The organism is Microbulbifer maximicatervae (SeqCode) (assembly GCF_052467615.1).
This window is the reverse complement of sequence record NZ_CP174319.1, coordinates 3530858-3588528: the sequence shown is the minus strand read 5'-3', so window position 1 is coordinate 3588528 and position 57671 is coordinate 3530858. Positions and strand designations below refer to the sequence as shown.

Below are 57671 nucleotides of genomic sequence, written 5' to 3'. Positions count from 1 at the left end.
TTATCGACACCGCTGAAGCGTATGTTATTTGGACTCGGCGATGAGCATGTCATTGTCGACCCAGCTTCTGACCAGCTTTTACATCCCGAAGCACTGATCGCCTTCCAGCGCTTGAGTCGGGATGCCCGTGAAGAGGGGTTTGCCCCTAAAATCGTTTCCGGTTTTCGCGCCTTTGATCGACAACTGTTGATTTGGAATGCCAAAGCGCAGGGTCACCGCCCGGTTCTCGATAGTCACGGTACTCCCCTGGATATTGAACAGTTAAGCGAGCGGGAGCTGATCTTCGCTATCCTGCGCTGGTCCGCATTGCCGGGAGCATCCCGTCACCACTGGGGTACCGATTTCGATATTATCGATGCGGCGGCAGTCCCCGCTGACTATGCAGTCCAGCTCACCCCCCAGGAGGTGGCGGACGACGGAGTTTTTGGCGCCTTCCACCGCTGGCTGGATAACCAAATCAGCACGGGTAATAGTTATGGGCTGTTCCGGCCCTATGCAGAGGATCGCGGCGGAGTCGCACCGGAACGCTGGCACCTGAGCTATGCCCCCAGGGCCCGAGAGCTTCAGGAACTTCTCAGCGTGGAGCGCCTGTCCGAGTTGCTGCAGGAGTCAGAACTATCCCTGGGCACTGCGGTTTGCGAGCACCTTCAGGAAATCTATACGCGCTATATCTGGGTTCCGGATCACTGCTACCCCCCATTTAATGGGCAACTATAGCGGCCTGTTGAGATAGGTTGGTTACAGTTCATTACCACCTCAATGGGGGGTGGCAAGAAAGCTACTTTGCGATGGAGGCTTCCTCTTGAAAGGGGCTAGTGATCCTGCCAAGCTGCGCCGCAGTGAATGCCCTGGGGAATATAAGGGAGATGAATTATGGGTGAGGAAGCGGCCGTTCAAGGGCAGCGGGATATCTGGCAGGCGATGCGGGCTGAAGCCTCAGAGGCGGCTGCTGGCGAACCTATCCTGGCAAGTTATTTCCACAATACCATTTTGCGCCACAAGTCTCTGGGTGATGCTATGGCGGATCACCTGGCTTCGGTGTTGGAGCACAATGCCCTCACGGCAACCGCACTTCAGGAAGTGATTGCCACGGCTCTGGCTAATGATCCGAGTATTTCCCACTGTATGAGCGAGGATATTTGCGCTTGGTATGACCGGGACCCGGCTTGCGACCAGTACCTGACGCCTTTCCTGTATTTTAAGGGTTTTCACGCCCTGCAATCCCACCGGATAGCGCACTGGTTGTGGAATCAAGGCCGCCATACCTTGGCGCTCTATTTCCAAAGCCAGGTATCGGAACAGTTCTCGGTGGATATCCACCCAGCAGCGCGATTTGGCTGCGGCATTATGATCGATCACGCCACTGGATTAGTGGTGGGGGAGACCTGTGTGGTTGAGGACAATGTCTCGATTCTCCACTCGGTGACATTGGGCGGCAGTGGCAGCGGCAGCGGCGATCGCCATCCGAAAATTGGCCCCGGAGTGATGATTGGCGCCGGTGCTAAAGTACTGGGTCCGGTTAAGGTGGGAGAGGACGTCAAAATTGCCGCCGGTAGCTTGGTCTTGCACGATGTGCCCGCTCATACAACCGTCGCCGGTGTTCCCGCCCGCCAGGTAGGAGGGCGTGTTGAAGGGGCCCCGGCTTATACCATGGACCAGACTCTGGATTCGGAAGAGTAACTCAGGGAAATATTATTGATGTCGCAATCCACCTACAGCTTGGTTTTTCGCGGTGATTTGGTGGCGGGTTTTACCGCTGGTGATGTAAAAGCCAGTATGGTGCGCCTGTTTAAAAGTAATCCCCAGGCGATAGAGAAACTATTCAGTGGGCGCCCGCTGGTACTGAAAAAAGGCTTGTCTCTGCCCCAAGCACAGCAGTTTCAGGCAAACCTGGCCAAAATAGGCGCACAGGTCAGCATTAAGGATGAAAGCGGAACAGCTGTTACTGAGCAGAGCAAGCCCAAGGAGGAAGCTGCGGCCAAACCGCAGTGGACCTTGGCACCCATGGAGGGAAACCTCGTAAAGGAGCATGAACGCAAGTCGGTGGAACCGGTCAGCGTTGAGGTAGAGCATCTCAGTTTGCGTGCAGCGGAAGGCCAGCTTCTGGATGAGAGTGAGCGCAAGGGGGAGGAGCCGTCTCCTGTCCCTGTTCCCAATTGGGAAGTTAACTGACAGGGTCTCTCCTAACAGGCAATAAAAAAACCGGCACTAGGCCGGTTTTTTTATTGCTCAGAGTCTTCTGAAAGAAGTGAGGCTTAGCCTTCTTCTTTCAGGTAGCGCTCGCGGGAAGCCATAACTTCTTTGCGTGCAGCTTCGGCGTCAGCCCAGCCTTCTACTTTAACCCACTTGCCCGCTTCCAGGGCTTTGTAGTTTTCGAAGTAGTGCTCGATCTGCTTGATCAGCAGCTCGGGCAGGTCGCTGATTTCTTCAACGTGATCGTACAGCTTGGTCAGCTTGGTGTGCGGTACGGCCAGCAGTTTGGCATCAACACCGGATTCGTCGGTCATGTTCAGAACGCCAACAACACGAGAGCGGATTACAGAACCAACCATTACCGGGTAAGGCGCTACAACCAGCACGTCCAGGGGGTCACCGTCTTCAGACAGAGTCTGGGGCACGTAGCCGTAGTTTGCTGGGTAGAACATCGGAGTGGCAACGAAGCGATCCACAAATACTGCGTCAGAGTCCTTGTCCACTTCGTATTTGATCGGGTCGTGGTTGGCAGGGATCTCGATGATTACGTTGATATCGTTGGGCAGTTCTTTACCTGCCGGGATCTTTTCGAAGCTCATTGCTGGTCCTGAATGAATAGATAACTGAAAATCTGGAGCGCGGATTATATATGCTGAGGGGCTCGGCTGAAAGTCACGCCTGCGCCGGGTTTATGGCGTCGAAGCTCGTCTGGCGGGTCTATCCTGTAACTCGGAGATAACAACAACGGGGCAGGACCAGTCATGGTAAAGGCACGGGAGGTAAAAACCGCTCAGGAGGCCCGCGCAATTGTCGAAGAACGAGGCCTCAGTCATGTCAAAGTGGGCTTATTTGATACCGATGGTGTAATGCGTGGCAAATATATGAGCCGCGCCAAATTCCTCTCATCCCTGGAAAAGGGCTTCTCGTTTTGCGATGTGGTCCTGGGCTGGGATATCAAGGATCAGCTCTACGACAATACCCGCTATACCGGTTGGCACACCGGATATCCAGACGCTCCGGTCCGCATTCTTCCAGAAAGTTGCCGGGATGTACCTTTTGAAGATGACATGCTGCTATTTCTCGCCGAGTTTGACGGTCGCGCCCAGGCGTTGTGTCCCCGCGCAGTTCTGCGCAGGGTGATTGAACGCTGTCGCTCATTGGGGTTTGATCCCTGTGCCGCCCTGGAGTACGAATTTTTCCTGTTTGACGAAACGCCCGATTCAGTGCGGAACAAGGGTTTCCGCAATTTAAAGCCTTTTACCCCCGATGTGTTTGGCTATTCCATACTGCGAAATTCTGTCCACGGTGAGCTGTATCGGGAAATCCTGGAACTGAGTGAGCGCATGGACTTCCCCTTGGAGGGTCTGCATACAGAAACAGGTCCGGGAGTCTTAGAGGCGGCTATTGCAGTGGACGGTGTTGAGGCTGCTGGAGACAAAGCTGCCCTGTTTAAAACCTTTATAAAAGTATTGGCACAGCGAATGGGCTTGATGGCCACTTTCATGTCCCGCTGGTCCAGTGAGTACCCGGGGCAAAGCGGGCATATTCATTTATCACTGCGCAATAGTGGCAGCGGTGATTCGGCTTTTTTCGATTCGAGCCAGCCAGATGGTATCAGCCAGGTAATGCGTCAGTTTATTGCTGGGCAGCAAAGGTTGATGCCGCAATTCCTTGCCCTGATGGCGCCGACTGTCAACAGTTATCGCCGCCTGGTACCAGGGTATTGGGCGCCAACAGGAGCCAGCTGGGGAGTGGAAAACCGCACAACGGCACTGCGCGCTATCCCGGGTGGCGATACTTCCCAGCGCATCGAATACCGCTTGGGGGCCGCCGATGCCAACCCCTATTTAGCACTGGCAGCAGCTTTGGGCTCGGGTCTTTACGGTGTTATGCAGCAGTGGCAGCCCAGTGAGCCTGTTGCCGGTAATGCTTACTCGCTGGAGTTGGAAAACGAACAAGTGCTGCCGGGCACACTGTGGGAATCCACGCAGCAATTTAAGGCGTCAGAAGCGGCACAGGAATTATTTGGCAGCGACTTTGTTGAACACTTTTCTGCCAGTCGCGAGTGGGAGGAGCGGGAATATCGCCGCCATGTGAGTGACTGGGAGTTGGAGCGGTACTTCGAAATTATTTAATTGGGAGTATCGACGCCGATGAAGACTACAAAAATCATGCACCATCTTCAGTGTATTTCCCCTATTGATAACAGTGTTTATGTAGAGCGCGCTCTGGCCGGAGAGGTGGAAATCCGTGTAGTGCTGGATCGGGCCAGTAAAGCACAAAAAGCATGGAGGAGAACTCCCCTCAATGAGCGCATCGCCATTGTCGAGCGGGCTGTGGAAATATTTGCCGTTAAAAAAGAGCGTTTGGGGCGGGAGCTGTGTTGGATGATGGGGCGTCCAATCCGTTATGCAGGAGGAGAAATTAACGGGTTTATGGATCGTGCGCAGACCATGGCACAGCTTGCTACTGAAGCCCTCGCTGACATTCAGTTACCTGAGAAGCCGGGTTTTACCCGGTTTATCCGCCGCGAGCCATTAGGGGTCTCCCTGGTAATTGCCCCGTGGAATTACCCTTACCTGACGGCGGTTAATGCAGTGGTGCCGGCACTGCTATCGGGTAATGCAGTTATTTTAAAACACTCGGCACAGACGCCGCTGTGTGCTGAGCGAATGGTGGAGATTTTTCGCGAGGCGGGATTGCCCTACGGTGTTTTTCAGTTTCTTCATTTAAATCATGCTTATACCCAGCGATTAGCCTGTGCGGGGGAAATCCAGCATGTTGCTTTCACCGGCTCGGTTGGCGCTGGAGCGAATCTAGAACGCACAGTTGCCGGTCGATTTATTCAAGTGGGACTTGAACTGGGGGGGAAAGATCCAGCCTATGTTCGCGCCGACGCCGATATTAACCAAGCTGTGGCTGCGGTAGTCGACGGCGCCTATTTTAATTCCGGGCAGTCCTGTTGCGGTATTGAGCGGGCCTATGTGCATGAAGATATTTTTTCTGAGTTTATTTCCCAAACGGTCGACTTACTACGTGACTATCGACTGGGGCGCCCGGATCAAGTGGAAACCACTTTGGGGCCTTTGGTGCGTGCGGAAGCTGCAGACCGGGCTCGCGCACAGGTGGATGAAGCGATAGCGGAGGGCGCGAAGGTCCACTTGGATGTGAATGAATTCCCAATGGACAAGCGGGGTACCCAATATATGGCACCGCAACTGTTAACCCGGGTGCGACACCACATGCGAGTGATGCGCGAGGAGACTTTTGGGCCGGTGCTGGGGGTGCAGAAAGTGCATGATGATGGCGAAGCTCTAGAATTTATGAATAACAGCCCATTTGGTCTTACTGCGGCTATTTTTACCCGCGATGAAGATGTTGCAATGGAGATGGGAGGGTATTTAGAGGCCGGCACTGTTTTTTTAAATCGTTGTGATTACCTGGATCCGGAATTGGCCTGGACGGGTGTTAAGCAATCTGGTCGTGGATGTACGCTTTCTAAAATTGGATTTGAGAATTTAACCCGCCCCAAGTCATTTCATTTTAAACATGATGGTTAGCGGGAACGATTGCCGGATGCAGAAAGTGAAATTGTCTGCCTGTTTTCCGAAAGGTCACAGCCTATTTTTAATATGCAAAAGTGACAGAACGTCAGAGAGGAAATTGTGGATAAATACCATGTCAATTGGAATTATCCCACGACCGTTTGGGTTGGCCCCGGTCGCATTACTGAATTGGCTGAAGCTTGCCTGGAGCTGAATATTCACAAGCCTCTGTTAGTTACTGATCCTACAGTCGCCGCATTGCCACTGATCGATAGTGCGATTAACCCATGCCAACAGGTGGGTCTGGAAGTTAGCGTTTTTTCCAAAATCAAAGGTAATCCCAATGAGATAAATATCGCCGATGGGGTGGCCAAGCTGCGTGAGCAGAAGTGCGATGGGGTCATTGCCTTGGGCGGGGGCTCGGCCCTGGATGCGGGCAAAGCCATTGCCCTTATGGCGGGACAGCAGCACAGTATTTGGGATTTTGAGGATATTGGCGATAACTACAGGCGTGTGGACCCAGAGGGTATTTTACCGCTGATTGCCATTCCCACGACGGCTGGCACAGGTTCTGAAGTTGGCCGGGTTGCGGTAATTACCGATGAGAAAGCACAGGTTAAGAGGCTGATTTTCCATCCGCGCATGATGCCGGACATCGTTATTCTCGATGCTCAATTGACAATGGGGTTGCCGCCAGACCTCACCGCAGCGACGGGAATGGATGCGCTGTCACACAATCTCGAGTCTTTTTACTCCCCTCAATATCATCCTATGGCCGAGGGAATCGCCCTGGAGGGGATGCGCCTGATCAAGGAGTATTTGCCTCGAGCTTATGCTATAGGCGCAGAACTCGAGGCGCGTCAGCAAATGTTGGTAGCTTCCTGTATGGGGGCTACAGCTTTCCAGCGGGGCTTGGGCGCTATCCACGCCCTGGCACATCCATTGGGGGCCCTGTATGACAAGCACCATGGTTTGTTAAATGCGATATTGATGCCCTACGTTCTGATCGCCAACCGTCCAGCCATCCAGGTGCCTATGGGGCATCTGGCACTTTATCTACAACTGGCCGGTAATGAGATGTTTGATAGCGGATTTGATGCGGTACTCAACTGGTTGCTCGGATTGCGCAAGCAGCTGGGGATTCCCCACAGCCTGTCGGAGATTGGAATTGATGATACTGATGCCGACAGAGTTGGGAAAATGGCATCGGTGGAGCCTTCCGCTAGTACTAACCCAATGCGTTTTAACGGGATAGAGTATCGGGATATTTTCTTGCGCGCCTGTGAAGGTACCGTCACCCTGTAATAAATCCCTGCGAATAGACGACAGAAGAGAATGTGTTCCATCGACAATCGGTAAAGGACTGAATGATGCGCAGTATTATTGCTCTCTTGTTCCTCTCATTGGCCAGTATTTCCCTGGCTCAGGATTCATCGAATATTCGCACGGCTATTTTCGCAGGAGGGTGTTTCTGGTGCATGGAGCCGCCTTTTGACAAGGTCGATGGCGTTTTGGAAACCACCTCAGGATACAGCGGTGGCCATGTCAAAAACCCGACCTATGAACAGGTATCTTCCGGTGGTACGGGGCATGCGGAAGTTGTTCAGGTAAAGTACGATGCGAATAAAGTCAGCTATTCCGACTTACTGAATATTTTTTGGCACAACGTTGACCCTTTTGATTCTGGTGGTCAATTTTGCGATCGCGGTGACCAGTACCGAGCCGAGATTTTTTACGACAATCAAGAAGAAAAGGTGTTAGCAGAGGAGAGCAAGAAAAAGGTAGAAGCGGAGTTGGGTAAAAAGGTGGTGACACAAATAAAACCCGCTGCAACCTTTTATCCCGCAGAGGCCTACCATCAGGACTATTACCAACGTAATCCCCTGCGTTACAAGTACTATCGCTACCGCTGTGGGCGTGATAAGCGCTTAGAGGAGGTCTGGGGGAAAGCGCCAAGTTAACGGATTGCCTCTCCGCAGGGTGAATATGGCACCGAGTCCCACTTTGTTTGACGGGGAAGTCCTGGAAACAATCAATGATTTTCCAGTGCTTTACCGTTATATTTCGGCGGTTAGTACCAATCCGCTAATGGTATTTATTCCAGGCACAGCACATCTAGCGCGTATTTTCTACGGCTATCCCGGTGGCCGCTCAGATGATTTTATAAGTCACTGGGTTAATCGAGCGGGTTTTCCCTTCCTTGCTATTTCTTACCCTGTGGAAAATGCCGTTTTTTGTAGTACTCACCCGGAGTTTACAATTCAAGATTGGGGAGATCAGGCTGCAGAAATTATTGCCAAGATTTTGTCTGAATATAACCTTCCAAATTCGGTAGTGGTGTGCGGCTGGAGTATGGGAGGGAAAATCGCTGGGGCTCTAGCGAGGGCGGCGAAAGCCTTGAATTTTTCGATTGAATGCTTTGTGGCTATGGCCGCAGAACCCGCATTGCCGGGCTTTCTTCCCGAAGCTAATGCCAAGGCCATCGAAATGACAGTTGATGGGATGGCCAGTCGAAAGGGCATATATCCTGCCTTTTTGGCCGCGCTTGATGAGCAGAATTCCTTAAACCAACACACAATTATTCCCAAAGATATCTATCGGGAGGCGTTCCTTGGAGCAATTCCCATCGCGCTTATTGGCACTGGATTAATGTATGATGGGCAAGGGTTTAAGGAAGATCTTTCCAGGGCATTGAAAACGGCAAACACCTTTGATTTCTTGGACTATCCAATTCCCGTTGTTATTCAGAGTGATTCAATGGGGGATTTGGAAAACGTGCTGTGCAATATTGATGATTGGGCATTTATTCGCAATCGAGTTCTTGCCAGTAAACTTTTAGGAAGTGCATCTCCAGAGCAGATTCCAAGGGAAAGGTGGGAGCTAGTACAGCTTATTATCCGCTCGTCTTCCGCTTATTTTTCACAGACCGTTACAGGTAACCATTTCTTCTTTGTTGGCGCTATTGGGGCGCGCACTACTGTTAAAAGTATCGAAAAGCTTTTGGCCAGGGTGAGAAGTATCCAGTCCTAATAAAGCACTTCTTAATAGCCTCATGGTGCTCTGGTTAAGTTGTCAGAGATTTTTAAATTAACATTTTGGTTATTTTACGATCCGCTCTACTTGTTTAAGGCTTACTACTGGGGTGGAAGAAAAGAATCACCATAGGGTCCAAGCACGGTGTATTCTTCCCTTCTCCCTTTTTAGTAGGCTATGCGGGTTGTAAGGCTTGTTCATGCTGATATTGGGTGAAATAGAGTTTCTCAGAAAGCTCGGTAATAAAATCGATGTTTTCGACCTTGTCGGCCATACTTTCCATTCGGTCTTCTCCATTTAATGCCCCCCAGATGCTAGCAGCCATGGCACCCAAGGTATCTGTGTCACCACCTAGAGAAAAAATATTAGCTAATACAGACGTTAAAGGAGAGTTTCGATACTTAAGTCCAAAGTAAATGGCGGTGATACAGGACTCTGGCGCGGTAATGCCATTACCCAGCCATTGCTTGATTTGCTGCGGATGTGGGATCTTCTGGTTAAACAGTAGAGTCGCACACTTTTCCAGTTTGCAGCGATATATTTCGGACTTACAGCTTACTTCCAGTTTGTTCAAAATCTCTCTGTTTGAGCGATCTTGCAGGGATTCACAGATGGCGATAGCGATCAAGTATGCTCCCTCGACAGCAACTGGATGGGCGTGGGTGATTTCAGACACCGATTGTACATATTGCTTGAGGCGATAGTCATTTTGGGGGTGGCAGAGGGCAATAATAGGTGCCCTCATGGCGGCCCCATTGCCGATAGAACCGTGCTTAAATTTTTTTCGGTTTAAATCTTGCCAGCGTTTACCATCCCTGACGCCTTTGAGTAGTTTCGCTGCACTGGGACCATATCCTCTGCTCCAGCGATAACTTTGGGCAAATTTTTTGGCTATGTGGTCCTGATCAAGGTAATTATGTTCAAGAAAGGAGGTCGCAATATCAATAGACATCTGCGTGTCATCGGTGTAACGCTTTCTACCCTGTTCGGTTTTCCCGATAATTTTCCAGAGTTGTCTTTCTAGAATGCCACCCTCGTACGGGGCGCCAAATGAATCGCCGATGGCTATTCCTTTAAAGCAACCTCTGTATTTACTGAGCTTTATCATTTTTTGATTTCAATACCTTACTCTCAGGGGAAGTCGCTACTAGCTATAAGGACCACTATTAATTGCTGTTATAAGTAATAATTTTATTCTAGAAAACATCTATTGGTAGTTAATGGCTTGCGAGTGGAAGGATTTTATTTTAGGTAAGAGCGAGCCGATATTTAAAGCTAATCGGCTCGCCACTAAAGTCGCTATATCATTTAATTAATACAGGCATCGTTAGCACTGCCAAAAGTGTTTCTAATCCATACATTGCCAGTGCAAGCAGGGTGGTTGTGGTCAGCAAGATCTGCGCCAGCATTATTTTCTGCGGTATTGCCAATGATCAAGTATCCGACTTGCCCCAGTCCCAACATCATAATGCCGTTAACGCCGTTATTATCTGATAGATTGTTGGCAACAATGCCGCCATCCCCACTATCAATTACAATCCCACTCGACATATTGAGAATCGTCTCATTGAATCTGATGAGAGTATTGTCACCAACGATCTTTATTCCTTGGAGACCGTTACTTGATGCAACAGAGTATCTCACACGATTACCGTCACCCATAACGCGTATGCCCATACCCCCATTGCCGCTAGCATCGGAGGCTTCAACAGTATTGCCTGAACTCCAAAGGGCGATTCCTGCAATAGAGTTTGATGAAGCAGTGATATCAAAGATTTGATGGCTGCCATCGCCTTCGGCAGATACGCCATTGTTACAGTTTGTGATAGTGCTTCCACCAACAGTATCCTCAAGGACTCTATCGCTGTCTTTCAATTGAATGCCAATTCCGCTGCCATCACAGCTGAGGTGGTAACCCGCCATATCGAGTGATCCGCCAGCATCTATCACGAGTGCAGGATGGCTTGCGCAGCCAAGAATATCGCCGGTAAGTGATTCTGCGGTTGTAATGGTATCTCCACAGCTGACAGCTGATGCGACGGCGGAGAGCGATAGTGCTGCAATACCGGATACAGCGAGCAATGATGCTTTTATAGAATTCATATTTCTATTTTTCATATCAAATTTCCCTAATTATCTGAGTAATTAAAAAAGAGAGTGAACACCCAAAGCCATGGAGATTGTGACCTAGGTTTGGGAAAGAACCATAGGAAATTTTTCCTAATTTATTGGGTTTTATTTGATATTTTGGTGATAATAGATTGTTTTTATTCTATTAAAATATTTACTTTTTTATTTTAGGTGGAGGTGCTTAATGCTGGTGCGAAAAATGAAGAAGCCGGCATTATAAAAATAAGCGTTGTTTGGGTGTGCAATGGCTACTTTTTAAGATTTTTTGCGAGAATCTTTACGCAATCTGCCCTCTGTTCGAAAGTTGTATTGGCAAACCCGAGCACCAACCCTGAATCTTCATTTTTATTGGAATAGAAGAGCGATAGTGGTGTGCTGCCAAATCCGTATTCGCGTAGTTTTTTTGAAAGGGTGATGTCGTCGTGTCCCGGCGTGGATATAACCAAGTGCATACCGGCACTACTGGCAATTAGTCCGGCTGGAGGTGGTATTTCTTCTCGAATAAGCTGACAGAAATGTTCCCATTTCTTCATATAGCTAGAACGCATTTTGCGAAGATGTCGCACAAAATGCCCCTCATCGAGAAAGTCTGCCACGACAGCTTGTGTGACTAAGGGGGAGTGGCCAGATAACATTTCTTTTGCTTGGGTAAATGCCGCTACTGTAGATTTAGGCACCACTAAATAGCCCAATCGTAGGCTGGGTAGTAAGGTCTTACTAAAGCTCCCCATGTAGAACACAGGTGTATTTTCTCCCATGCCCTGGAGTGCCGCGACGGGTTTATGTTGGAATGAAAACTCACTGTCGTAATCATCTTCAATTATCCAGCAGCTCGCCTGTGTCGCCCAATCCAACAGTTTGATCCGTTCACCTGCGGGCATAACACCACCCATTGGGTACTGATGTGTTGGCGTAGTAAAAAGTAACTTGGCTTGGGTTGCACTATTGACCAGCTTATCAACATCCAAGTGCTTATCTTTCAGGTTCGCTGGTACGAGCTTTGCTCCAACAGATTGGAAAGCTACTCGAGCACGGCGATATCCCGGGTTTTCTATATAAACCTTGTCTCCCTGGTTAATCGCGACCAGTGCACATAGATTCAGGGCCTCCTGAGCTCCATTGGTAATAATAATTTGTTCAGCCTTACAGCGAACTCCCCGGGAGTTGCGCAAGTATTCCGTAAGTGCTAAACGCAAAGGTAAATAACCTTGGCTTTGCCCGTAACCTGCAAGAGCTAACCTGGATTGGTGGCGGCGGTATAATTTATTCCAAATAGTGAATGGAAATGAGCTTAGATCCGGTAGGCCGGGGGTGAAGGGAAGAGATTGATCTTCACTTTTCTTACCCCAAGATAAAGTCTGTGCAAAATCACCATAGTGAGAAAGTGATGGTAAGTACCTACTCTTCTGTGCTTGCCAACCCTGCCTGTGTGTTTTCTTTGTGTAGGCCGGCAATTCGGGAGATACAAATACGCCTTTCCCTGGATGGCTGGTAAGGAAGCCCTCCGCTTTCAGCTGGTCCAGAACTAATGTCACCGTATTGCGGCTGATAGAGAGGAATTCAGCCAACCGGCGCGAGGAGGGGAGCTTGGTACCAGCAGCCAGCCGGCCGTTGCAGATCCAATCTACCAATTGTCGATACAACTGTTCCTGTAGCGGCTGGCCTGATTCGAGAGTTAGGTCTGTAAGCTCGGCAGCACTCAAAACTGGCACCATGAAATAGTTAAAACTGGCGCTTATCAGCGTACCAGCAAGATCCTACATTGGCGATATCTATTTCATACCAGAGTGAATTAAAGGAGGTTTTATGAATTTACATTCGCCAATCTCTGATGAATTGCCAACCTCAGCAAAGAGTCGTGTACGTCGTGCTCCCAAGCGTGCCAGTTATCGGCGAGAGGATGTTTATAAGCTTATCGATGAGCTAAAACTAGGCCATGTCGGTTTTATTGAAGACGGTGAAGTCATCATTATTCCTTTAACCATTTGGCGTCTGGGGGAGTTTTTGTATTTTCACCTGGCTAACAAGAGCCGGCTACAAAAACTATTGGAGGCAGGAGAACAGGTCTGTATTTCATTTGCCCGCTGCGATGAGTGGGTACTGGCCAAGTCAGCTTATCATCACAGTGCTAATTATCGCTCTGCGGTATTGTTTTGCCGAGGTGAGAGGGTCAAAGAGCAGCGGGAATTTGATGCGGTTTTTAAAGCGATTATTGACGATATAGAGCCGGGGCGCTGGGATCAGGTGCGCCTCCCCAGCCTACAGGAGCGCAAGGGAACAGCTTTGATGCGCATGACTATAGAGGAGGGGGCTTTCAAAAGCCGAACTGGCGCGCCATCCGATAATAAAGAGGATTTGGCTCTGCCTGTGTGGAGCGGGGTCAAGCCTGTGTGCCCGTTTCGCTAGTGCTCAATTTAGCAAAGTAAAGGGAGCCTTATAGGGCCTCTGCCACTACTTTTAATGCGATTTGAATGATCTCCTGCTGGCCGGCTTCAATATCGGGGATAACACCCTGTCCTTCCCAATTGGGGCGGCTGCCGGCAATCGTAGAAACCGGGCGTTTATCTGGGATACCGATTTCAAAGCCATAGGGGAGGGATTTGGGGGACTCCATCATATGTGCCCCACCGGCGCTGGCATTACCGACAATCGTGGCTCGGCCCAGCTGTTGTAGTGCGAAGGCGGTACTCTCAGATGCAGAGAAGGATCTCCCATCAATCAGAATGACCATTGGTCTGTCACTCCCATAGGTGGGCCAGGGTTGAGGTGAAATACGTTTCGGTATTTCTCTCCCCTTGCGGCTTTCAATAACAAAGGGAAAGGGAGAATGGGGGTCAATAAATGACTGCAGAACAGCATTGGCGGTTTCTTCGTCTCCGCCGCCATTACTGCGTAAATCGAGTATTAGGCCCTCGCTGTGGCGAAGCAGGGTGAAAGCCGCAGCGAGGGTTTGGTGGGCATTTTTATAGGTGTGGAAAGAAGAGAGGGAAAGGTAGCCAATGTTACCGGGAAGAATCTCAATTTTCTTAACGCCGTAGTTATTGCTGGGCGCTTCAGCCTGCCACTGTTCAATCCAATTGTGGGCTTCTTTTTGGTTATCTATATGCTCTATATAGAAATGCTTATCACCGGAAAGGGTGCGAATTTCTTTGGTAAGTGCGCTGGCTAATTGTTGGTAGTCACTACAAAGATGATTAAAGTGTTTGGATTCTGCCAGGCTATTGAGTTGAGCGGATAGCGCCTGTCCTTTTTCCTCCAATATATAGTGCTTCTGAATAGCTACTGCAGCAGCTTTAATAACCGGGCCTGTCTCAAACTGGCAGGAACTCATTGCGCCGGAACTTGCCGCGAGAGACATGGAAAAAAAACTGATTAATACCGCTAAACTCATCTTGAGTTGGCGTTTCATATTTATGTAGCCTCTATTGATAGATTTTCTTGTATCCGCTCTAAATAAGGACGTTTCTCTAAAGCTTGAATTGCTTGATTGAGCAGCTCTGATAGTTCTGTCGGTAATTCGCTATTGAGGGACTGCTCAGCTTCCAGAGTTGCTATCCACTGCTGTTTTAACTTGGGTATCAACGCACTGCCTTTGCGGGTCAAGCGTATTTTGCGCTGGCGAGCATCCTCTCCAGAAGAGGTCTGTACCAGCCCTTGCTTAATCATGTCTTTTACAGTTTGACTCACTGCGGGCTGGGAAATGTGGGTGCTCGCTACCACCTCACTAATGGTGATATCTCTCTTGTGGATAAGTGCACGCATTATCGGGGTGTAGCGGGGTTTGTAATTCTCTAGGCCACAGGCCCTATAGCTCTCTGCTACATCGCCATCCAGTAATTCCAGAATGTGACGAAGCTGAGTCCCCAGTTGGCTGTATTTCATAAAAGCTGTTCCATAAGCACTTATATAAGTGACTATATAACTTTTGGCGAACTTTTCAAGCTTCTTTGCCGCTATTCATCACCCCGTACAAATTCTTTGGCGCTTTTTTTGCATTGTGTGGCGAGTTTGGCGGGTTCTGTGTGAAATGGATTTTTGAACAAAGAGCTGAAATTTAAATTTCATATTTCATTCATCGAACTTTAGGAATTAACCGCCAATCTTTGCGCCGCGTGATCTGTGTCAGGTACGAGTGAAGAGAACATTATGAAAGAGATTGGCTTGGCTGCCCTTGCAGCCCTGGGGTTACCATTTTTGGCTGAAGAGGTCCAAGCCAGCGACCTCATTATTTCTGAATATATCGAGGGCAGTAGCAACAATAAGGCCCTTGAAATTTACAATGGCACGGGTGCAGCGGTTGACCTCAGTAGCTACAGCATTGAACTTTACTTCAATGGCTCCTCTGCGGCGGCTTCAATCATCGCCCTAAGTGGCAGCTTGGCAGACGGCGATGTTTACGTATTCGCCCACGCCAGTGCTGACTCCTCAATCCTGTCAGTAGCCGATCAGATTTATACCAGCGGCCTGTTTAACGGGGATGATGCGGTTGCCCTGAGTGGCCCCAATGGATATGTGGATGTTATCGGCCAGATCGGTGTTGATCCCGGTAGCCAATGGGGCGACAGCAGTCTGGGGACCCAGAACCAAACCTTAATTCGCAACTGGAGTGTGAGCGAAGGCCGTGCCGACGGCAGTACGGATTTTGACCCAGCTTCAGAGTGGTCTAGCGCAGGTCAGGATGACTTTTCCAACCTCGGCTGGCACAGCGAAGACGGCACTGGTGGTGGAGATGATGGCGGTGATGACGATGTTGTTCTCGGCGATTGCGGAGATATTTCTACGTTAATCAGCCAGGTTCAGGGTGATGAGTTTGAAAGCACTCTGGAGAATGAGCGCCACGAAATTGAAGCGGTTGTTGTTGGTGACTTCCAAGATACCAGCACTGGCCTTTCCGGCTTCTTCCTGCAAGAGGAAGACAGTGATCAGGATGGCCAGATCAATACCTCTGAAGGACTGTTTGTACACGACAAAGGCTTCGGTGTAGCTGTGCAAGTTGGGGACTTGGTTCGCGTCGGTGGTGTGGTTACTGAATACTATGACTTTACTGAATTAGACGAGGTTGATGGCGTCACGGTTTGTGGTAGCGGCTACAGTGTGACTGCCGAGGAAGTTACACTGCCGTTTAGTTCTGCCGAAGAGCAGGAGCAATACGAGGGTATGTTGGTTGAGTTCCCGCAAGCCCTGACAGTGAATGATCACTATAACCTGGGGCGCTATGGTGAAGTCACCCTGGCCAATGGCCGCCTCTATACTCCCACCCACAACAATGAGCCTGGGGTTGCAGCCGTAGCACAGGAAAGTGCAAACGATCTGAACAGGATTGTGCTGGACGATGGTTCCAGTGTGCAGAACCCGGAAGCTGTGCCTTATCCCGTCTCCGGCCTCAGTGCCAGTAATACCTTACGCAATGGCGATACGGTAGAGGGATTGCGCGGTGTAATGGGATATAGCTACAGCGCCTACCGAGTACATCCCGTGGAGGCGCCAGAATTTGTTGCTGCCAACCTGCGTGAAAACGCTCCACAATTACCGGGTAAGGGCAGTTTAAAGATCGCCAGCTTTAATGTTCTGAATTATTTCAATGGCGATGGTTATGGCGGCGGTTTCCCTACTTCCCGTGGGGCTGATACTGAAGATGAATTCCTGCGCCAGAGACATAAAATTATCTCCGCTATTTTAGGCCTGGATGCCGATGTAGTTGGTTTAATGGAAATTGAGAACGATGGCTACGGTTCGGAAAGTGCTATTCAGGATTTAATTAATGGCCTTAACGCGGCTACTGGCAGTGAAAACTATCAATTTATTAATCCAGACCTGACACAACTGGGCACCGATGAAATTACTGTAGGGCTAATTTATCGCAGCGATCGGGTAATGCCTGTAGGCGCTGCCGCGACAACTGATAGCTATCCCTTTGATGACGGTAACCGCCAACCTCTGCTACAGGCTTTTGCCGAACTATCAAGTGGTGAAGAGCTGGCCGTGGTGGTCAACCACTTTAAATCGAAGGGAAGCTGTCCCGAAGATGGCAGTTTGAACGATGATCTGGGTGATGGACAGGGCTGCTGGAACTCCCTGCGCACCGAAGCTGCAGATGCCCTGGTTTCATGGATTGATTCTGACCCGACAGGTAGCGGCAACGACCGTGTTCTGGTGCTCGGCGACCTCAATAGCTACGCCCGCGAAAACCCAATTAGCACTCTAAAGGACGCTGGTTACGCTGATTTGTTGGAGGTTTTCGGTGAAGGAGAAGCTTACTCCTATGTCTACAGCGGTGAGTCCGGTTACTTGGATCACGCCCTCGCCAGTGAGTCACTGGCTCCTTTGGTAACAGGTGCGGCCGATTGGCATATCAATGCCGACGAGCCTCGGGTGCTGGATTACAACATCGAGAATAAAACCGATGAGCAGGTGGAGAGTTTCTACTCGACTGATGCATTCCGCGCTTCAGATCACGATCCGCTTGTGGTTGAGCTGGATCTGGGGGCAGATAACCAGGAGCCGGTTGCTGGGTTTGAGTGGGGTGTTGAAGGCTTCGAAGTGAACTACTTCGACAGCAGCGTCGATACCGATGGCACTATCGTTAGCTGGGCCTGGGATTTTGGTGATGGCACTACCAGTACTGAGCAAAACCCCAGTCATAGCTACGATGCAGCAGGCACTTATTCTGTAATTCTCCAGGTTGAGGACGACCGGGGAGCGATCTCCACCGTTGAGCAGCTTGTACCAGTTGAGGAGGTTGTTGATCTTCGGGCTGATTTTAAAGTCCACACCTTCCTGCGCTGGGTGTGGATTGAAGAGCGCAGTAGTTACGATGGCGACGGTAACCTGAGCTATGAGTGGGACTTTGGTGATGGCACCAGCCGCTCCGGCCCCATGGCACTGCATCGCTATGCCACCGGTGGTAGTTATGAAATTACCCTGACAGTGAAAGACGATCTGGGTAATGAAGATAAAGCCTACCGTGAAATTGAGATTCGCAAGCCGTTTTGGCACTGAGATGGATATCAACAACAATAAATAATTAACTCCACATATTGAACGGTCGGATATTAAGGCAAGAGATATTCGGCCGTTTTCTTTCCTCTCCACGTTAATTACGTATTTTTCATCTTTACCTCCTTGGGCATATGCCCGAGTGTTTCACTTCCTCGTTTTCATATTGGTAGCCCGGCAAGACTCCATTACGAGTCATTAAAATCTTTATTATATGGATCATTGGAGGGGAAAGTGTTTGTGTGTGCCCGATCCCTGAATTGGAAAAAGACTTGAGTAAAGTGCCTAAGATGTCTTCCTGGAGTATTGAGATATCACTGGGGCCTATCAGAGACGTATCAAAATAGATAAATATTTAATGCAAAGAGTGTCGTTTTTAGTCAGCGTGTGTTTTATTGCTTCAGGTAAATCAGTTACTAGTGATCAGCGAAGCTATTAAACCACTGGGGGAGACATAGTTTGCAGGCATTTAAGACATTGGAAGGTTTAAGCCTGGAATGGACCGGCACCCACTATTCAAAGCAAGGTGATTTCCCCGACCTTTCTACCCACACGGTAACCTATGAAACCGCGACACATTGTTACGTTACGGCGTCGGGAGAGTTAGTTGGGGAAGCTTCATATACCTATGAAGCCATGGACGATAGGATGGCGGCGTTGATTTATCGGCCTGATATATATCAGGGGCGAAAAGGTGTGGTGCTTTATGCGATGCTCGATTTTGTACAGATGATGGATCGCGCCATTATTCTCTATCAGGATCGGCCACTAGCGCTGGCAAATGGCAGTTTTCAGGTGGTGAATACCCCTGTGCGACCTACAGCCTGAAAATTGAAAAATAAGGAAAATGGTGAGCTTATGAGAGAGTGCGAGAAAATTAATTATATTGAGTTGCCCTCCAGGGATTTGGGTAAGACAAAAGCATTTTTTACCGAGGCATTTAATTGGACTTTTACCGATTACGGTCCGGAGTACACCGCTTTTTCAAATGCTGGATTGGATGGTGGCTTTTTCAAGGCAGAGTTGCAGAGCACTACCGAAAATGGATCTGCATTAGTGGTGTTATACAGCCGCGACCTGGAGGGTACCCTGGAGAAGGTCACGCGATGCGGAGCCGAAATAGCCAAGCCAATTTTCCCGTTTCCCGGTGGCAGGCGCTTCCATTTTAGGGAACCTTGCGGCAATGAATTTGCGGTTTGGTCTGATGTGGAGTCTGCGTAGAGGCGTTTACAGAAAAAAGCCCCCGATTTTACTCGGAGGCTTTTGGGAGACTGGCAACCGTTTCTATTAAGCTTCGAAATCGGTAGCCAGCTTCTTTTCCACCAGCTGCTTTTTCAGGGTGGGGTACTGGGGAATGCCATTTTTGTAGGGAGGGTAGTCCTCGCCTTGAATTAATGGCAGCAGGTACTTGCGTCCCTCTTCAGTAATTCCAAAGCCGTCTTCGCTGATATATTCGCGCGGCATAAATTTTTCTACGTTGGCGACTTCAGACAGTGGCGCCTCTGCGATGGACCAGCTGTACTCTTCACCTTCTGCGCGAATAATGGCTGGCATAATGGCATTTTTGCCTGCTGCAGCCATTTCCACTGCGGCGCGACCTACGGCGTAGGCTTGCTCAACATCGGTAGCAGAAGCGATATGGCGGGCGGCGCGCTGGAGGTAATCTGCCAGGGCCCAGTGGTACTTCAGGCCGAGTTCGCTTTTGACCATGTTGGCCAGGGTCGGTGCAACACCGCCCAACTGCTTGTGGCCAAAGGCGTCGGTGGTGCCGGCATCGGCAAGGAAGGTACCGTCGCCGTATTGGGCGCCTTCGGAGGCGACGATAACGCAGTAGCCTTTCTCGTCTACGGTCTTTTGTACCTTGGCGAGGAACTTCTCTTTATCGAAAGCGATTTCTGGGAACAGGATAATGTGGGGTGCATCGCCTTCCTGTTCTTGGGCCAGAGCGCCGGCAGCGGCAATCCAGCCCGCGTGACGGCCCATCACCTCGAGAATAAATACTTTGGTGGAAGTAGCGCACATGGAGGCTACGTCCATGGCTGCTTCCTTGGTGGACACAGCAACATATTTGGCAACGGAGCCAAATCCCGGGCAGTTGTCGGTCAGGGGCAGGTCGTTATCCACAGTTTTGGGAATATGGATGGCCTGGATTGGATAACCCATGGTCTCGGACAGTTGGGATACTTTCAGGCAGGTGTCTGCGGAGTCGCCGCCACCGTTGTAAAAGAAGTAGCCAATATTGTGCGCTTTGAAGACTTCGATCAGGCGCTCGTATTCTGCGCGGTTCTCTTCCAGGCTCTTCAGTTTATAGCGGCAGGAACCAAAGGCACCGGAGGGGGTGTGGCGCAGTGCAGCAATATCCTCTGCGCTCTCTTGGCTCACGTCGATCAGCTCCTCGCGCAGCGCGCCGAGAATACCGTTTAGCCCTGCGTATACATTGCCAATCTGGTCCGGGTTTTCACGCGCAGCTTCAATTACGCCGCAGGCGGATGCGTTGATCACGGCGGTAACGCCACCGGACTGCGCATAAAAGGCGTTCTTTTTCGACATGGTTATCCTGTGCTTATAGAGATATAGAGAAGTATCCCGATCCGGTAGTCCGCCTCGCATCTAGTTTTAAACAATTGTGCCAGTGGGGATAACCGGGAGCTCGTATCGGGTGTCGACCCTTTCGGGAAAATTCCTACCACCGTACCGGGGATGAGGCCGACCAATGCGGGGGCGGAGTCTAATGGAATAGCGAGTAAATTGCATGGTAACTGGGGTATTTGGCAATTACTGGCCCGAATTGCCGTGTTAAGCTTGCGCCGCAACCCGTAGGAGTACATTTTTCCGCTATGCATATTCATATTCTAGGTATTTGCGGCACATTTATGGGCAGTTTGGCCCAACTGGCGGTGGCGGAAGGGCACCGCGTAACCGGCAGTGACGCCAATGTTTATCCACCTATGAGCACCCAGTTGCAACAGGCGGGTATCCAAATTACCGAGGGCTATGATCCCGCACAGCTGGAGCCCGCCCCGGACCTGGTGATTATTGGCAATGCCATGTCCCGGGGGAATCCGGCAGTAGAGGCGGTGCTGGAAAAAGGGTTGGCTTACACCTCTGGCGCCCAGTGGTTGTGCGATCACTTCCTGGGTGGCCGCTGGGTATTGGCGGTTTCCGGAACCCACGGCAAAACCACCACCGCCAGTATGCTGGCCTGGATTCTGGAAGCGGCAGATATGCAGCCCGGCTTCCTGATCGGTGGGGTCCCGGCTAATTTTGGTGTCTCTGCTCGTTTGGGAGAGTCTCCCTTCTTTATTGTTGAGGCGGATGAGTATGACACTGCCTTTTTCGACAAGCGTTCCAAGTTTGTGCACTACCGCCCGCGCACGGTGATTATCAACAATCTCGAATTTGACCACGCAGATATCTTTGAGGACCTGGCGGCAATCCAGAAACAATTCCATCACCTGGTACGAACTGTGCCTGCTAGCGGCCTGATAGTGGCCTCTTCCGAAGAGAATGTAGAGCAGGTACTTGATAAAGGCTGCTGGAGTGAAGTGCAGCGGGTTGGTAGCGAGTCTGCCGAAGGTGTGCGAGTGGGTGATTGGTGCGCAGTGGATATCGCCGCCGATGGCAGCAGTTTTACGGTTCAGTTTGAAGGCGAAGTCGTGGCGCGGGTCGAGTGGGACCTGACCGGGCAGCACAATGTGCAAAATGGCCTCGCGGCTATGGCTGCGGCGCGGCATGTGGGTGTCACCCCAGATTTGAGTGCGGCAGCTCTGGCACGCTTCCAGGGGGTTAAACGTCGTATGGAGTGCCTGGGAGAAGTGGCCGGCATCCGTGTTTACGATGATTTTGCCCATCACCCTACCGCGATTGAATCCACCCTCAATGGCCTGCGGGCGAAGGTTGGGGAGGATAAAATCATTGCCCTGATTGAACCGCGCTCCAATACCATGCGTATGGGAGTGCATCAGGGCAAGCTGGCCGATTCTTGCTCCGGGGCCGATGTGGTGCTCTGGTATCAGCCTGAGGGAGTTAACTGGTCCCTGGAAGACGTCGCCCACCACTCATCGGTGCCGGCCAAAACTTTTGATTCGATTGAAGATGGTGTGGAATCTGTTTTGCAGCTAGCCGATTCCGGTAGCCATATCGTAGTGATGAGCAACGGCGGCTTTGGCGGTATCCACCAGCGCCTTATCGGTGCCCTGGAACAGAAATACGATCTCTAAGTCAGAAGACTAATGTTTCCTGCGCAGTCCTATGCTCGCAGGGCTTAATAAGGTATCGACTTTGCATCAATCTCCTTTCGAGAAGACCGTGACCCTGGCTATGACCGGGGCTTCCGGTGCCCAGTATGGTTTGCGCCTGCTTCAGTGCCTGCTGGCTTCGAATGTGCGCGTATGGCTGCTGCTGTCCGAGGCGGCTCAGGTGGTCATCAACACCGAAACTGATATGCAGTTGCCGGAGGGCGATGAGCGCGAGTTGCAGAATTTCCTCGCCGATCGTTTTGCCGCGCAGGAAGGCCAGCTGACCCTTTTCAGCAAGCGCGATTGGTTTTCCCCGGTGGCTTCTGGAACCGGGGCGCCAGCCAGTATGGTGATCTGCCCGGCAAGTGGTGGCACCTTGTCTGCGGTGGCCTGTGGAGCATCGAACAACCTGATTGAGCGGGCTGCGGATGTAGCCCTGAAAGAGCGCCGCCAGCTCATTCTGGTTCCCCGCGAGGCACCTTACTCCGAGATTCACCTGGAAAATATGCTGAAACTCACCCGCATGGGGGCCATGATCCTGCCGGCCAGCCCTGGCTTTTACCAGAGGCCCAGTTCGGTGGAAGATATTGTGGACTTCGTGGTGGCGCGGTTGCTCGACCAGTTGGGCATCGAGCAGAAGCTGTTGCCCAGCTGGGGAGAGCAGGATGGGCAATGAGATAAAACCGAGTATTACGATTCACTACTGTGTGCAGTGCAACTGGATGTTGCGAGCCACCTGGATGGCCCAGGAATTGCTGCACACTTTCGCCGATGACCTCAATCAGGTTGCATTGCAACCGGGTACTGGGGGAGTATTCGAGATTCGGATTGGCGAAATTTTGATCTGGGAGCGCAAGCGTGACGGCGGCTTTCCCGGTGCCAAGGAGCTCAAACGTCGCGTCAGGGATACCCTGTTTCCCGAGCGCGACCTGGGGCATATCGACAATCCCTGAAAAAAAGTTCCAATAAAACGGTGCGGTGGCAAATTTTAGGTTTGCTAATTCATCGCATAGGCGAACAATATGCGCGCCGCAATGCGGCCAGTTTTTAGTTTGGAAAGAAGCGGAAATTTATGCTGTCAGCTTTACAGAAGTCTTATGAATACTTGGTGACCAAGCGGCCCGCTGCGGTGTTGGTGGTTATCGGCCTGTTAACCCTGCTGGCAGCCCTCGGATTGTCCCGCCTGAAGATCGACGCCTCTGCCGATTCCCTCACTCTGGAAGCTGATAAATCGCTGGATTATTTCCGCGAGATTTCCGAGCGCTATGCCAGTGGCGACTTCCTGGTTGTCACTTACCGCTCCAAGACTGGGGACCTGTTCAGTGATGAGTCCCTGGAAACCCTGGGCAAGTTGCGAGATGAATTGGCCAAGGTAGATGGTGTGTCCAGTGTGCAGAGCATTCTCGATGTCCCACTGCTGTACAGCCCCAAGCTGGTTCTCACCGATATCAGCGATGAGGTGCGCACGCTCGCCAGGCCCGATGTCGATCGGGATATGGCCCGGCAAGAGTTCCTCTCAAGCCCGATTTATCGGGAGTTGATCCTGAGCCCGGACGGGCAGACGACGGCCATACTGGCGAACCTGAAACTGGATAGCCGCGGTATCGAGATGGTGCGCGAGCGGGATGCTTTACGCAGCAAGCGCAATACAGAGGGACTGACTCCAGAAGAGGCCGTTCGCCTGGAGGAGATCAGCGCGGTCTATCTGGCCCACCGTACTGAGCAAGAAAAAATTGCCCACCAGCGCGTCGATACCGTGCGCGCAATTCTGGCTGGCTACAACGGCGAAGCGGAGCTGTTCCTCGGTGGTGTCACCATGATTACCGCCGATATGATTTCGTTTATTAAAAGCGACCTGCTGGTATTCGGTGTGGGGATCCTCGCTTTTATCGTGATTACCCTGTTGCTGATTTTCCGCCAGCCGCGCTGGGTGCTGTTGCCGCTGATGACTTGTGTTACCACTGCGGTAGTGATGCTGGGACTACTCGGCTGGCTGGATTGGCGACTGACAGTGATCTCGGCCAACTTTGTCGCACTGCTGTTAATTATTACCTTGGCAATTACCATCCACCTGGCGGTGCGCTACCGAGAATATATTGCCCAGAACCCAGATTGGGATCTTGAAAAGCTGGTATTGCAGACAGTGCGCTTTATGGCCAAGCCCTGCCTGTATACCGCACTGACCACCATCGTGGCTTTTGTGTCCCTGGTGGTGAGCGGCATTCGCCCGGTTATCGATTTTGGCTGGATGATGACAATGGGTGTGACCGTGGCTCTGTTGCTGTCGTTCCTGATTATTCCCAGTTTCCTGATGGTGCTGCCGAAGCGTGTGGGCAGTGTGAGTGCAGATAACTCCCACGCATTTACCCTGCAGTTTTCCCGCTTTGCCGAGCGCCACAAGTTTGTGGTGCTAGGTATTTCACTGCTGGCAGCCGTCGTGAGTGTGGTGGGCATATCCCAGCTGAAAGTGGAAAACCGCTTTATCGATTACTTCGATGATTCCACGGAAATTTATCAGGGCATGCTGGTGATTGACCGCCGCCTGGGCGGCACTGTGACCTTGGATATTATCCTGGATCAGCCCGAGGAGCAGGAGGCAGCTTTCGAGGGAGAAGAAGATCCCTTTGCGATGGAAGCAGAGGAAGATCCCTTCGCTGTAGATGAGGACCCCTTTGCCTCCGATGATCCATTTGGCGGTGAAGAGGAGTCAGTGGAGCAGAGCTACTGGTTTACGGTTGCCGGTTTGGCAAAGCTGGAGCAGCTGCATGATTACCTGGAGGAGCAGCCGGAGATAGGCAAGGTTCAATCTCTGGCGACCCTGTATAAAGTTGCCGTGGATCTGAATGGCGGTCCCCTCAATGACTTTGAGCTGGCGGTGGCCAATACCAGCCTGCCGGCCGAAATTCGCTCCGTTCTGGTAGACCCCTATTTATCTGTGGAGAACAACCAGGCTCGTATCACCCTGCGGGTGATGGAGACAGATCCCACCCTGCGTCGCGATGAGCTGATCCAGCGCATCTACAACTACGCTCACAATGAGATGGGTATTGCTCCAGAGAATGTCCATCAGACCGGCCTGTTGGTGCTGTACAACAATATGTTACAGAGCCTGTTTAAGTCCCAGATCCTGACCCTGGGTGCTGTTTTTGTCGGAATCCTGCTGATGTTCCTGGTGCTATTCCGCTCTCTGTGGATTGCTCTGATTGCACTGGTGCCAAATATGCTGGCGGCCTGTGTGGTACTCGGTGGTATGGGGCTTGCGGGCATTCCGCTGGATATGATGACCATCACTATCGCCGCGATTACCGTGGGTATCGGAGTGGACCATGCGATTCACTACCTGTATCGCTTCCGCGCTGAGTTTGCCAAAGATGGCAATTACCTGGCGACCATGCATCGCAGCCATGCGACGATTGGTCGTGCCATGTTCTACACTGCGATCACGATTATTGTCGGTTTCTCAATTTTGGCGCTGTCGAAGTTTGTTCCGTCGATCTATTTCGGTCTCCTCACCGCGCTGGCGATGTCCGCCGCACTGTTGGGTTCCCTGACACTTCTGCCCCTGTTGCTGGTGATGTTCAAGCCGCTCGGCCGTCAGAGGCAAGCTGATAAAGTTGAGCCCGAGGCACCGATGCAGGAGGCGCCCAGCGCCTGAATCGAAGGAATTTGAAATATAAAAAAAGCCGGGATAACCCCGGCTTTTTTTATGTCTGCTTAACAGTCGGGACTCAGTCCTGGCGGCTGGTAATTTCCAGCAAGTGGTAGCCAAACTGGGTTTTGACTGGGCCATGCACCTTGTGCAGCTCTTCGGAAAATACGACCTTGTCAAATTCGGGAACCATCATTCCCTTGCTGAAAGAGCCCAGGTCACCGCCGGAACGGCTAGAGGGGCACTGGGAGTACTGCTCGGCAATTTTACCGAAGTCAGCGCCGTTCTCGATTTGCTGTTTCAGGTCCTGGCACTGCTGTTCATTTTCAACCAGGATATGGCGAGCGGTTGCTGTAGGCATGAAAAATCTCCGTTTGGTCAATTTACCGCAGCAGCTTAAAGGCTGGGTGTTGGGCTTGCCAGCGACAATTACCGCAAAGTGGAAAAACTTGCTCGCAATCCAACCGGTTGGCGGTAAAAAGTCTCTTAACCTGCCGCAGAGTTCCCTAGGGCGATGTTATCTTTAGGGCACACAAAAAATAATGAGTGATGACTTTGCAACAGATACCCCTTTTTCCCCTGAGTGTCCCTCTATACCCCGGCGTGACTTTGCCCCTGCGGATTTTTGAGCAGCGCTATATTCACCTTGTCAGTGAGTCCATGAAAACCAATAGTGGCTTCGGCATTGTATTGATTCGCTCCGGGGGTGAAGTGGGGCGCGCTTCAGTATGGCCTCTCGGTGTTTATGTCGACATCGTGGATTGGGGACAGGGCGAGGGAGGGCTGCTAAACGTGGAGGTGAAAGGTCGGCGTCGCTTTCGCATTGTCCACACCCGTCGCGCAGAAGATGACCTGCTTCTGGGGGACGTGGAGTGGATACCAGATGAAGATGAAAAGCCGATTCCGGCGGATTGCGATGGTCTTCTGTCGGTGTTGGAGGAGTTGAAGGAGCGGGCACAGACGCTATCACTTAAATTTGAGCCGGTGGAGTCTGCGGACTCACTATCCTGGCAATTGGCTCAGCTTCTGCCATTGGAGGATAAGGTTCGCACCGACTTGCTAGCGGTAGAAGATCCTCTTATGCGGCTTGCAACTATTGCCGAGAACCTGGATCGTTGGACGCGGGAATAGCTAGATACAAAGCTGTGTGGCCCGGTAATCGGCACTTTCAACCGGGTCTCGCTGGGTTATACTGCGCGGCCGACCGGATTTTGCACGGAGAGCCAAGTGACCGCCACAGACACCGCTGATCAGCAATCCACTCGCGCCAAGCTCGAACAGATGGGGCGCGCTGCCCGTACCGCCGCCAAACAGATAGCTGCCGCGGATACCTCCACCAAGAATAATGCTCTCAAAGCCATCGCTGCCCAACTGGAGACACAGCGGGTGTCTCTACTGAAGGCTAATGCATTGGATATGAAGGCGGGTCGCGAGCGCGGCCTGGATGCGGCTCTTCTGGATCGCCTGGAGCTTAATGATGCCCGCATCGATGGCATGATCGAGGGCCTGGTACAGGTGGCAGAGCTGCCCGACCCGGTGGGAGAAGTTGAAGATTTACGCTACCGCCCCAGCGGCATTCAAGTGGGCAAAATGCGTGTGCCCCTAGGGGTGGTGGGCATTATTTATGAGTCCAGGCCCAATGTGACCATTGATGCAGCAAGCCTGTGTTTGAAATCCGGCAATGCCACAATTTTGCGTGGAGGCAGTGAAGCGCTGCACTCGAACAAGGCAATTGCCTCCTGCATTATCGCCGGCTTGCGAGAAGTGGGTTTGCCGGAAACGGCGGTGCAGGTTGTCGATACCACCGATCGAGCGGCGGTGGGTGCCCTGATCACCATGCCGGAGTATGTGGATGTAATTGTACCCAGGGGCGGAACCGGCCTGATTGAAAGGGTCAGTCGCGAAGCCCGAGTGCCGGTGATCAAACACCTACACGGTGTTTGTCATGTGTATATCGATGATCGGGCTGACCTGGACAAAGCTTTCGATATCGCCCTCAATGCCAAGACTCATCGCTATGGTGTTTGTAACGCCATGGAGACACTTTTAGTTGCCGAGATGGTTGCGGCGGATATACTGCCGCGCTTGGCTGGTGCCTACGAAGAAAAAGGGGTTGAATTGCGCGGTTGTGCCCGGACCCGTGAAATCATTCCTCACTGTGTAGCGGCGACAGAAGATGACTGGAGTGAGGAATACCTTGCCCCGGTTCTCGCTGTGCGTGTTGTTGCGGATATGGAAGCGGCTATGGACCATATTGCCTGTTACGGATCCGGCCACACCGAGGCAATTGTCACCCAGGATTACAGTCGCAGCCGCCGCTTTATGAGTGCTGTGGATGCCAGCTCAGTGATGATTAATGCCTCAACCCGCTTTGCTGACGGTTTCGAGTACGGCTTGGGGGCGGAAATTGGTATCAGTACTGATAAAATCCACGCCCGCGGCCCGGTTGGCCTGGAAGGGCTCACTTCGCAAAAATGGATTGTGTTCGGAGATGGCCATATCCGGCAATAAGCACTTTTCCCTTTGGGGTAGCGAGTGCGAGGGGTACGAGAAATAATTGTGGCGAGCAAAAGGCATACGTTGGCCCTGTTTGGCGGAACCTTTGATCCGATTCATCTCGGTCATTTGCGCATGGCGCTGGAGCTGCGCCAGGTGCTCGAATTTGATGAAATGCGCCTGCTACCCAGCCACCAGCCTGCCCACCGGCAGACGCCAGGTGTATCGTCCCGCCAGCGTAGCGAAATGCTGGCTCTGGCGCTGGAGGGGTGTGATGAGCTCACTCTGGATGAGCGAGAACTCCATCGTGGTGGAGCTACTTATACGGTAGATACCCTGGAGGAGCTGCGCAGTGAACTGGGAGGTGAAACCTCCATCAGTTTTTGCATGGGATTGGACTCCCTATTGAGTCTGCACCGCTGGCACCGCTGGGAGCGCCTCTTGGAGCTGGCACATCTGGTGGTGGTAACAAGGCCGGGCTGGCACCTGCCAGATCGCGATAGCGAAGAGCATGGCCCTCTGGCAGAACTGCTGGAGAATCATCGGGGCACGGCTGCAGACTTGCATACACGAGCATGTGGTTGCCTGCTGTTGCGGGAGCAGACCATGTTGCCAATTTCCGCGACGCAAATTCGCGAATTAATTAAAAGTGGCCAGTCGCCACGCTATTTACTGCCCGCAACTGTGTTGCAGTACATAGAAGATCATCGACTTTATATAGAGGTTGCGTCAGGCGACCCGCAATGAATCAAGGTGTTATGACAAATATTAAAGATATCGCTCTCAATGCGCTGGAAGATTTGAAAGGTAAGGATATTGTTTCCCTGGATGTTTCCGGGCTTTCAGATGTAATGGACAATCTGCTGATCTGTACTGGTACTTCCAGCCGCCAGGTTAAGTCCCTGGCAGAGAACGTTGTAGACGAGCTGAAAAAAGAAGGCATTCGCCCCATTGGTGTTGAAGGTGTCGAACAGGGTGAGTGGGTATTAGTCGACTACGGTGACTTGGTTGTTCACGTGATGCTCGCAGATGTTCGCGGTTTCTACGACCTGGAGAAACTCTGGTCTATGACTCCGAATACCCGTGACGATGCCGATGGCAGTGATCCGCACCAGGGTTAATTGCTGTGAAAATCCGCATTCTTGCCGCCGGTGGAAAAATGCCGGCTTGGGTGCAGGAGGGCTACGCTGAGTACGCTAAGCGCCTGCCCCGGGAAATTGCTCTGGAAATGGTGGAAATCCCACTCGGCCAACGAGGCCAAAAGAGCTCTGCAGCCCTGATTGAAAAAGCGCGAAAAAAAGAGGGCGAGGCGATGCTCGCCGCTTTGGGACCGCGGGACCACGTGGTAGCGCTCGATGTGAAAGGCAAGCCCTGGAGTACCGAGCAGTTGTCGGCGCAATTAAGTGATTGGCAAATGCTTGGGGAAAATATCAGCCTGTTAATTGGCGGGCCCGACGGTTTATCCGAAGACTGCCTCGCCCGTGCGCGCCAGCGCTGGTCTCTGTCCCCACTGACCTTGCCGCACCCGCTGGTGAGAGTGGTTCTGGCTGAACAAATTTATCGCGCCTGGACATTATTGGCCGGCCATCCCTACCACAAATAAAATATTTGCGATAAGTCGCGGAGAGATTTGCCGACTCGGTTCTCTCTCCTGACTCGCCCTGTGTTAATGTAGGGAATTAGATTTTTTGCACGCCAGTCAAAAACCATCGAATAAATTCTGATGCCGCACGATTACCATCTCAAGGACCCCCATACCGAGCAGCGATTGTTTCGCAATCGTATGTTGGTGGCGCTTGTGGGGGTTATCTTTTTACTGGGTGTTCTCGTAGCGCGTTTCTACAACCTCCAGGTGGTTAATTACGAAGACTACCGCACTCAATCTGATGAGAACCGTATCCAGGTGCGCCCGGTCGCGCCGACCCGCGGATTGATCTATGACCGCAACGGCATTTTGCTAGCCGATAACCGCGCCAGTTATAACTTGTCGATTGTTCGCGAGCGCGTTCGCGATATGGATGCCACGTTAGAGCTGATCGGTAACCTGGTGCGACTCGATGAAAATGATGTCACCAAATTCCAGAAACGCCTCAAGCGCCGGCGCCCCTATGAGCCAGTGCCTCTCCGATTTCGATTGAACGAAGATGAAATCGCACGGATCAGTGTTAATCAATTCCGTATGCCTGGGGTGTCAGTGGAGGCGGAGTTAGTGCGTTACTACTCCCTCGGGGATCTATTTGCCCACAGTGTGGGCTATGTGGGGCGAATCAGTGACCGCGACCTGAGTAACTTTACCGAGGATGATGTGCGCCGCTATCGCGGTACCCGCAGCATCGGTAAGGTCGGGTTGGAACGCTCCTACGAGGATCTCCTGCTCGGAGAGGTCGGTTATGAAAATGTCGAAATTAATGCTCGTGGCCGGGTTTTACGAGTACTGGAGCGCCGGGACCCCAAACCGGGCTCGGATCTGGTGCTCAACCTGGATGCTCAGCTGCAACAAGTCGCCTCTGATGCCCTGGGAGATCGCCGCGGTGCAGTAGTTGCGATCGATGTAAATAGCGGTGGTGTGTTGGCGTTTGTCAGCAAGCCGTCCTTCGACCCCAACTTGTTTGTGACCGGCATCAGCTTTGCCGACTATCGCGCCCTCAGCGATTCTCTCGATGTGCCCCTGTTTAATCGGGCGGTGCAGGGGCAGTATCCACCGGGCTCGACTCTAAAGCCGTTGATGGGGCTGGGTGGACTCCAGGCGGGCATTATTACCCGAGAGAGTACAGTCAAGGACCCCGGCTTTTACAAGCTGCCCAACGATCCGCGCATCTACCGCGACCACGTGCGCTGGGGGCACGGTGAGAAAGTGGATCTGATACAGGCCATGGCGCAGAGCTGTGACGTCTACTTTTGGGATATGGCGCACCGCTGGGATATCGATGATATGCACAGCATCGCCTCTCATTTTGGCTTGGGCAGCAAGACAGGGATTGATCTGCCCATGGAGCGCTCTGGACTATTTCCTTCCCGAGACTGGAAGCGCGGCGCCCGCGGAATGCCCTGGTTCCCCGGTGACAGTTTGAATGCGGTGCTGGGGCAGGGCTTTGTGTTGGCGACGCCACTGCAGCTTGCAGTAATGACTGCCACGATTGCCAATCGCGGTACCCACTACCGCCCGCAGATGGTCAAGTCGATCAACGGGGTGGAACAACCTCCCGAGATACTGCACAACCTCGAGGCCCGCCCTGATCACTGGGATTTGGTATTCGAGGGAATGGAGGCTGTAGTCAACCACCGTACCGGTACCGGGAAACGGGCAGGTAAAGATCTGGACTTCCGCGTGGCGGGTAAGTCCGGTACCGCTCAGGTGGTCGGTATTGCCCAGGGGGAGCGCTATGACTCAGAGGCCCTGCAAGAGCGCCACCGAGACCACGCCCTGTTTGTGGCCTTCGCGCCTGTGGATAACCCCCGTATCGCTGTTTCGGTATTAGTCGAAAATGGTGAGGGCGGCGGCAAGGTCGCTGCTCCGGTGGCAAGAGAGCTATTTGCGGAGTGGATGTCACGCCCGCAGTTGGAACCGCAGAAGACGGCGGATACCACTTATTTGAGCGAGGGGGCTGGCAATGGCTAGTCGCGATTTCTCCCACCGTTTGTCAGATGCCCACGGCAGTCTGCGCAAGCCGGTCAGTCTCTCACGCCGCCTGCATATTGATATACCGCTACTGGTACTGTTGTTGGTGTTGGCCGCTGTAGGACTTGGAGTGCTGTACAGCGCTTCTGGCGGTGATATGAACTATGTGCGGCGCCAGTCAATTTTTATGTGCGTGGCCTTTGTGGGCATGTTTATCGTTGCGCAAATCCCCCTGGATTTTTATCGGCGCTGGTCCCCCTGGGCCTATTTGGCCGGTTGTGCGCTATTGGTTGGGGTATTGTTCTTTGGCACCAAGGCGATGGGGGCACAGCGCTGGCTGGAGATAGGCGGGTTTCGCTTCCAGCCATCGGAAGTGATGAAGCTCGGTGTCCCCATGGCAGTGGCAGCTTACCTGCATCAACGCCGTTTGCCGCCATCACTGACCACAGTGATTGGAGCTTTGGCAATTGTGGCGATTCCCGCAGCTCTTATCGTACGGCAACCGGATTTGGGGACTTCGATCCTGATTGCGGCGTCCGGTCTTTTTGCCCTGTATCTAGCGGGGTTGAGTTGGAAGATGATCAGTGCCGCGGCAATGGCGCTGTTGGTTGCTGCCTATCCAATTTGGCACTGGGGGCTCCACGATTACCAGCGGCAGCGAATTTTGACCCTGCTCAACCCAGATGATGACCGTTTTGGTGCTGGTTGGAATATATTTAACTCCAAAGCGGCTATCGGCTCCGGTGGTGTTTACGGCAAAGGCTACCTGCAGGGAACCCAGTCACAGCTCGATTTCCTGCCGGAGAGCCATACCGATTTTATTATCGCGGTACTGTCGGAGGAGTGGGGCATGCGCGGCGCCCTGTTGCTGCTTTTGCTATATGTACTGATTATCGCCCGTGGCATTTACATCAGCTTTATGGCCCAGCACGTATTTGGCCGATTGTTGGCGGGGAGTATTACCCTCACTTTTTTTGTCTATGTATTTGTAAACATTGGTATGGTTACAGGATTGTTGCCGGTAGTTGGGGTGCCTTTGCCTGTGATTAGTTACGGCGGGACATCCTTGATTACATTGATGGCCGGATTTGGCTTGTTGATGGCTGTTGGCACTGAGCGGCGCAGAGTTCACTTTTGAGGAACACTGCATAGGGACAATAACCGGATTTAGAGACGCGAGATGAAGACAGGAGCGGTCGTTTTGAAGTGGACCTCGGGATTATTAATCGGGATGGGACTGGCCCTCGCCGCCTGTGCGCAGGAACCGGGTCACGGAAATAATAAACAAGCGCAAGAATTCGTAGATTATATGGTGGAAGAGCACGATTTTAATCGCGAAGAAATGCAGACTCTGATGCGTGAGGCCAAGCGCAAAGATTCCATCCTAAAGGCGATCAAACGGCCAGCTGAGAAAGCCAAGCCCTGGCACGAATATCGCAAAATGTTTCTCACCCCGCAGAGCATTGCCGGTGGGGTAGACTTTTGGGATCAAAATGCCGAGGCCCTGGCTGAGGCTGAAAAGAAATACGGTGTACCGGCAGAGATGATTGTTGCCATCATCGGAATTGAAACCCGATACGGCGGTAATATGGGCGGCTACCGGGTTTTGGATGCACTTTCCACGCTGGCATTTAACTACCCCCGTCGCTCTGCGTTTTTTACCAAAGAGTTAGAAAACTACCTTCTGCTGACTCGTGAGCAGGATATGGACCCCTTGGCTCTCAAGGGCTCTTATGCTGGGGCTATGGGCTACGGCCAATTCATGCCTTCAAGCTACCGCTCTTATGCGGTGGACTTCAGCGACGATGGCAAGGCGGATATATGGAACAACCCTACCGATGCGATCGGCAGTGTGGCTAACTATTTCGTTAAACATGGATGGAAGCCCGGTGAACCGGTCGCGGTACTGGCCAGCCCCCGCCCGAATGCGGACATGACAATCGTCAACGATACTCTGCAGCCGCAGTGGACCGTTGGAGAATTGGCGGACAAAGGCTTTAACGCTACTAGCCAGGTGGCTCCGGAAATGCCGGCCAACGTATTCTCCCTGCAAACTGAGCAGGGAAAACAGTATTGGCTCGGTTTGAATAATTTCGCGACTATCACCCGCTATAACCGCAGTCGCCTTTACGCTATGGCCGTCAATGATCTGGCCCAAGAGATTGTTAAAGCGAGAGGCGGCAAGTCTTAAGGCGGCTTCAGTCCCGCAGCTAAATTTAACCCAAATGGAGGGAACCATTTGGGTTTTTAGTGTTCATATTTTTCTATTTTATTTAGCAGTTCCAGATAATAGCGGCTTGGAGACGGCAGCAATAAGTTGTCGCGCGCCGGGGGGATTATGTTTCAGTGCAAAGCGCGTTGGGGAGTGGCCCTGGCGGTCCTGATATTAGCGGCCTGTAGTGGCCCGCAGCCAAAACCACAGAAAACCGAAAACACCAAGCAACCGGACTTTAATAGCATCAAGGATAGTGGCCCTGCTGCTCCGGTAAATATGCAAGCAGCCCCTGAGCCGATCCCTGTCCGCGAGCCGATCGGCGACGCCGGCAATAAATCCCCTTATAAGGTCAACGGTGTCACGTATCGTGTACGCAATGACGTCAAGGGCTATAAAGAGGTGGGGCAGGCTTCCTGGTATGGAACAAAATTCCACGGCCGACGCACTGCAAATGGCGAGGTCTACAATATGTATGCCATGTCTGCTGCCCATAAAACGCTACCACTGCCCAGCTATGCCAAGGTCACCAATCTCGACAATGGCCGCAGTATTATCGTGCGGGTAAACGATCGGGGGCCCTTTGTGCACGGGCGCATCATCGACCTCAGTTATACTGCTGCGCAAAAGCTTGGATACATTGATAAAGGCATTGCTCGGGTTGAGGTAGAGGCTCTGGACCCGGCCGCGTTGCCGGCGGCCAATGAAGTGCTGGCCAATAGTGATGGCACCGCTGGTTTGGCGGAAGATACGACTATCAAGTTGCCCGACAATACCTATCTGCAAGTTGGTGCTTATAGCAGTTCCGCGCAGGCCCAGGAAATTCGCACCCAATTGGCAGCGGCCATTGACTATCCTGTTGCTGTTAGTTCTGTTCAGAGTGGCGGCAAGACTTATTATCGAGTTCGAATTGGTCCACTCACCCAGCAGAGAGCTTTGGCAACAGCGCGGGAAACTGTTGAGCAGAAGCAATTTGGACAGCCACAAGTAGTTTACGAATAGTGTTGTGGGCTTTTGGGTATCAATAGGTAAGGGTGATATCTGCCTTAAATGATTGTGACTGATGCTATCGGCGGCAGTCATTTGAATACCCGTTCACAAAATAGTGCGCATTGACGCGTTTTTTCTTGTATTTTGTATTTTTGTAATGATAGGCGGCGTTTGGTGACAAGCTCTAGTGCCGCTGATTAACCTTGTAGATTTCGTTGCAGGTTAAGCCAACGAAAACGAGGAATGACGAGACATATACCTATGATCACACGGATTATCGCCTGTTCTTTCCTGTTGTTATGTGCGGGCCTGGCCCAGGCGCAATCTCTTATCCCTGCACCGCCTCAATTGGCGGCGAAGTCTTACCTGCTCTTAGATGCCAATACCGGTCAGGTCCTGGTTGAGCACGAGGCGGATACTCCGGTACCGCCGGCAAGCCTAACCAAGATGATGACGGCCTATATCGTTTCTGAGGAGATCCTTAAGGGGAGCATCAAAGAAAACGATATGGTTCGTATCTCTGAAAAGGCCTGGCGCAAGGGTGGCTCCAAGATGTTTGTTAAAGTGGGTGACCAGGTGCCGGTTATCGACTTGATGCGCGGTGTGATTATTCAATCCGGTAACGATGCGAGTATTGCCCTGGCAGAACACGTCTCGGGTAGTGAAGAGGTCTTTGCCGAAGTTATGAACCAGCAGGCAGAGCTGCTGGGCATGGAAGATACTAACTTCGTCAACGCCACTGGCTGGCCTGCAGAGGGGCACGTAACGACTGCCCATGACCTGGGTGTACTGGCGCGTGCGCTGATAATGGACCACCCAGAGCATTACGATATTTATTCCGAGAAGTATTTCAGCTACTCCGGCATTAACCAGCCCAACCGCAACCGTTTGCTGTGGCGCGATTCCTCTGTAGATGGAATTAAGACCGGCCATACGGAAGAAGCAGGGTACTGCCTGGTAGCTTCTGCAATGAAGCGCGGCATGCGCCTGGTTGCTATTGTTGTCGGCACCGACAGTGATGAGAAGCGCGCCTCTGAAACCCAAAAACTGCTCGCCTACGGCTTCCGCTACTACCAAACCCATAAGGTCTATGGTCAGGGTGAAGAGTTGCAGACGGAGCGTGTCTGGGGCGGTAAAGAGCCCAGCGTGGGTATTGCCGTAGCTAAAGATGTATTCGTTACCATCCCCCGAGGCGGTGAGGAAGGCATTAAGGCCGACCTGATTGTGGATGGTGAGCTGGAAGCGCCTGTGCAGAAGGGCCAGCCAGTGGGTAAAGTTGTCGTGACCCTGGATGGTGAGACTGTCGCCGATGTTAAAGCAGTTGCTGCCGAAGATGTGGAGCGTGCCGGTTTCTTCAAGCGCATGTGGGACTCCATCAAGCGCTTTGTAATGGGCTTTTTTAGCTAATTGCTGATTTAGGGATGGGAATGATTCCCATCCCTGTCCATCCCTCCCCACTCTCTGTCCACTTCCCCTTTTGCTCACTGTCCACTGCTGTTTAGCCGCTGTATAATCGCCGCCCGGCTGTGCCTAAGCTTTTCTCAATATCTAACAGCCCGGCCCCGGAGAGTGGTATGAGTCAAGATCCCAATCAAAAAGCCCCGAAAATTGAATTTCCCTGCGAAGACTACATGGTCAAGGTCGTGCGTGATGCCAATGATGAGGCGCACGAATTTGTACTGGATGTGATGCGTCGCCATGCCCCCGGCCTGGATGAAGAGCGCGTTACCTTGCGTGACAGTAGTACTGGTAAATTCACCTCAATGACTTTCTTTATCCTTGCCACTGGTGAGGAGCAGCTCAAAGCATTATTTGAAGAACTGAAACAGCACCCCGCTGTACATATGGTGCTCTGATGACCATTGTTCGCGATCTTGCGCGGCGAGATTATAAGAGTGTCTGGCAGGCCATGTCGCGCTATACCGATAGTCGCGATGGCGAAAGTGTCGACGAGATCTGGTGTGTAGAGCACGAGCCGGTTTTCACCCAGGGGCAGGCAGGCAAAGCCGAGCACCTGCTGAATACCGGTGATATACCCGTGGTTCAGGTGGATCGTGGGGGACAGGTGACTTATCACGGCCCCGGCCAGTTGGTGGTGTACCCTTTGTTGGACCTACGCAGAGCAAAAATCGGCGTGCGTGATCTGGTCACTGCCCTGGAGACTGCCACGGTGGCAATGCTGGAAACTTTTGGTGTTGCAGCGGCACCCAGGGCCGATGCGCCTGGGGTCTACCTCACTGAAGGCCCACGTGCGGGAAGTAAGATTGCCTCTATCGGATTGCGAGTTCGGCGAGGGTGCAGTTTCCACGGTATCGCCATCAATATCGATATGGATCTGGCTCCATTCCTGCGGATCAACCCCTGTGGCTATGCGGGGATGCAGATGGTGCAGATGGCAGAAATATTGGAACCAACCCCGAGCTGGAGCCAGGTCGCCGAGATTTTTGTGCGCGAGCTGCTCCACACTCTTCAGTTGCCCTACGCCCAGTGGCAACCCATTGATGAAAAAGTATTTGCGCAGCTGAGCGCAGAACAGCAGGAATTAAGTAATGGCTGATAAACCCGACCTGGTGCCCGTTAAGCGCACTCGCCGCCTCCAGCAGGGGGAGAAACTTCGCGATGGCGATAAGGTAGAGCGTATCCCGGTGAAGGTAATTGCCAGCGATAACCTGCTGCGTAAGCCTGACTGGATTCGCGTAAAGGTTCCCGCTTCAAAAGAAGTGGATCGCATCAAAAGTATTCTCCGCTCACAAAAACTGTCAACGGTTTGTGAAGAGGCGAGCTGCCCTAATTTGGGAGAGTGCTTTAGTGGCGGTACCGCGACATTTATGATCATGGGTGAAATCTGTACCCGTCGCTGTCCTTTCTGCGACGTGGGCCACGGTAAGCCCAATCCACTGGACCCGGAAGAGCCTAAGAACCTGGCGGATGCCATTGCTGCAATGAGTTTGCGCTATGTGGTAATCACCTCTGTTGACCGGGATGACTTGCGCGATGGTGGCGCCGAGCATTTTGCCAATTGTATTCGTGAATCGAGAGCGCAATCCCCGAACCTGCAAGTGGAAATTCTCACTCCGGATTTCCGCGGCCGTATGGATGTAGCGCTGGACATTCTGGAGAAAGAAGCTCCGGATGTGTTTAACCACAACTTGGAAACTGTGCCACGCCTGTATAAAGAGTCTCGCCCCGGTGCCAATTACAAGTGGTCTTTAAAGCTGCTGCAGGAATACAAAAAGCGCCGCCCTGACGTACTGACCAAGTCCGGGTTGATGGTTGGCCTGGGTGAGGAGAAAGAGGAAATTTTCCAGGTAATGGACGATATGCGCGAACATGATATCGATATGCTTACGATCGGCCAGTATCTGCAACCGAGTAAAGAACACTTGCCGGTACAACGCTACGTCCATCCGGATGAGTTTGAAGAGTATCGCCGCTACGCCGAGCAAATCGGCTTTAAGCACGCGGCCTGTGGTCCCTTGGTACGTTCTTCTTACCATGCTGATAAGCAGGCTCACGGAGAAAAGGTAGGTTAATACAATTTGTAGGAGAGGGGGGTGTTTTTCACATCCCTCTCCCCATTTCTCCCTCCTCAATCTCGCTTTTAACGCCCAGTTAAACACATCTATTTTTAAACAAAACTGACAATGCTTTCGCTGTTGCGAGCTCTGAAAGTATATTCTTGATTGAGAAATTAAAGTTATTTTCTCTGAAGTATTGAGGCGGCTATTTTCAATATTTAAGAGCTGTTAATGCTCTTAATTAAATTAAGGTTAATGTATTAATTGCCTTAAATAGATTTTAAGTCTCCGTGGATTTTTGTCGTTTTTTTGTTTACCTGAGTGCTTGCACTTACTAAAAGAAAGCTTTTGTAGTTTTCGGGCTTTTAAGTTGGGTGTTGCTATTTGTTTTTGCTTGTTGTCTCAGGTTGTTTTTCTGTAAGCCTGATATCAAATTAGAAATTAGTGCGGATTAAATTTTTAAGAAATCAAAAGTCATTTCGAATTACATTCATGTGATACTGTGTACCACAATGCACTAGTTTTTAGTTCTATTAGTAAGTAGCGTCCTGATAAAAGGGATACTTTTGTTAGACCTGATGTCCCAATTCAGCAGCAAAGAGCCTGCTCCTTTGTGACCAGCCATTCGCATTTTATGGTTGATAACAATAATTGCACTAATAGCTGATCTTCAGTAACTTAAGGTAAAACAATAACTGTCAGAGATTCTGCCTTTTTAGGTGTTTCATCTGCCATATTCATTCGGCGGATCTAGCCAAGCCGGGTAAAAGTCGTTATTTAGTGGCTTTACTGCTTAGTTATCTTGGTAACTCCGCTCAGGGTGTGCTGCATATTGGTGCAATCTGCCCGGACAAATGATACTGCTCATAATTAAAAAAAACACAATAATCAGAGAGGACTAGCGATGACCCCGGAAGAAAAGTACGAGAAGGTGAAGGGCCTGCAACCTTTAGAGCTTCTTTATCAGAGGGAGGCGCAGCAGGCTGATACGGTCTTTCTTCGCCAAATGCAGCAGCGGCAATGGAGAGACTATACCTGGGGTGAGGTAATGGATCGGGCTCGCAGGATTGCTGGCTACCTGCGCGCTCAGTACGAGCCCGGTGATCGCATCGCTATTCACGGCAAAAATTGTGCGGACTGGATTATTGTGGATGTGGGTATCATGCTGGCGGGAATGATCAGCGTGCCGCTTTACCCAGGTCAATCTGTCTCCTCGATGACTTATGTTTTACAGCACTCTGAATCGAAGATGCTTTTCTGTGGGGCCACCGACAATAATGCGGCTCTACAGGAAGTTGCTGACATGCTGCCCTCGGTCGCTATCCAGCGCTGTGAGATCCGTTGTGACCAGGATCTGGAAACCCTAATCAAAGAGAGTGAGCGCTTTGAGGAGAAGCCGACTTTTGATCTGGATGATATCTTTACGATCATGTACACCTCTGGAACTACAGGTAATCCAAAAGGGGTTATGCATAGCTGGTCTTCGGTGGTTTTTGTCTCCCCAAATATGATTCGCGGTTATGGAATGGATGAGAATGACCGTGTTCTTTCCTATTTGCCCTTAGCCCATGCTGCAGAGCGGATATTGGTTGAATTCCATTGTTTGTATTCTGGTACCCCAATTCATTTCCCCGAGTCTCTGGATACTTTCCTGGAAGATTTAAAGCGTACGCGCCCGACGATGTTCTTCTCGGTTCCTCGTCTTTGGACCAAGTTTAAAGAGGGAATTGATGAAAAAATCCCGCCGTCACTGCAAGAAGTACTGCTACGTATTCCTGGAATCAATACCTGGTTGAGAAAGAAAGTTCGCAATGGTCTGGGGTTGGATGATGCAGAAATATTGGTTAGCGGCGCATCCCCTATTTCCATTGAACTACTGCGGTGGTACCACCGCATGGGAATGAAGGTGGCCGATGGCTACGGTATGACCGAGAATTTTATTTATGGTTGCTTTGCTCCGCCGGGGGAAGATCCTGTGCCGGGGACGGTTGGTAAGCCTTATCACGGCTGTGAAGTTAAGATTTCTGAGGAAGGGGAGATACTCTTTAAGAGCGGTTCCTTGATGAAGGGATACTATCTTGAACCGGAAAAAACTGCGGAGGTAATACGGGACGGTTATTACCACACGGGTGATTCTGGATTTATTGATAAGGACGGTCTGGTACATATCACTGGGCGTATTTCAGAAACCTTCAAAACCAGTAAAGGCAAGTTTATTCAGCCCAGCCGACTCGAAGGATTTTTTGGTAATGAGACAATGCTGGCCCAGCTCTGTGTTCTGGGGCACGGTATGGATCAGCCGGTAATGCTGGTGACTATCTCCGAGTCCGCTGAGAAATTACCACGGGGAGAAGTTAATGAGCATTTGCAGAAGCTACTGACTTCGGTAAATGATAAGTTACCGCAACATGAGCGGATTAAGACCATCTTTATTACCAAGGAAGAGTGGACTCCCCTCAATGAATTCCTAACGCCGACACTAAAGATTAAGCGAAAGGTACTTGAAGCTCATTATCAGCCTTTATTTAAACAACACGTGGATACCAAGGGGATTGTATGGGAGCCTCGCACTGCGGTGAGTGAGGGCTCAAAAGAGGCTTCACTTGAACCTGTGAGTTAATCGCCCCCGATTAATAGAAAAGCCCGGTGAGTATTGATCCGGGCTTTTTTATTGGGTTGTTGGTTGCCTAGTCAGTGAGTGTAGCTCTGACAGTGCTGGGATTTTCCTGTCAGCCCAATTTGAATACTTTCTGCTGAGCACTCGAAGTCATCATTAAATTTACAGTCTTCCATTTTGCAGGCACCAACGCCGGCGGTACGGGAGCTGCTTGTATGACGGGAGTTGGTGAAGAAAGTATCACAGTCGGGATCGGCACCGTCACCAATGGTAATTGCTCTGGCGTGGCAAGCATCATTGGCGTTATAAGCACACTGGCTGGCGGCACATCGACTGACTTCTGGCATATCGGTTGCGATAATCATGGCAGTCCTCTCCTTAATAGTAAGTTGGAGACTAGACCAGCATGGTTGCATGTCAATGAAAAACCACAGGGTCTGTGTGGTATTTTTATTATAAGGTGCAGCGACGTTGTATATCAGAATAATTTTATTAAGAAATAGTTTTTATTCTAGTTTGTTATTTCAGCTGCGTCTTTGTGCCAGGCCATTAAAATCAGTTTCTCAGTCTCGCCTGGCAATACAATTTGCTTCTCATGGGCTAGGCCGAGTTTTTTCAGTAATCGTATAGAGGGTTTATTTTTTGGTTGTACAATCGCAAGGATTCGCGTTATTCCCAGTGTATCCTTGGCGTACGTCATTACAGCTTTGGCAGCTTCTAAAGCAAATCCCTGGCCACGATAATCGGGTAAAAAGGCAAAGCCAATATCGGCTCCATTGAGCCCCTCTCGCTTAACCAGTCCGCAGATGCCTATTGCAGTGCCATTGTTCAAGGACACTTTGTACATACCAAAGCCGTGCTCACGATACATGGCAATGGGACCATTTAGGATATAGTTGCGAGCCTCACTTTTTGTGCGAACCCCGCGATCGCCAATATTCTTTAGAAAATCGGCATCATTGAGTAGTGCCAGCATTAAACCGTTATCCCTGTCTTCATTAAGCTCTTGAATAACCAGGTTGTCAGTTTCCAATCGGAGCATTTGGACGGACCCTGTTTTTTCAGTTTCACTGATGAGGGAAGGCTCTGAGGCGAGAAGAATCGTAGTTAAATAAAAGGGGAGGCTGTGCCCCCTGGTAGGGGGGCACAGTTACCACTTAGAAGCGGTAAGTTAAATTGACGGAAGCAGATTCAGTCGTTGGGCGGGAAGCGACAGTTGCGCTGACTGCGATAGCGTCAGCTGCTTGCCAGCGAATACCGGCAATCATACCCATACCACCGTTGAAGATACCTTCGTCGACACTGGCATAGCTAGGCATGGCATTCATATTGCCTTCCATGGATTTTACACCCACTTCAATAGTGTCTTCTTCAGTACCGTTGGTGTCTTCATACCAAATTTCTGCATAGGCATTAATGGTATCCCAGCTTTTATTGGCGAAAGCACCAAAACGCATATTTCTCAGGCGGCGCTCTTGATCACCGTAGTGCATACCCAGCGGGTCGAGCTCATTGCCACTCAGGTCGGTATAGGTAAAGCCTTCGATGGCATCTTCGGTGTAGCCATCTACATCCGTAGTTACCTTGGTGAAGCTTACAAATGGACCGAACTGGAAGGTTTCGCTGTTGAGCAGGTTGGCACCGGCAGTGATACCCAAGGACAAGTTCTCGCCAGAGGTATTCCCGGTCAGGTTACCGTTATAAGTGTCGCCCAGAGAGACAGAACGGCTGACGTCATCGTAATCTACATCGGTCAGGGTCGCGTTACTTTCGACAAAGAAAATGTCGTAGTGCATGCGGCCAAAAACGCTGTAGTTGGTTGAGGTGGAATCAATAGCAAGCTGTGAATTATCCACATCAATATTGGAGCGGCTTACTGCAAAACCGATTTCCGCATTGTCGCGCACGGCGAAAGTCATGCCGAGAATATTGGAGTAGCCATCTCCCCTGACATTGGCGGTGTAATCTGTATCGTAGTCGACGTTACCCAGGGAGCTACCGGCGAAAACGCCAGTCTGAGCGGAGCGGTAACGAACACTGGCCAGGCTCTCGTCAAGGCTGTTGGTGTGGGTGCGAGTAGCCTGGATTGCGATATCTGGCAGCTGACCGGCAACCTGAGCAGCATTCACGATTGCGGTGTAGTAGTCACCGAGGATTTCCTGACCAATTTGAGTGGGGTGAACACTGTCGTTGAAGATCAGCTTGTCTGCATCGGGGTCGGTGCCGTTAATGCCATAAACGGAATGCTCAATACAGTCGTTGCCACTGCCGTCGTAACAAAACAGTTGGTTCTCTGAGGAGGATAAACCAAAGATGGTCGGGTTATTGAGGGCGACTTTCAGGATACCTGCCTGGTCAACCATCAGAACGCCGTCGATATCCTTGGCCTTAGCTAACAGTGCTGAGTTGAAGGTTTCAGAAGTGCTACTTGCTTCGAAAAGTATCTCTTCGAAGGCGGTGGCCAGCTGGGCATCAGCATCTTCCTGGCTCACTAGTCCAGCATCAACTGCAGCTTGCAGAGCCTCTGCATTGTCGCTGGAGTAAACGGCTTCATATGCAGCAGCGTAAACGCCAGGAGTTTTGCTGACATCCGGTACATTGGATACGAGGATGTAATTGGCACCTGCATCGGATAGAGCGCCAGCTGCGCTTGCCAGCATTGTTGATGCAACGTCCAGATCCGCAGTGACTTCTTCGATGGTTGAGGTGCCAGCGACGACATCTTCGAAACCGCTGAGTAAGTCGTTACCACCGCCGTTTACCCAATAGAGAGCGTTGTGATCAGCACTTCCCAGAGTACTTTCCAGGTAGCCCATTCCCAGTGGGTGTGGGTTACCGGAAGTTCCAGTAGTGGCTATAAGATCAGCAAAGGTGCCCTCAATGGCGTCGCCCATAGCAGAAGCTTGGGTCATCAGGTCAGCATAAGTTGCGGTATCACCTTCTGCCAGGGCAGCTTCGGCTTGGGCTACTAATTGGGCTGCAGTGGCCTGTTGTACCAGCAATTGGGTCAGGAGTTCGGAGTCCGGGTAGCTGGGAGTTAAGCCTTCGTCACCAGTGGTTGGCATCAGGGCGCTTAACAGGTTATGACGGCTCGGGTCAGCCTCCAGGCCATATGCCTGCAGGTAGGCTGCATAGTTGTCGGGACCGATGATATTCATCAGAACATCAGCTGCTTTGTGCCCGCCTACGGCCCAGCCTGTACCGGCATTGCTCAAGCCAGCAGCAATCTGAGCAGTAACGGAAGCTTCAAGTTCCTCTGCACTCAGTGAGGGGTCTACGGTGGGTAGGCAAAAGGAAGATTCCATACCTGCACAAGACGGAGTTACGGCACCCAGGCCCAGATTCTGGGATAAAAGACTAATGGCTACTTCGCGATCGTCGCCCCCATTAGTGAATACATCGTAGTTGCCGACATCGGTTAGGCTGTCACCGAAGGCGATAACCTGGGAAAAGGCTGCCTCTTTGGCAAAAGCCGCAGAGCTTGTCATTGTTGCGAGTGCTATGGCCGCTGCGAGGCTACGCTTGGCGTTATGCATGGTTTTCTCCTTGTCGCGGTAATCTCACACCCGCGGAGACATCGGGAGCAGTCCAGAGGAAACTACAGGGCGCGAGTCTTTATTGTTCTTTGCTCCAGTACTTCTAGGAAGCCGGGCAATCTTAGCGGATTTGACTATGACTTGAAAATAAGTCACAAATCATTCCGCAAATCCTGGTTGGCCTTTAAGGCCCCTTAAATAGCTTTTATTCGGCTGGCGCAATATTACTTAATGAGGGTTTCCCGGTAAATGAGGTTTACCCCTAGATACGCTCATTTTATAGGAAGCATTTTTTTATAATTTGATTTCTGTCAATGGCGAATTGTATCTGTGTTGTGGGGCTGGTTAATAGCTGCACTATTTGGGCAGAATGGTCATTAGATTTTGTATTTTTAGTAAAATGATGTAACTCGGGCATTGGGTGTTTATGGTTTATGGAAAAGGGAAGGTGTCTGTCCCTCAAGAAGAAATCGAAATGAGTGCGATACGCGCACAAGGCGCCGGTGGCCAAAATGTAAATAAAGTTTCCAGTGCAATTCATCTGCGGTTTGATATTCGGGCTTCTTCACTTCCACAGTTGATTAAGGATGGTCTTTTAAAGTTAAAAGATCGTCGAATCTCCTCTGATGGCGTGGTGGTTATCAAGGCTCAGAGGTTCCGAACCCAGGAGAAAAACCGCCTGGATGCCCTGGAGCGACTGCAGGAACTGGTGGATAAAGCTGCATTTAAGCCAAAATTCCGCGTGGCCACAAAACCCAGTCGTGGTGCCAAGGAGCGTCGCCTGCAAGCAAAAAGTCGTCGCTCTCAGGTGAAGTCAATGCGGGGTAGGATAAAAGACCAGCACTGATCCAATTGCCCGAAATATAGAGAATAATTTTTCTTGAAACTGTCTTTTTACTTGGTTCTTTGGTGCAAATTTCCTGGTGGTCTATAAGTCGAATAGGGGGCAACCGCTGCAAGCCTGCCTTTTGTAGGAGGCCTACTTTTTCCATTTATCATATGGTGCCAGTTTGGTAGTGATGGAGACCGGGATTAGAAATGGTTGATTCACGACAATAGATAGAGACAGGAATTAACCTCTGCAGATTAGGGCCCGCAGAGGTAATCTTGGCTCTTATGGGATTTTAGAGCAGAGTTACAGGTAGGGGGAACGGGCCAATACTTCCTGATACTCGGCTTCTCGTTGCATTAGTTCGAACTGCAAGCCAGTAATTTCCATCCCCAGTTCTGAATGCCTGACCTTTAGGCGAGCAATATCAGCGAGCAAGGTCACCCGCTCAGAGTTGTCGACTGTCTCATCTACCAATAAAGCACCGATCTCTGTCATATCATCGAGAATATGCTCTCTTGCCAGTTCCAGGTCATGAATTGCCGATACCAGTTCCTCGACAGCAGATTTGGCAAGAAAAATATTCTGGCCTGAATTGTATCCCCGCAAGAATAACCCTTCGAGGTCTGCGGGGCAGACCCCGTTATAGCTGTTGCCAGAGCGCCCCTGATCAAAGCCGCGCAGCTCGGTGCAAAAAAGCTCCAGCCCTTCAGTTCGCCCATTGCGATAAGCCATTGTATTGACTGACACACCGTACTTTGCACAAGCCTCACGACGCCCCCCTAAATAAGAAATGTCTCGACCTGCTGCACCGTCTTCATACCCGATTGCCTGCCAGTCTGCGACATAGCATTCATCTTCGCTCATGGTGGCACATCCCGAGATCAATGAAACTAAAAGAAAGAGGAGTGCAATTTGAGAGGGAAATTTCACAGCGGTTATCCGTGTCGGTGATTTCACCAAAGCTTACTGTGAATTTCCTGACTGGAAGCTGAACTTTCTGTATTGCGTGAAATTATTCCATCGGATCTTTTTAAGAGAAGGTGGAGCAAGTAGTTAGCTACCGACGACTAGTCTGATGAAGTTAGCGGATCAGTAATTGGAAGGCTTACTCGATGGGTGATTTCGTTGGGATGACAGCTCTTGAGCTGTTGCATGGATACAGGAAGAAGTCTTTCTCACCGGTTGAGGTTACCGAGGAGTTACTCAACCAAATTGAGCGACTTAATAGGCATGTTAAGGCTTTTTGTTTGATTGACAGAAAGACAAGCCTCGCCTATGCGCGGGAAGCTGAACACCGCTATATGTCTGGCAATGTGCGGGGATTACTTGATGGGGTGCCAGTGGCAATAAAGGATGTCTTCTATACACCGATGTGGCCAACGGTTTTCGGCTCCCAAATAATTGATCCAGAGACGACGCTGGGATGTGCGGCCCCTTGCATTGCGGCATTACAGCGCAACGGGTACACGCCAATAGGGAAAACCACGACACCGGAGTTTGGTTGGAAGGCGGTGACGGATAACGCCATAGACGGTATTACGAGAAACCCCTGGGATAGGGATAAGACATCGGGTGGTTCGAGTGGCGGGGCTGCGGTTGCAGTATCACTGGGATTGAGCCCTCTGGCTGTGGGGGCTGATGGTGGTGGATCTATCCGGATTCCGGCCAGCTTTTGCGGCACAATTGGGTTCAAACCGAGTTTTGGACAGGTTCCCCATTGGCCATTAGGTACCTTCTCCTCCCTGGTGCATGTGGGGCCCTTAGCATCGACGGTGGAAGACTGTGCACTGATGATGAATGTAATCAGTGAACCGGATCATCGGGATATCCGCGCAATACCTCGCCGGAACATTGATTTCCTTGCAGCTACAGAGGGAAGGTTGATTGAAAGAACAGGAAAGTTGCGTATTGCTTACAGCCCCAGTCTTGGTTACGTAGCACCTGATCCCATGGTGGTGAGCAACGTTTCTGCTAGTGTAATGCACTTCCAGGAATTGGGTGCTGAAGTTGTAGAGGTTGACCCGGGTATTGATGATGCTAGTGCAGCTTTTGGCTGTCTATTTTGTGCGGGAATAGCGAGTATCTTTAGGGCGATGGATAGTACCAGGCGCCAACTGGTGGAGCCCCAATTGTTAGAGGTCGCAGAACAAGCGGACAAATTATCCTTACCTGATTATCTCGACGCGCTGAAGTGGCGAGATAACTTTGTCGAGCGATTACAGGAATTTTTTCTGAAATATGATCTGTTAGTGACCCCAACTTTACCTATTACCGCATTTAGTGCTGGGGTCAATGTGCCGGATAGTAATTCAGGCTCTCTATGGTATTCCTGGACACCTTATACCTACCCCTTCAATTTATCAGGCCATCCGGCAATATCAATCAATTGCGGTTTTTCAGCGAGTGGTCTGCCAGTAGGTCTGCAAATAGTAGGCAGAAAATATGCTGATGAGACCGTTTTATGTGCAGCCGCTGCTTTACAAAACCAGCAGGGGTTAAAAAGGAGGCTTCCTGGTTGGGTAGATTCTGTGTGAGTTGCAATCTTAAAATTCTTCTTGTAGATCTAATTAAAATAAAGGGCTGAAAAACCCTTTAGTTCAGAAATTATTCCTAGTTCTATTTGCTATTAATAGTGTTTTTATATTCTATGTTTTTTGTGTATTTGTGATCCACTTAAAGTTTATTGCGGCTCTTACGCTGAAAGATGCCAAATTGTTTTAGTATTTATTTGAATGTGCTAGCTTTTCCTTGCCGGATTGGTCAATCCGGTTTTGTTTGTTCTCTCTGCGCTTTTCGAAATTCGAATAATAAAAATATTTCTGGATTGTCCGCGATTGTTTATAGGTATGGCCTGTAGTTCCATCCTCATTGATTTTTGTATTATTTGAATATTATTGAGATTCAAAACTGCTGTTTGTGCAGGCTTCTTGCATGTGTGTTTATTGCCTGCCTGTGTTTTTGAAATATCAGGGATTCGCAGGGGGCTAACTTAATGTGGAGAAGATAATGAAAAAAATTATTAGTAGGTCTTTAGTTGGGGTTCTTGCACTCCCCGGCGCTGTTATGGCAGAAGAGCTGTGGATAACTATAGGTAGTGATGGTTATAAAACCTTAAAGCAAAACAGTAGCCTGGTTGCCAAGCAACCACTCGCGATTCAAGGTGAGGAACGTAACGGAGTCACTATTCTAAAAGTTAATGAAAAGAATCTTTCCGAAATATCGACTCTGATGCATATCAACCATAACCGTTGTGGCGGCTTTATGGTACATGACTCATTGGAGGAAGCAGAAGCTGCCCAGGTTTCATCGCTGACGACAATAGTGAATAACGTGATCGCTTACTCTATTGATAATGCAGATGTGGTTAACGCCCTGCAAGCAGAGATCTCAGAGTCTAATATACGGTCAACTATTCAAAGTTTGTCGAATTTTACTAATCGCTATTACACCACTTCAACCGGCGTGGATGGTGCTGAGTGGATAAGGGATGAGTGGCAGGCATTAACGAGTTCACGAAGTGATGCCTCAGTCGAACTTTATAGCCATAGTTGGGCGCAACCCTCTGTAATTTTGACTATTCAGGGGCAAACTGATCCGGATGAAATTATCGTGCTGGGGGCGCACCTGGATTCTACGGTCGGTTTTGGCACTGGTGAAGGTACGAGAGCGCCGGGGGCTGACGATGATGCGTCTGGCATAGCAACATTGACTGATGTCATTAATGCAATTGTCGCTACAGATTATAAGCCGGATAAAACGCTGGCTTTTATGGGGTACGCTGCTGAGGAAGTGGGGCTGCGGGGCTCAGATGATATTGCCAGCGATTACAAGTCACAGAATAAAAATGTGATAGGTGCCTTGCAGTTGGATATGACCAATTACTATGGCTCAAATAGTGATATCTATATTATTGGAGATTACACCAATAGTGCCCAGAATAGCTTTCTTGAGGATCTGGCCCAGACCTACCTGAGCGGCCTTACTGTTGGAACAACTTATTGTGGTTATGCGTGTTCTGATCACGCATCTTGGTATAACCAGGGTTATCCGGTTTCCTTTCCTTTTGAGGCGACTTTTAATGGCTCAAACCCTTATATCCACACTTCAAGTGATACCCTCGCTAATAGTGGTGGAGATGCCAGTCATGCGGTGAAGTTTGGAAAGCTTGCTGCTGCCTATGTCGCTGAATTGGCCAAGGGTTATATAGGGGATGATCCGGGCCCAGACCCCGATCCGGACCCCGATCCCGACCCCGGTGAGGAACAAACAGAAACCTTTAGTGGTGATGTGGGTCGAGGTTCGGAGGATCACTATGGACCTCTCAGTGTAACGCCCGGTACAGATTTTATCGCGGATATGACCGGTACTAATGATGCCGATCTATATGTCCGTTTTGGTGCGGCACCTACTTGGCGCTATTACGATTGCCGTCCCTATGAGGGAGATAGCTCTGAGAACTGTTCCTTAACCGTGCCAAGTGGTGAGAGTGAAGCCTATTTTATGGTGCGGGGCTACAGTCGCCTGGGATCGGATTATGAGGTTGACGTTACTTATACACCTCAATAGACGGTGCTGATTTCACCTATTTATTTTTTTAAGTGAATTCATTGCTGTCACTTTTGCTTCAGCCTTTCTAAAAGTCACGTTTGGCAGTTTTTGGCATTTGCTAAACGTGTACCCCCTCCTTTTAAAATAAATATCGCGACATTAATTTTTTGATTTGTTGGAAGTTGACATTTAATCGCGTAAAAGATCTACCCTAGGCGTGCACTAATTTCTGGCATGGATGCAACTTAACGGAACGTCAGTATGCCGCTTTTTTTGTTTAACCCCTGCACGGATCTAATTTGATGTGCATTGCTTTGATGAATTATCCGGTGATGTTCTGTTTGATGTTAATAATGAGAAGAGAGGGTGGTGGATATGAAGCGTTACTTGTTGAGACCTTTGTCATTGGCGGTGGCAGTTGCGATTTTTAACTCTGGTGGGTATGCGATTGCTGAGGAAAAGGAAGAGGGTGCCTCTAATACTGCTGATCGGGCAATGGAGGAAGTGATAACCACAGGTACGCGCAAAGAGGGTGTATCTCCCACCGAGACTCTTTCTCCGGTAGATGTGGTTGGCGGAGAGGACATTGCGGATCAAGCGAGCTTTGATCTTACTGAGTCCCTGGCAAAAATTGCCCCTTCATTTAATACGCAGAGATTTCCAATTGCTGATGGCACCGCTTTTATCCGCCCGGTAACTTTACGTAATTTATCCCCAGATCAAACTTTGGTACTGGTCAATGGAACTCGCCGCCATCGCTCTGCGCTGGTTAACTTGCAGCTTGCCCCCCTGGGCACAGTTAACCAGGGTGCCCAAGCCGTCGACTTTTCAGCGCTACCCTCTATGGCTATAGAGCGAGTTGAGGTTTTGCGTGATGGAGCTTCAGCACAATATGGCTCCGATGCGATTGCCGGTGTCGTTAACATTATCCTGAAGGATGATGCAGAGGGATTTAGCTTATCAGCTCAGACAGGGGAGTATTTTGAAGGGGATGGAACCCGGATGAGTATTGCCGCTAATACGGGATTTGCGCTGGGTAATGCAGGATTTATTAATGGCACCGTTGAATTTTCCCGCGCAGATAAAACCTGGCGTAGCGAAGCGCGGCCAGATGCGCAGCAGGTAGGATCAGTTGTGGGAAGTAATTTAGTACCACTGGATGGCTTGGGTCAGAGATGGGGTGATCCCGATGTTGAGTCCCTGAAGTTTTTTATTAACAGCGGCCTGGAGATCTCTGATTCGGTAGAGCTCTATGGAAACTTCGGTTATTCACAAAATGAAACAATTTCTGACTTTTTCTATCGTGGACCGGTGCTCGATCCAGAACACCAGTTTACTGCGAGAGGTACCCTGCAAGTAGACAGCCCCAATGACCCCCTTGATCCGAATAGTATCGACTACATGCCCGATCCAGCTCCCCAGTCTTTAGTGGATTCTATTTTGGCGCAAGGCCTAAACCCCTCGGATTACCTGGTAGCAGATACTTCCAGCGACAGTGGGTACGTGTTGCGGAACCCAATTTATACTCAGTTCCCCGGCGGCTACAACCCTGAATTCGGTGCAGATATTTATGATATCGCGGCTGTATTCGGGGCGCGTGGAGAGCTTGCCAATGGCCTCTCCTGGGATCTACGCGGACGTTTGGCTGAAAATGAAGTGGACTATGTCCTGAAAAATTCAATCAATCCAAGTTTGGGTATTTTGTCTCCTACTTCCTTCAAGCCGGGAACCCTCACGCAGGAAGAGTCCAGCCTCAATGCGGATTTTGTCTACCCCATTGATGTCATGGCTTTTGCTTCGCCATTGAACCTTGCATTCGGCGCTGAGTGGCGTGAAGAGACTTACTCAATTGGTAGGGGGGATGCAGCGTCCACTGAGGTAGGTCCAACTGCTGCGTATTTTGGTGTGGGTTCAGATGGTTTTCAGGGGTTCCCGATTGAAGCGCTGGGCAGTTTCAGTAGTGAGAGTATTGCAGCTTATATTGACCTTGAAGCCGATGTGACTGAGGCTCTGACTTTGGGAGCGGCTTTACGGTTAGAGGAATATGATGAGTTTGGCTCGACATCGGATTGGAAATTGTCAGCACGGTATGATGTGAATGAACAACTGGCATTTCGAGCGACGGTAAATACTGGTTTCAGGGCGCCAACACCCGGACAGGTGAATACCTTAAATGTTACTACTACGACAGACTCCAGTGGCAACCTGATACCCAATGGAACCTATCCTGTGGCTCATCCGGTAGCGTCAGCGCTCGGAGCCGTTGAGCTGGAGCCGGAGGAATCCACCAGTTTCACCTTGGGTGCGGTTTTTGCCCCACTGGACAATACCAGTGTGACAATAGATTACTACAACATCGACATCGAGGATCGCCTGGCTCTGCGCAACAATGCCATCGGAGATGACGAAGTGATTCTGTTGCAAAATGCCGGTATAGAAAATGCAGCACTACTCAACGGCAGCAATGCAAACTATTTCGTCAATGCTTATGACTCGGAAGTGTCTGGTATAGATCTGGCAGTTACCAGTGATTTCGAGATTTTTGAAAGTTTATTGGTGGTGGATTTACGCCATAATCACAATCGCCAGGAAGTTACCAGTGTTACGCCAAATACCATCAATGCCTCACGGGTATTTGACCTGGAAAACCAAGTTCCCAGTGATCGAACGACTTTAACTTTTGATCTCGATACGGGTGATTTATTTGCAGGGTACCTGCGTTTTAATCGCTATGGCAGTTGGGAATCAACAGGCGGGTTGTTTGGTGCTGGGGATGCCAGTGATACCTATAGTTATGGCAGTGAAATTCTCGTTGATATCGAAGCGACGTTTACGCTGTATGAAAATTATAAATTGTCGTTGGGGGGCGAGAATATCTTTGACGTAATGCCTGATGATGAGCAGGAGCCCACATTGCGATATCTCGGGGTACGCCATGCCCTCACATCACCATTTGGCTTTAATGGTGGTTATTGGTATTTACGTGCTAGCGCAGAGTTTTAAGCTGTATAAATAGGGGAGACTATTTAGCCTCGAGTCTTTTCCTGCTTTAACTCACAGCAGTAGCCCGGTAATTGTCCCGGGTTACTGTCTGTTCTCTTAATTGGTGAAGGGGATCTTCTCCAACGTCTAAGTGCCAGTTTTTGTGAATTCAACACGGGCATTAAAATCGGATACGATTTGAGGTTCATCAGTGAAAACCCCATCGATACCTTGAGCTGCCAACAGTATCAAATCGTTGGGGTCGTTGACGGTAAATACGTAGTTCTTAAGCCCGCGCTGTTTTGCATCGGCTATTAAATCTGCATTTATAAAATCTACGTTCGTATGTAATGAATAGGCCTTTAATGGAGCAGAGCAGGCTGCAAGATCGAGGGGAACACCGGAAACCAGCACTCCCCGCCGAACCTCAGGAGCTAATTGCAGGCACTGGTACAACTGGCGGTGATCGAAAGAGGAAACGATGTATTGCTCGTAGCTTGCACCAGTATCCTGCGTAAAGGTGTGGATTTCATCCGCGAAAAGGGCTGCACAGTTAGGCCCTTTCAGCTCGATATTGAGTTGGGCACTATTTCCCACAAGTTCCAGAACTTCCCTTAATGTAGGGACCTTATTCCCGCAAGGGAGAGGTCTCTCTTTCAGGGCATCGGGATGCATTTCAGTGATGAGTTCAGAGCCCGCGATTAGGCGTCCGAGTCGCCGGTCATGCTTGACCAGAAGCTGCCCACCAATATTCCACACATCAATTTCGATACCCCCGACGTTGAGTTCCAACGCATGCCCGATTGCTTGGAGAGTGTTTTCACTGGCTCGCTGTTGATAGCCCCGGTGGGCGAAACAGAAGAGCGTAGTTGAAGTCATGGCTTATCAGTCCATTTTCATGGTTTGCTTCAGACTGCCCTTGAATTATTACGAGGTCACTAATGCAACACCAAAGTTTCTGCCAAATACTGGTTAATTGGCATTAAAAAATTATTTTTATAGCCTTTGGGTAGTGATTAGGCTCCAAAAAGTGAGCTGCTACTCTCCAGCCAATGCACGATAACAGCCTTGATGAAAGACCAAGGGTTCACCACCAAAAGCGGCAAATTCCAGCACCTCTCCAAGCAATATTGTGTGATCTCCACCATCAATGCACTGCGCGCGGCGGCAATGGAAATAGGCTGCACACTCCTCTAGGCGAGGTATACCATTGGGGCCTTCATACCAGTTGACCTGTCCAAACTTGTCTGCCCCTCGACCAGCAAATAGGTTTGAGACATGTTGTTGGTCTGCTCGCAGGATATGCACGGCAAAGTGCTCCCGGGTGGTAAATGCTTTATAGCCCATGGACTGCTTATCGATACTCCATAGAACCAGGGCGGGGTCGAGGGAAACGGAATTAAAGCTGTTAGCCGTCATGCCGGCAGGTTGGCCATTGGTATCCTGAGTGGTAATGACAGTTACACCGGTAGCAAAGTGGCCGAGGGTGTCCCGCAGTAGCCGGCTTTGCTCGGGTGACGGGGAAATCGTACGGCTTTTCTCTGTCGTCATACTAGGGCTACTTGTACCAAAACTTTGAAGGGCCGCCATTTTAAGGCAAAAGTTAACGGTTTGCGCGCTTTACCTCGAATAGCTATTAAAATAAGTATGATTATCAGTCATTTTTTGACTGATCGTTCATAATTGGCTGGCACTCTTGGCTGAGCCTTTCCCGGAGGGCGATCGCACTACCGGTAAGGGCAAAACCTAGTAGATTGCCCTTTTTGTCGCGAAATGCGGCGCAAACCCCTGAATCTTCTTTGTTGATTTGCCAAGTCCCCTTGGTATCAGGGCTTGGTGGGCAAACGGTAGTTGGGTGCAGGGTTGTCTTTACGGCCACAGGAATAACGCCAAAGCAAACGGGAGTCAGATTTCCTGACAGAGTTTGTGCGAGACTCTTCGCACAGCTGATTAGGGGGGCGACAAAGAGTAACTGATGGCCATCTATTTCTGCGCAATCCCCCAGGGCGTAGATATCGAGATCGCTTGTTTGCAGATATCGATCTACAGCAATACCTCTTTGCACGGCTATACCGGCCATGGAGGCTAAGCCGGTGTTAGCCTCAAGTCCAAGTGCGGCGAGAACGACATCCGCTTCTATTTGCTCTCCATTACTCAGCTGGGCCCGGAAACCGGTGCTCAATTTCTCAATACGCTTTAATGATGAGCCCCCATGGAAGCGAACGCCATAGTCTTCCAGGGCTCTCTGCAGATCGCGTCCGGCGACTTCCGGCAGCAGTGTCGCCAGTGGCCATTGCTCCATATCAACCAGATCCACTGCGAAGCCGGTCTGTACCAGATCGTTGGCAAATTCACAGCCAATCAAACCAGCGCCCAGGAGTAGTATGCGCTTGCGCCCCACCACGGCAGTTCGAAAACGGTGGTAGTCTCTGAGATTATTTATGCGAAAGATATGTGATTGGGCATCCCCCTCATAGTGAGGAAGTTTGCGGCACTTGGCCCCGGTTGCCAGAACTAGCTTTCCATAGGGAATCTTGGATACATGCTCTGCACCATCCTGCTGAATCGTCAGAGTTCTGTTTTGGCGATCTATATGTATTACCCGCGTGTGAACCAGAATTTGTGCATTGAGTTCGCGAGCCATATCTTCAGCACTGGAAGTGCTGAGTTGCTGTGCAGTCTTGCCGTGAGAGAAAGAGGCTGACAGCAAAGGCTTGGAGTAAAAAGCCCCATCATCGGCGGTGATTAACAGGAGAGGAGACCGGGGGGTAAGCTTGCGAAATTCTCGCGCCAGATTATACCCGGCCAGCCCTGTGCCAATAATAATTAAAGGTGCTGAGGTTGTAGTGGATGCGTTTTGGTTGGCTGAAGGGGACGGGGCTATGGGGGCTTGGCCCACGAGGACCATATCAAATTCTTGTTTACTAACGCCGCATTGAGGGCAATTCCATTCGTCGGGAATATCCTCCCACCGAGTACCAGGAGCAATGCCATCTTGTGGACATCCCTCGGCCTCATTGTATGTCCAGCCACATACCATACACTCCCAGATCCGGAAGCCATCATTGCTAGCTAAGCTGGCTTGAGTGGTATCGGCGCCAATCTCCAGCATGGAGAAATCTTGTTTGGCTGCACCACACTCCGGGCAGTACCAGTCTTCAGGTATATCTTCCCAGCGAGTACCGGGAAGAATTCCATCCTCGGGCCAACCTTTGGACTCATCGTATATCCAGCCGCAGTTCTGGCACTGCCACTTTCTGTATGCCGACATGTTTCTCCACCAAGCAGGGTCGAGCCCGATAAATAAATACCGGGGCTTTCCCATTTATAGCGGTAAAAACGAAAGGAGTTGTGGTTGGGCGGTATTATTCCGTGCTGCGCTGGGCGATTTTGCTGAGAGCACTTTGATAAATATCAGCAATTTCCCCCGGGTGCTTGATTGAAATACCCAAATCGTGCACCAGGCCATCCTTGAGTCCATATACCCACCCATTGACGGTCAGTTCCTGGCCCCTACGCCAGGCATCGCGGACAATGGTGGTCTGGCAAACGTGTATTACCTGTTCCAGAACATTGAGTTCGCACAGTAAGTCTGTGCGTTGCTGTTGCTGGAAAAGATCTATCAAGGTGTGATGCTTATCCCTGACATCCTGAATGTGTCTCAGCCAGTTATCGATCAGGCCAAGCTGCTCGTTATTAAGTGCAGCCTGGACACCGCCGCAGCCGTAATGACCACAGACAATAATATGTTTTACTTTTAGGATTTCTACAGCGTACTGCAGTACTGAAAGGCAGTTCAGGTCTGAGTGGACTACTACATTGGCAACATTTCTGTGGACAAAAAGCTCCCCGGGTAATAGGCCGACAATTTCATTCGCGGGAACGCGACTATCAGCGCAGCCAATCCAGAGGTATTCAGGGCTCTGCTGCTCAGACAGTTTAAGGAAAAAGTCAGGCTTATCTTCGCGAGTTGCCTCTGACCAATGTTGGTTGTTCTCTATTAAATGATTAAGCGGGTGCAATGAATCTATCCTGATGTGACCGTTTGGACAATTAGTCAGCAGGATAGCGACTTTGTTCGTGCGCGCCAAGTGTATCTGGTCTAATCTAAAAAGATGACTATTGCCTAAAACCTGGTCTAAAAAGGAATCTAAGATCATGGGAAGAAAGAAAAGCGCCATTCCCAGAAGGCGGCAGAGGGTTTCCAGGCACTCGAATTCAGTGGGGCGGCATCGCTTGAGAGTGCGTCAATTGCTTGCAAGACGGACGCGTTTGCGTAGCTATTTACAGCATTTCCCAATGGATGAAAAAGCCAATATCGAGGCGGTACCGGAAAAGAAGGGTGCTGAAGTTACGGAGTAAATCCGATATTGTACCCTCTGTTGTCCACGCTGTATCAGAGATCTATAAGTGTGGTGGATAAGTTGGCTGTATAAGTGGTTAATAAATTACATTCAATAAAACCGTTGAGCTAATGGAAAAGTAAAAAGAGAATCATATGGTGTTGTCAGGTTGTAATGTAGATATTGATTTAAAA

General features: G+C 50.6%; 52 protein-coding genes (2 of these 52 running past the window's edge). 36 read left to right on the top strand and 16 right to left on the bottom strand.

The annotated features are described in order from the left end of the window. The 3 genes from ACJJIM_RS15900 to ACJJIM_RS15890 form a co-directional block, all read left to right on the top strand. Window positions 1-717 carry the 3' portion of a M15 family metallopeptidase gene (locus tag ACJJIM_RS15900; RefSeq protein ID WP_413663167.1) on the top strand. Its footprint begins 3 nt before the window's first position, so only the last 717 of its 720 coding nucleotides appear in the window; the start codon falls outside the window, past its left edge; it ends in the stop codon at window positions 715-717. Between the two features lie 156 nt (window positions 718-873). Next, window positions 874-1680 (top strand): serine O-acetyltransferase, encoded by an 807-nt coding sequence (gene cysE, locus ACJJIM_RS15895; protein WP_282931441.1) that lies wholly within the window; start codon window positions 874-876, stop codon window positions 1678-1680. Window positions 1681-1698: 18 nt separating this feature from the next. Continuing rightward, on the top strand, window positions 1699-2172 hold the full coding sequence (locus ACJJIM_RS15890) for a hypothetical protein (protein WP_413663166.1): 474 nt from the start codon (window positions 1699-1701) through the stop codon (window positions 2170-2172). A gap of 83 nt (window positions 2173-2255) precedes the next feature. Here ACJJIM_RS15890 and ppa read toward each other — a convergent pair whose 3' ends face one another. After that, on the bottom strand, window positions 2256-2792 hold the full coding sequence (gene ppa / locus ACJJIM_RS15885) for an inorganic diphosphatase (protein ID WP_282931443.1): 537 nt from the start codon (window positions 2790-2792) through the stop codon (window positions 2256-2258). Between the two features lie 162 nt (window positions 2793-2954). Between ppa and ACJJIM_RS15880 the strand changes: the two genes are divergently transcribed. The 5 genes from ACJJIM_RS15880 (at window position 2955) to ACJJIM_RS15860 (ending at window position 8768) form a co-directional block, all read left to right on the top strand. Continuing rightward, window positions 2955-4328: a glutamine synthetase family protein gene (locus tag ACJJIM_RS15880; RefSeq protein ID WP_444911433.1), complete on the top strand. Its 1374-nt coding sequence runs from the start codon at window positions 2955-2957 to the stop codon at window positions 4326-4328. An 18-nt stretch (window positions 4329-4346) separates the two neighbouring features. Further along, on the top strand, window positions 4347-5753 hold the full coding sequence (locus ACJJIM_RS15875) for an aldehyde dehydrogenase family protein (RefSeq protein ID WP_444911432.1): 1407 nt from the start codon (window positions 4347-4349) through the stop codon (window positions 5751-5753). A gap of 105 nt (window positions 5754-5858) precedes the next feature. Continuing rightward, window positions 5859-7043 carry an iron-containing alcohol dehydrogenase gene (locus tag ACJJIM_RS15870; protein WP_444896224.1) on the top strand — a complete coding sequence of 395 codons (1185 nt, stop codon included), beginning with the start codon at window positions 5859-5861 and terminating at the stop codon, window positions 7041-7043. A gap of 65 nt (window positions 7044-7108) precedes the next feature. Next, window positions 7109-7699, top strand: coding sequence for a peptide-methionine (S)-S-oxide reductase MsrA (gene msrA, locus ACJJIM_RS15865; protein ID WP_444911431.1), 591 nt, complete (start codon window positions 7109-7111; stop codon window positions 7697-7699). A 25-nt stretch (window positions 7700-7724) separates the two neighbouring features. Further along, a complete protein-coding gene (locus ACJJIM_RS15860; protein ID WP_444911430.1) occupies window positions 7725-8768 on the top strand; it encodes an alpha/beta fold hydrolase in 1044 nt (347 codons plus the stop codon). A gap of 178 nt (window positions 8769-8946) precedes the next feature. Here the strand turns inward: ACJJIM_RS15860 and ACJJIM_RS15855 are convergent, their stop codons facing one another. The 3 genes from ACJJIM_RS15855 to pdxR form a co-directional block, all read right to left on the bottom strand. Then, window positions 8947-9879, bottom strand: a complete 933-nt coding sequence (locus ACJJIM_RS15855; protein ID WP_444911429.1) for an ADP-ribosylglycohydrolase family protein — start codon at window positions 9877-9879, stop codon at window positions 8947-8949. Window positions 9880-10079: 200 nt separating this feature from the next. Beyond that, window positions 10080-10889: a right-handed parallel beta-helix repeat-containing protein gene (locus tag ACJJIM_RS15850; RefSeq protein ID WP_444911428.1), complete on the bottom strand. Its 810-nt coding sequence runs from the start codon at window positions 10887-10889 to the stop codon at window positions 10080-10082. Between the two features lie 260 nt (window positions 10890-11149). Next, the gene (gene pdxR / locus ACJJIM_RS15845) at window positions 11150-12604 is read right to left on the bottom strand and encodes a MocR-like pyridoxine biosynthesis transcription factor PdxR (RefSeq protein WP_444911427.1); all 1455 of its coding nucleotides are present in this window, start codon (window positions 12602-12604) and stop codon (window positions 11150-11152) included. Window positions 12605-12707: 103 nt separating this feature from the next. Between pdxR and ACJJIM_RS15840 the strand changes: the two genes are divergently transcribed. Further along, window positions 12708-13307 (top strand): pyridoxamine 5'-phosphate oxidase family protein, encoded by a 600-nt coding sequence (locus tag ACJJIM_RS15840; protein WP_444911426.1) that lies wholly within the window; start codon window positions 12708-12710, stop codon window positions 13305-13307. A 28-nt stretch (window positions 13308-13335) separates the two neighbouring features. Here the strand turns inward: ACJJIM_RS15840 and ACJJIM_RS15835 are convergent, their stop codons facing one another. Both ACJJIM_RS15835 and ACJJIM_RS15830 read right to left on the bottom strand, forming a co-directional pair. Continuing rightward, entirely contained in the window at window positions 13336-14310 is a 975-nt protein-coding gene (locus ACJJIM_RS15835) for a S41 family peptidase (RefSeq protein WP_444911425.1), read from the bottom strand. A 2-nt stretch (window positions 14311-14312) separates the two neighbouring features. After that, window positions 14313-14783, bottom strand: a complete 471-nt coding sequence (locus ACJJIM_RS15830) for a MarR family winged helix-turn-helix transcriptional regulator (protein ID WP_444911424.1) — start codon at window positions 14781-14783, stop codon at window positions 14313-14315. A 264-nt stretch (window positions 14784-15047) separates the two neighbouring features. Between ACJJIM_RS15830 and ACJJIM_RS15825 the strand changes: the two genes are divergently transcribed. The 3 genes from ACJJIM_RS15825 (at window position 15048) to ACJJIM_RS15815 (ending at window position 19118) form a co-directional block, all read left to right on the top strand. Continuing rightward, entirely contained in the window at window positions 15048-17900 is a 2853-nt protein-coding gene (locus tag ACJJIM_RS15825) for an ExeM/NucH family extracellular endonuclease (protein WP_444911423.1), read from the top strand. Window positions 17901-18356: 456 nt separating this feature from the next. Next, window positions 18357-18725 (top strand): hypothetical protein, encoded by a 369-nt coding sequence (locus tag ACJJIM_RS15820; RefSeq protein WP_282931456.1) that lies wholly within the window; start codon window positions 18357-18359, stop codon window positions 18723-18725. A gap of 30 nt (window positions 18726-18755) precedes the next feature. Next, window positions 18756-19118: a VOC family protein gene (locus ACJJIM_RS15815; protein ID WP_413663152.1), complete on the top strand. Its 363-nt coding sequence runs from the start codon at window positions 18756-18758 to the stop codon at window positions 19116-19118. A gap of 66 nt (window positions 19119-19184) precedes the next feature. Here ACJJIM_RS15815 and ACJJIM_RS15810 read toward each other — a convergent pair whose 3' ends face one another. Further along, the gene (locus tag ACJJIM_RS15810; RefSeq protein ID WP_444911422.1) at window positions 19185-20447 is read right to left on the bottom strand and encodes a 6-phosphofructokinase; all 1263 of its coding nucleotides are present in this window, start codon (window positions 20445-20447) and stop codon (window positions 19185-19187) included. Between the two features lie 287 nt (window positions 20448-20734). On the opposite strand from ACJJIM_RS15810, the gene mpl reads away from it, so the two are divergent. The 4 genes from mpl to ACJJIM_RS15790 all read left to right on the top strand — a co-directional run bounded on the left by mpl (window position 20735) and on the right by ACJJIM_RS15790 (window position 25790). Then, window positions 20735-22117 carry a UDP-N-acetylmuramate:L-alanyl-gamma-D-glutamyl-meso-diaminopimelate ligase gene (gene mpl, locus ACJJIM_RS15805; protein WP_444911421.1) on the top strand — a complete coding sequence of 461 codons (1383 nt, stop codon included), beginning with the start codon at window positions 20735-20737 and terminating at the stop codon, window positions 22115-22117. Between the two features lie 31 nt (window positions 22118-22148). Continuing rightward, window positions 22149-22811, top strand: a complete 663-nt coding sequence (locus ACJJIM_RS15800; RefSeq protein WP_444911420.1) for a flavin prenyltransferase UbiX — start codon at window positions 22149-22151, stop codon at window positions 22809-22811. Further along, window positions 22801-23088, top strand: a complete 288-nt coding sequence (locus ACJJIM_RS15795) for a SelT/SelW/SelH family protein (protein WP_282931461.1) — start codon at window positions 22801-22803, stop codon at window positions 23086-23088. The genes ACJJIM_RS15800 and ACJJIM_RS15795 overlap by 11 nt, the downstream gene beginning before the upstream one ends. A gap of 119 nt (window positions 23089-23207) precedes the next feature. After that, a complete protein-coding gene (locus ACJJIM_RS15790; RefSeq protein ID WP_444911419.1) occupies window positions 23208-25790 on the top strand; it encodes an efflux RND transporter permease subunit in 2583 nt (860 codons plus the stop codon). 73 nt (window positions 25791-25863) lie between these two features. Here the strand turns inward: ACJJIM_RS15790 and ACJJIM_RS15785 are convergent, their stop codons facing one another. Further along, window positions 25864-26145, bottom strand: a complete 282-nt coding sequence (locus ACJJIM_RS15785) for a peptidylprolyl isomerase (RefSeq protein WP_282931463.1) — start codon at window positions 26143-26145, stop codon at window positions 25864-25866. Between the two features lie 194 nt (window positions 26146-26339). Here ACJJIM_RS15785 and ACJJIM_RS15780 point away from each other — a divergent pair, with 194 nt between their 5' ends. The 14 genes from ACJJIM_RS15780 (at window position 26340) to ACJJIM_RS15715 (ending at window position 41239) form a co-directional block, all read left to right on the top strand. Continuing rightward, window positions 26340-26915: an LON peptidase substrate-binding domain-containing protein gene (locus ACJJIM_RS15780; RefSeq protein ID WP_444911418.1), complete on the top strand. Its 576-nt coding sequence runs from the start codon at window positions 26340-26342 to the stop codon at window positions 26913-26915. Between the two features lie 96 nt (window positions 26916-27011). Beyond that, the gene (locus tag ACJJIM_RS15775; protein WP_444911417.1) at window positions 27012-28295 is read left to right on the top strand and encodes a glutamate-5-semialdehyde dehydrogenase; all 1284 of its coding nucleotides are present in this window, start codon (window positions 27012-27014) and stop codon (window positions 28293-28295) included. A gap of 48 nt (window positions 28296-28343) precedes the next feature. Further along, window positions 28344-29027, top strand: a complete 684-nt coding sequence (nadD, locus tag ACJJIM_RS15770) for a nicotinate-nucleotide adenylyltransferase (RefSeq protein WP_444911416.1) — start codon at window positions 28344-28346, stop codon at window positions 29025-29027. Next, window positions 29024-29401, top strand: coding sequence for a ribosome silencing factor (rsfS, locus tag ACJJIM_RS15765; RefSeq protein WP_238152049.1), 378 nt, complete (start codon window positions 29024-29026; stop codon window positions 29399-29401). Before nadD ends, rsfS begins: the two co-directional genes overlap by 4 nt. 5 nt (window positions 29402-29406) lie before the next feature. Then, a complete protein-coding gene (gene rlmH, locus ACJJIM_RS15760; RefSeq protein ID WP_444896240.1) occupies window positions 29407-29883 on the top strand; it encodes a 23S rRNA (pseudouridine(1915)-N(3))-methyltransferase RlmH in 477 nt (158 codons plus the stop codon). A 120-nt stretch (window positions 29884-30003) separates the two neighbouring features. Beyond that, window positions 30004-31899 carry a penicillin-binding protein 2 gene (gene mrdA / locus ACJJIM_RS15755; protein ID WP_413663144.1) on the top strand — a complete coding sequence of 632 codons (1896 nt, stop codon included), beginning with the start codon at window positions 30004-30006 and terminating at the stop codon, window positions 31897-31899. After that, complete coding sequence (gene rodA, locus ACJJIM_RS15750) at window positions 31892-33037, top strand: rod shape-determining protein RodA (RefSeq protein WP_413663143.1); 1146 nt, start codon at window positions 31892-31894, stop codon at window positions 33035-33037. Before mrdA ends, rodA begins: the two co-directional genes overlap by 8 nt. 42 nt (window positions 33038-33079) lie before the next feature. Beyond that, complete coding sequence (gene mltB, locus ACJJIM_RS15745) at window positions 33080-34090, top strand: lytic murein transglycosylase B (RefSeq protein ID WP_413663142.1); 1011 nt, start codon at window positions 33080-33082, stop codon at window positions 34088-34090. Between the two features lie 147 nt (window positions 34091-34237). Further along, complete coding sequence (locus tag ACJJIM_RS15740) at window positions 34238-35113, top strand: septal ring lytic transglycosylase RlpA family protein (protein WP_282931471.1); 876 nt, start codon at window positions 34238-34240, stop codon at window positions 35111-35113. 249 nt (window positions 35114-35362) lie between these two features. Beyond that, a complete protein-coding gene (locus ACJJIM_RS15735; RefSeq protein WP_282931472.1) occupies window positions 35363-36508 on the top strand; it encodes a D-alanyl-D-alanine carboxypeptidase family protein in 1146 nt (381 codons plus the stop codon). Window positions 36509-36675: 167 nt separating this feature from the next. After that, entirely contained in the window at window positions 36676-36957 is a 282-nt protein-coding gene (locus ACJJIM_RS15730; RefSeq protein WP_282931473.1) for an HP0495 family protein, read from the top strand. Beyond that, on the top strand, window positions 36957-37658 hold the full coding sequence (gene lipB, locus ACJJIM_RS15725; RefSeq protein ID WP_444911415.1) for a lipoyl(octanoyl) transferase LipB: 702 nt from the start codon (window positions 36957-36959) through the stop codon (window positions 37656-37658). Before ACJJIM_RS15730 ends, lipB begins: the two co-directional genes overlap by 1 nt. Continuing rightward, window positions 37651-38634 (top strand): lipoyl synthase, encoded by a 984-nt coding sequence (lipA, locus tag ACJJIM_RS15720; RefSeq protein ID WP_108734311.1) that lies wholly within the window; start codon window positions 37651-37653, stop codon window positions 38632-38634. The genes lipB and lipA overlap by 8 nt, the downstream gene beginning before the upstream one ends. Window positions 38635-39523: 889 nt before the next feature. Continuing rightward, window positions 39524-41239, top strand: a complete 1716-nt coding sequence (locus tag ACJJIM_RS15715; protein ID WP_444911414.1) for an AMP-binding protein — start codon at window positions 39524-39526, stop codon at window positions 41237-41239. 71 nt (window positions 41240-41310) lie between these two features. On the opposite strand, the gene ACJJIM_RS15710 is transcribed toward ACJJIM_RS15715, so the two are convergent. From ACJJIM_RS15710 to ACJJIM_RS15700, 3 genes are all read right to left on the bottom strand, one after another. Continuing rightward, window positions 41311-41601 carry a DUF1540 domain-containing protein gene (locus tag ACJJIM_RS15710; RefSeq protein ID WP_413663139.1) on the bottom strand — a complete coding sequence of 97 codons (291 nt, stop codon included), beginning with the start codon at window positions 41599-41601 and terminating at the stop codon, window positions 41311-41313. A gap of 146 nt (window positions 41602-41747) precedes the next feature. Next, window positions 41748-42278 carry a GNAT family N-acetyltransferase gene (locus ACJJIM_RS15705; protein WP_444911413.1) on the bottom strand — a complete coding sequence of 177 codons (531 nt, stop codon included), beginning with the start codon at window positions 42276-42278 and terminating at the stop codon, window positions 41748-41750. A 115-nt stretch (window positions 42279-42393) separates the two neighbouring features. Then, complete coding sequence (locus tag ACJJIM_RS15700; protein ID WP_413663137.1) at window positions 42394-44772, bottom strand: autotransporter domain-containing protein; 2379 nt, start codon at window positions 44770-44772, stop codon at window positions 42394-42396. 427 nt (window positions 44773-45199) lie between these two features. On the opposite strand from ACJJIM_RS15700, the gene arfB reads away from it, so the two are divergent. After that, the gene (gene arfB, locus ACJJIM_RS15695) at window positions 45200-45619 is read left to right on the top strand and encodes an alternative ribosome rescue aminoacyl-tRNA hydrolase ArfB (RefSeq protein WP_413663136.1); all 420 of its coding nucleotides are present in this window, start codon (window positions 45200-45202) and stop codon (window positions 45617-45619) included. A 288-nt stretch (window positions 45620-45907) separates the two neighbouring features. Here arfB and ACJJIM_RS15690 read toward each other — a convergent pair whose 3' ends face one another. Next, window positions 45908-46468 carry a DUF2799 domain-containing protein gene (locus tag ACJJIM_RS15690; RefSeq protein ID WP_413663135.1) on the bottom strand — a complete coding sequence of 187 codons (561 nt, stop codon included), beginning with the start codon at window positions 46466-46468 and terminating at the stop codon, window positions 45908-45910. Between the two features lie 248 nt (window positions 46469-46716). Here ACJJIM_RS15690 and ACJJIM_RS15685 point away from each other — a divergent pair, with 248 nt between their 5' ends. From ACJJIM_RS15685 to ACJJIM_RS15675, 3 genes are all read left to right on the top strand, one after another. Further along, complete coding sequence (locus ACJJIM_RS15685) at window positions 46717-48138, top strand: amidase (RefSeq protein WP_413663134.1); 1422 nt, start codon at window positions 46717-46719, stop codon at window positions 48136-48138. Window positions 48139-48610: 472 nt separating this feature from the next. Continuing rightward, entirely contained in the window at window positions 48611-50170 is a 1560-nt protein-coding gene (locus ACJJIM_RS15680) for a M28 family peptidase (RefSeq protein WP_413663133.1), read from the top strand. A 357-nt stretch (window positions 50171-50527) separates the two neighbouring features. After that, entirely contained in the window at window positions 50528-53155 is a 2628-nt protein-coding gene (locus tag ACJJIM_RS15675) for a TonB-dependent receptor plug domain-containing protein (RefSeq protein WP_444911412.1), read from the top strand. A 126-nt stretch (window positions 53156-53281) separates the two neighbouring features. Here ACJJIM_RS15675 and ACJJIM_RS15670 read toward each other — a convergent pair whose 3' ends face one another. From ACJJIM_RS15670 to can, 4 genes are all read right to left on the bottom strand, one after another. Beyond that, complete coding sequence (locus ACJJIM_RS15670; protein ID WP_413663131.1) at window positions 53282-54013, bottom strand: glycerophosphodiester phosphodiesterase; 732 nt, start codon at window positions 54011-54013, stop codon at window positions 53282-53284. Between the two features lie 159 nt (window positions 54014-54172). Continuing rightward, window positions 54173-54685 carry a flavin reductase family protein gene (locus ACJJIM_RS15665; protein ID WP_413663130.1) on the bottom strand — a complete coding sequence of 171 codons (513 nt, stop codon included), beginning with the start codon at window positions 54683-54685 and terminating at the stop codon, window positions 54173-54175. Window positions 54686-54788: 103 nt separating this feature from the next. Further along, a complete protein-coding gene (locus ACJJIM_RS15660) occupies window positions 54789-56405 on the bottom strand; it encodes an FAD-dependent oxidoreductase (protein ID WP_444911411.1) in 1617 nt (538 codons plus the stop codon). Window positions 56406-56499: 94 nt separating this feature from the next. Further along, window positions 56500-57156, bottom strand: coding sequence for a carbonate dehydratase (gene can / locus ACJJIM_RS15655; RefSeq protein ID WP_413663129.1), 657 nt, complete (start codon window positions 57154-57156; stop codon window positions 56500-56502). A 136-nt stretch (window positions 57157-57292) separates the two neighbouring features. Here can and ACJJIM_RS15650 point away from each other — a divergent pair, with 136 nt between their 5' ends. Then, window positions 57293-57496 (top strand): hypothetical protein, encoded by a 204-nt coding sequence (locus ACJJIM_RS15650; protein ID WP_413663128.1) that lies wholly within the window; start codon window positions 57293-57295, stop codon window positions 57494-57496. 136 nt (window positions 57497-57632) lie between these two features. After that, on the top strand, window positions 57633-57671 hold the start of the coding sequence (locus tag ACJJIM_RS15645) for a GNAT family N-acetyltransferase (protein ID WP_413663127.1). It continues 471 nt past the right edge of the window; only the first 39 of its 510 coding nucleotides appear in the window; the start codon lies at window positions 57633-57635; the stop codon falls past the right edge of the window.

What these genes read in the sequence shown, in the direction of transcription:
- cysE (WP_282931441.1), top strand. Translation starts at nt 874, where the DNA reads ATGGGTGAGGAAGCGGCCGTTCAAGGGCAGCGGGATATCTGGCAGGCG.
- ACJJIM_RS15890 (WP_413663166.1), top strand. Translation starts at nt 1,699, where the DNA reads ATGTCGCAATCCACCTACAGCTTGGTTTTTCGCGGTGATTTGGTGGCG.
- ppa (WP_282931443.1), bottom strand. Translation starts at nt 2,792, where the DNA reads ATGAGCTTCGAAAAGATCCCGGCAGGTAAAGAACTGCCCAACGATATC.
- ACJJIM_RS15880 (WP_444911433.1), top strand. Translation starts at nt 2,955, where the DNA reads ATGGTAAAGGCACGGGAGGTAAAAACCGCTCAGGAGGCCCGCGCAATT.
- ACJJIM_RS15875 (WP_444911432.1), top strand. Translation starts at nt 4,347, where the DNA reads ATGAAGACTACAAAAATCATGCACCATCTTCAGTGTATTTCCCCTATT.
- msrA (WP_444911431.1), top strand. Translation starts at nt 7,109, where the DNA reads ATGCGCAGTATTATTGCTCTCTTGTTCCTCTCATTGGCCAGTATTTCC.
- ACJJIM_RS15860 (WP_444911430.1), top strand. Translation starts at nt 7,725, where the DNA reads ATGGCACCGAGTCCCACTTTGTTTGACGGGGAAGTCCTGGAAACAATC.
- ACJJIM_RS15855 (WP_444911429.1), bottom strand. Translation starts at nt 9,879, where the DNA reads ATGATAAAGCTCAGTAAATACAGAGGTTGCTTTAAAGGAATAGCCATC.
- ACJJIM_RS15850 (WP_444911428.1), bottom strand. Translation starts at nt 10,889, where the DNA reads ATGAAAAATAGAAATATGAATTCTATAAAAGCATCATTGCTCGCTGTA.
- ACJJIM_RS15840 (WP_444911426.1), top strand. Translation starts at nt 12,708, where the DNA reads ATGAATTTACATTCGCCAATCTCTGATGAATTGCCAACCTCAGCAAAG.
- ACJJIM_RS15835 (WP_444911425.1), bottom strand. Translation starts at nt 14,310, where the DNA reads ATGAAACGCCAACTCAAGATGAGTTTAGCGGTATTAATCAGTTTTTTT.
- ACJJIM_RS15830 (WP_444911424.1), bottom strand. Translation starts at nt 14,783, where the DNA reads ATGAAATACAGCCAACTGGGGACTCAGCTTCGTCACATTCTGGAATTA.
- ACJJIM_RS15825 (WP_444911423.1), top strand. Translation starts at nt 15,048, where the DNA reads ATGAAAGAGATTGGCTTGGCTGCCCTTGCAGCCCTGGGGTTACCATTT.
- ACJJIM_RS15815 (WP_413663152.1), top strand. Translation starts at nt 18,756, where the DNA reads ATGAGAGAGTGCGAGAAAATTAATTATATTGAGTTGCCCTCCAGGGAT.
- ACJJIM_RS15810 (WP_444911422.1), bottom strand. Translation starts at nt 20,447, where the DNA reads ATGTCGAAAAAGAACGCCTTTTATGCGCAGTCCGGTGGCGTTACCGCC.
- mpl (WP_444911421.1), top strand. Translation starts at nt 20,735, where the DNA reads ATGCATATTCATATTCTAGGTATTTGCGGCACATTTATGGGCAGTTTG.
- ACJJIM_RS15800 (WP_444911420.1), top strand. Translation starts at nt 22,149, where the DNA reads ATGCTCGCAGGGCTTAATAAGGTATCGACTTTGCATCAATCTCCTTTC.
- ACJJIM_RS15795 (WP_282931461.1), top strand. Translation starts at nt 22,801, where the DNA reads ATGGGCAATGAGATAAAACCGAGTATTACGATTCACTACTGTGTGCAG.
- ACJJIM_RS15790 (WP_444911419.1), top strand. Translation starts at nt 23,208, where the DNA reads ATGCTGTCAGCTTTACAGAAGTCTTATGAATACTTGGTGACCAAGCGG.
- ACJJIM_RS15785 (WP_282931463.1), bottom strand. Translation starts at nt 26,145, where the DNA reads ATGCCTACAGCAACCGCTCGCCATATCCTGGTTGAAAATGAACAGCAG.
- rsfS (WP_238152049.1), top strand. Translation starts at nt 29,024, where the DNA reads ATGAATCAAGGTGTTATGACAAATATTAAAGATATCGCTCTCAATGCG.
- mrdA (WP_413663144.1), top strand. Translation starts at nt 30,004, where the DNA reads ATGCCGCACGATTACCATCTCAAGGACCCCCATACCGAGCAGCGATTG.
- rodA (WP_413663143.1), top strand. Translation starts at nt 31,892, where the DNA reads ATGGCTAGTCGCGATTTCTCCCACCGTTTGTCAGATGCCCACGGCAGT.
- mltB (WP_413663142.1), top strand. Translation starts at nt 33,080, where the DNA reads ATGAAGACAGGAGCGGTCGTTTTGAAGTGGACCTCGGGATTATTAATC.
- ACJJIM_RS15740 (WP_282931471.1), top strand. Translation starts at nt 34,238, where the DNA reads ATGTTTCAGTGCAAAGCGCGTTGGGGAGTGGCCCTGGCGGTCCTGATA.
- ACJJIM_RS15735 (WP_282931472.1), top strand. Translation starts at nt 35,363, where the DNA reads ATGATCACACGGATTATCGCCTGTTCTTTCCTGTTGTTATGTGCGGGC.
- ACJJIM_RS15730 (WP_282931473.1), top strand. Translation starts at nt 36,676, where the DNA reads ATGAGTCAAGATCCCAATCAAAAAGCCCCGAAAATTGAATTTCCCTGC.
- lipB (WP_444911415.1), top strand. Translation starts at nt 36,957, where the DNA reads ATGACCATTGTTCGCGATCTTGCGCGGCGAGATTATAAGAGTGTCTGG.
- lipA (WP_108734311.1), top strand. Translation starts at nt 37,651, where the DNA reads ATGGCTGATAAACCCGACCTGGTGCCCGTTAAGCGCACTCGCCGCCTC.
- ACJJIM_RS15715 (WP_444911414.1), top strand. Translation starts at nt 39,524, where the DNA reads ATGACCCCGGAAGAAAAGTACGAGAAGGTGAAGGGCCTGCAACCTTTA.
- ACJJIM_RS15710 (WP_413663139.1), bottom strand. Translation starts at nt 41,601, where the DNA reads ATGATTATCGCAACCGATATGCCAGAAGTCAGTCGATGTGCCGCCAGC.
- ACJJIM_RS15705 (WP_444911413.1), bottom strand. Translation starts at nt 42,278, where the DNA reads ATGCTCCGATTGGAAACTGACAACCTGGTTATTCAAGAGCTTAATGAA.
- ACJJIM_RS15700 (WP_413663137.1), bottom strand. Translation starts at nt 44,772, where the DNA reads ATGCATAACGCCAAGCGTAGCCTCGCAGCGGCCATAGCACTCGCAACA.
- arfB (WP_413663136.1), top strand. Translation starts at nt 45,200, where the DNA reads ATGGTTTATGGAAAAGGGAAGGTGTCTGTCCCTCAAGAAGAAATCGAA.
- ACJJIM_RS15690 (WP_413663135.1), bottom strand. Translation starts at nt 46,468, where the DNA reads ATGAGCGAAGATGAATGCTATGTCGCAGACTGGCAGGCAATCGGGTAT.
- ACJJIM_RS15685 (WP_413663134.1), top strand. Translation starts at nt 46,717, where the DNA reads ATGGGTGATTTCGTTGGGATGACAGCTCTTGAGCTGTTGCATGGATAC.
- ACJJIM_RS15680 (WP_413663133.1), top strand. Translation starts at nt 48,611, where the DNA reads ATGAAAAAAATTATTAGTAGGTCTTTAGTTGGGGTTCTTGCACTCCCC.
- ACJJIM_RS15675 (WP_444911412.1), top strand. Translation starts at nt 50,528, where the DNA reads ATGAAGCGTTACTTGTTGAGACCTTTGTCATTGGCGGTGGCAGTTGCG.
- ACJJIM_RS15670 (WP_413663131.1), bottom strand. Translation starts at nt 54,013, where the DNA reads ATGACTTCAACTACGCTCTTCTGTTTCGCCCACCGGGGCTATCAACAG.
- ACJJIM_RS15665 (WP_413663130.1), bottom strand. Translation starts at nt 54,685, where the DNA reads ATGACGACAGAGAAAAGCCGTACGATTTCCCCGTCACCCGAGCAAAGC.
- ACJJIM_RS15660 (WP_444911411.1), bottom strand. Translation starts at nt 56,405, where the DNA reads ATGTCGGCATACAGAAAGTGGCAGTGCCAGAACTGCGGCTGGATATAC.
- ACJJIM_RS15650 (WP_413663128.1), top strand. Translation starts at nt 57,293, where the DNA reads ATGGGAAGAAAGAAAAGCGCCATTCCCAGAAGGCGGCAGAGGGTTTCC.